Here is a 42,973-nt window from a genome sequence, read left to right as displayed (position 1 = left end):
GGTTGAAGGTGAGTTTCTAAAACTTCACATGGATTTATTTTTATACTCTCTTCATAAGTACCATTTTCCCAAAATCGCTGAATCGCTTGTGCCAGAACAGGTACAGGATTTTTCTATTTCAAAACATCCCTTCCATAAGTACCGTTGAACCGATAAATCCCACAGCCCAACAGTGACAGTGGTTGTAGCGTTTTTCTAAATGGTAAAGTACCCTTCCACTTATCGAGAATACGAACCCTTATGCATCAAGGGATGGAGGTGTGTTCATCGGAAAGTTCATGTCATTTTTGAGCGGTTTTTAAATTTTACACTCCCTTCATAAGTACCATTTTACCGAAAGTGCTACAAACCCAGTCATATCAAGGGGTTTGGCATTTTTCTAAATATACACGCTTGTTAACTTTCCTTTAGGTTTATATCTAGTAAAAGAGCCGATATAACCCCGAAACATGTACGTTTCTAACAGTTGTGTTTTTGTGAAATATTTTCAAAAGGTTTATACACAGGGAATTAAAATATTTCCTTAACTTGGACATTTTCTTCCCTTTGTAGACCATTGAGAAGTAAGAGTAAAAAACCTTTATTATATCTACATTTCTGTGGTCTGGATTCACATTAATTGCAGATATAAGATTGATTATTCAATTGAAAAAGCATTTTTAAAGCGTTACACCCATTCAGTTTAAAATGGTTATTTTATTTAAAGTACTATTACCCTCCCTAATAGGCGATTAACTAAATATCCATTCTAAAACGCTTGAAGTGTTGGTATATAAGGGTTTGTTAAAGATAATACCGATTTAATAAAATGTTCTATTTGTCCATTTTTATGACGTTTACTTTTCCATCCCTAATAGGCGATTATCTATTTAAAGCGTAAAAGTGCTATAAACGTTAATTTAACAGGGTTTGTAATGAAAACGCTGATTTTATCATATGCAACTCACACGGAATCTCCCTCCCCTTATAGACGATTATCTCTATACTCCAAAAGAGTGCTATAACCATTGATATTGTAAGGGTTTATTGTAAATACGTTAATTTAATGATATGTTCTATTACTCGAGAATCATACCTTTCCCCTAATAGGCGATTATCTCTATAAAAATTAAAAACGTTACAGACATTGATATAATAGGCTTTGTCGGCAAAAAGTTAATTCATTTAGATGTTCTAAAACGGTAGTTTGGTCGTTCTCTCCTTCCCTAATAGGCAACTAACTAAAAAATTTATAAAAACGCTGTATGCCTTGATATACAAAGGCTTATTGAAAAGATGTAAAATTAATGTGTTGTTCTATTTGTTTACATCATTCCAGTGCATCACGTATATCATCACATTATAGTCACAACTTTTATTTGCATTTTATTATAATTAAATATAGAATTAAATACTGTGATAGGTAGACAAAACCCTTTGGTACTTTTATAAGAAACCGTGTGGTATATGTCCAAACACCTTGATTTAACAACATCTGATGGGGCCGGCTGGGGTACTGGTGTCCCCCGAGGTCTTCAAAACCTTTTGAGAGGCGCGTGCCGTCTCTGGTGGGTTCGATTCCCACACGGTCCCGCCATACATATAATTAAGAAATAGCAAACCTTCTGCCGGTGTCGGCAGAAGGTTTTTTAATGTATAGGCTGTGTTAAAGCTCAATGTTGATTTTTTACACTAGTTGATTGTAGTGGAAGGTGCGAGACTCCATCGGGACTAGCGGGACAGGTGAGACCCCGCAGGAGCGGAGCGACGAGGAGGCTCACCGCCCGCCCCGCGGCAAAGAAGACACTGTGAGTGCGACCGAAGGGAAGCAGGAACAGATGTCGCACTTGTGCCCTTGCGTGAAAGCGAGTACCTGCAACGGAAATCAACACTAGCGTATAACAGAGCCAATGCATATCTAAAACCAAAAAAGGGGCAGATACCAATAGGGTTCTGCCTCACATTTTATTTATTTAATCGGTACTGCTTCCTCATTCTGTATAGCTGTATACGAATTAAAGTCACTTTTTATTTTTTCTCTGAAACGTATGTAATCATCATCTTTACATTGATCTAAAAACGTGCAAATTATATAGAGTTTCCTGTCAAACGCAATCTCCGCAGCATCCATACGGCTCAGTGATTTGTGTTCCATCATGACATTCAGTGCCATGAATTCCCTTTCCAGCTCGTCCCTCATCTGATCAGGCAGTTTCCTGTACGGCATTTTTCCACTTCCCTTCCGGAGTATTCCAGTTTAAGAAAAGCAAGACATACAAACTGACAAACGTGCGGGATCACATCGCATGGGTTTAGTTTATCAAATTTCTGGAAAAACCGACAGCCAATTTATTGGATTTTCTTTACTTTTCAGATTATTTCCCAGAACTCATGGAGCGATAATCCACAATCATACTTTTTAAAGAACAGTTATCAACACCCCTGTGCGTAACTATTTTTTGTGGCTAATTAACTTGTATATACAAATAAATTGTATATACAAGTTAAAATATATCAAAAAAATAAGGACAGCTTTTTTTATCCACAACTGTCCACAATGCTATTCTCATGCGGTTTTTAATGGGAAACAGACCTGATTTTCAAAATGTCCGGGTAGAATTTGACAAGTTCCAGGGCAGCAAGGCTGATCGCCTCCGGGGCGGATATTCCAGCTGCCGAGATCATTTCGTATTTTCCTTCCGGATGGATGACTTCTGCCAGTGCTCCATTTGGGCCCTGCTCAATACGGACAGTAAAACCCACTTCATTCAGGCGGCCGACAACATCCCGCCATACTTCATAGAGGTTTTCGGAATAATGGAAAAAGCCCATGCCATGGTGTTCTGTGAACCACTTGAGGGCCTGGTCATCATCCATCATTCGAAAGACTGAAAAATCAAGGACTTTCCTCACCACTTCCATGTCCAGCTCAAGACCTTGAGTCACCTTTCTCCTCCCCTTCCGGACTGCTCCCCCTGTTTTTATTTTAGCATGAGAACATGCGTTGAAGAATGACAGCAAAGGCCCATTCGTTACAATTTATTGAAAGTTCCGATATTTCATGCTAAAAAACAGCCTGCTCAATTGCAGGCCCATCTCTCAACTTGCATCTATTTTTGCCTTTATTTCCAGGAATTCAGGATATTCTTTCGACTTAAGTTTGGAATGGATCTGTTTGCCGTTCACAAAAATTTCGAAAGCTCCGCCGGAACCAGGAATCAGTTCTATAGTGATGTCTGAACGGTACTCTTCAAATAATTTTTCTGCGAAACTCGCAGCTTTTGGCGCATAATTTCATTGCATGCAAAATTCTATCATTACTTTCTTCTGCTCCATTTTCGGTACCCCCTCCTTTTAAAAGATAAATCGAAAAAGGATCCGGTGCTCAAAAAAAGCTTTTAAGCATACCCGCTAATTTTCCGGAAAACCTTCTGTCATTGGCCTGATCCTGTTCATATTGATCAATTTGCCAGTTAATGACCGCTTCACTGACAAGCCCACTCAAAAACCGGTAGCCTTTTTCATTAAAATGGAGCCCGTCCTCAACGAGAAACTGGCCATAATCCTCCTCTGTCATAATCATATGAAGATCCAAAAACGCCGCTCCTTTTTTACGGGCAGTATCCATTACAGCATTTCGGTATTCCAGTAATCTGGCATTTGAACGGTTGGGCTGCTTTTTTTCAACGACCGGTGCCGGACTGATAAGCAGCACTTTGCCGGACCCGATTTCTGCTGTGAAGTGCATTAGGTTTTTACGGTATTCATTAAGCGGCACCAGCCTGTGGGTGGCTGAATCATTTGCTCCGAATAAAATTGTGACAAGATCGGGGTTTTCTTTTAACACATCTTTTTCGAAGCGCCGGGATGCGTCCCTTGTCGTGTTCCCCGGCACCCCCCTATTCAAGACTTTCCATTCGGGAAACTCTTTCCGGAGCCTTGGTGTCAAGCGCAATCTACCGTCTTCTGCCTTTTCCCTGGCGGTGATGCTGTCACCGAAACAGACCATTTTCTTCATGGGTCCGCTCCTTTCTCTTTGTTTATCACACTGTCCTTTTTTAATCAATGATTTTTAAAGTTGCGGATTTGACACAGTAATAAACTTTTCCCCAAATGGACAGGCAAAAACCTGCCGCAGCATAAAAACACCCTACTTATTAGTAAGCAGTATAATGAATGAGGAGAAAAGATAAGATAACACATTTGGATACACAGCCTATACAGCACCAAAAACCCCAGAGAGGATACGGCTCTGAGGTTGACTTCCCGTTCAAGCTTATTCACTTATAGCAGCCTTGAATAAATGTTTCTGTGAAAATGGAAGCAGCCTATTCTGGAACTTGACCGTCATTCAACACGCTATTTTGTGCGAGGATGACCAGGATCGCATTCCGGCGCAGAGACATTGTCTGTTTCCGAAAGCTTGATTAAATAATAACACTCTTCCCTGAACATATGATCTGCCATAAGTGCCGAGAATGTCGATAACACTTCTTTGTTCACTTCCATTTCTTCCAGTTCTTCCAAAAAGACCTGGAAAATTTTCATCTCCAGTGTGACTTCTTCATTGAAAGCGTGCAGGGCCGGAAATTCATGAAATGATGATCTTAAGTAGCCTGCCATTTCCACAGCTTTTAAATAGAAACCTTCAAAATCCTTTTTAAAGTGTTTGCTTTTATGAATCAGCTGCTTCTCTGCAGGGTCAAGGGAACATTCAATTGCACCGGCATGCCCGCTTGCATCAAGGAGCCAGAGTAAATGATGGTGAACAGGGTGAGCATCTTCCGGCTGCTTGCCTTTCTCCAAAAATTCGAGTATCCGTAAATATTCTTCAAGTTCATTAAGCATATGGTTCACAAAGGTAGGTGAAAGGTGGAATGTAATTTCTTTTAGCAGCTGTTTTTTCAGTAGCTCTCTTTTATAACTGTAGAGTTTGCCGGCTTCCCGGACAGCAGCTTTTGTCACATCATTCACTTGCCCGATGCTTCTTGCCCGGTCGATTTTTTGATAAAGAGAGTCAAATTCCTCCATTAATGTTTGCGCCTGCTCGATTTCATCCGTTTCTGCAGGGCCCAGTGATTGGAATATAAACCGGCAATGATCGCCGAGAACCTGAAGCCAGAAACGGTGTTCAAAAACAGCCTTGCGTACAAAAGTGTCCATAAGCTTCCCCCTATTCCATAGATAAATGCCATCTTTTTCACTTTATGCGAGCAGTTATCCTTTCATAACATGAGGGGAGAACCAGATGATATTGTTTATAATAATATTATTATGTAAACTTTTTTCAACACAGACAAAAGAGAAAACGGCAGTTACGCCGTTTTCTCAGCTTATCTCACGTCTGGGTTCAGCCTCTTCAGCCATGCTTTTCAGCATCGGGAATTTAACCATGTCAGCATTTCCGCCGCTGATCATCACGCCCACCCGTTTGTTTTCAAGTCCAAGTCTCTTGCAAAGCAGTGCAGCGAGTGCAGCTGCACCGGCTCCTTCCACAAATGTTTTTTCACGTTCGAGCATCAGGACCATCGCATACGCAATTTCTGCTTCAGTTACGGTCACCATCTCGTCAACAAGCTGCTTGATCACCGGATAGGTAAGGCGTCCCGGCTGTTTGACAAGGATGCCTTCAGCAATTGATTGGGCAGATTTGTAGGAACGGTCAGGCTTTCCTTTGAAGCGGTTATAGAGTGCAGGCACGGCAGCTGTTTGCACCCCGATCACCTTTGTGGAAGGCGAAAACTGTTTGACAGCCGCTGCTGTTCCGGCAATGAGGCCGCCACCGCCGACAGGGACCAAAACGGCATCAAGCCCGCTCGTCTGCTGCATCATTTCCAGTACAGCCGTGCCCTGTCCCGCCATGACAAGCGGATCATCAAACGGATGCACGAATGTTGCCGCCTTTTCCCGCTGCTCAAGGTCGGCCGCTTCATACGCCTCCTGGAACGTTTCACCTGTCAGGATAACTTCGGCGCCGTAAGTCTTCGTTGCATTCACTTTGCTTTCCGGTGTATGGACAGGCATAAAAATTTTTGCTTTTATTCCGCGCTTGTAAGCTGCGTAAGCGACACCCTGGGCATGATTGCCCGCAGATGCGGCGATAATCCCTTTGGCAGCTTCAAGCTCCGACAAGTGAAGAACTTTATTCAGTGCGCCCCTTAACTTGAAGGAACCGGTTTTTTGCATGTTTTCCATTTTAAGAAAAACGTCAGACCCTGAAATCGAATTGATGGTCCGTGATTGTTTCAGCGGAGTCCGATGGACATAATCGATTATCGTTTCAAGACTTTCAATGACATTGATTGTTTCATAGCAATTCCCAAGGCACTTCACCCTTTCAGCAAATGTTTTCGTTCATACTCTTTGATTTGTTCTTCCATTCTAAGCGTCAAGCCGATTTCATCCCAGCCGTTCAGGAGCATGTTTTTCCAATGCTCATCTATCGTGAAAGAGGCCGAGAAGGAATCGCCGTCTGTAACATGCTGGTTTTCAAGATCCACCGTCAGTTTGTATGGCGGATTGGCTGCTTTTTCCATCAGCTGATCCATTTCTTTTTCAGCCAGCACAACCGGCAGAATGCCGTTTTTCACACAGTTGTTGTAAAAGATATCAGCAAAACTCGGCGCAATGATCACCTTGAATCCGAAATCACCGAGGGACCACGGTGCATGCTCCCTTGATGAGCCGCAGCCGAAGTTATCTCCGCCGATCAAGATCGAAGCATCGCTGTATTCCGGATCATTCAATGAGAAATCATCTCTCAAACTGCCTTCTTCATCAAAGCGCCAGTGAAAGAATAGGAACTCGCCGAATCCGGTCCGCTCGATTCTTTTCAAAAATTGTTTTGGGATGATCTGGTCTGTATCCACATTGGAACGGTCCAATGGAAAGGTGTTACCCGTATGTTCCTTGAATTTTTCCATCTTCTGCCCTCCTTCTTACGATAATGCCGCTTCATAATTCCGCACATCAGCAAAATGCCCGTATACAGCTGCGGCAGCGGCCATGGCCGGACTGACAAGATGGGTACGTGCACCGTTGCCCTGCCGCCCTTCAAAGTTGCGGTTAGAAGTTGACGCACATCGCTTTCCAGGTGGAACAACGTCATCATTCATTGCAAGGCACATGCTGCAGCCGGCTTCACGCCATTCGAAACCTGCTTTTTTGAAAATCACATCAAGGCCCGCCTTTTCCGCTTCCAGTTTCACTTTAAAAGAGCCGGGAACGATAATTGCCCTGACACCCTCGTGGACTCTCCTCCCAATTACGACTTCTGCGGCTTTTTGCAGATCGCTTAGCCTGGAATTCGTACAAGAACCGATGAATACATAGTCAACTTTTATGTCGGTGATCGGCTGTCCCGGCTTCAAATCCATATAGGCCATAGCACGCTCGGCGCTTTCCCGTTCTGCTTTCGTTTTATATGAATCAAGTTCAGGAACATTTCCGCTTACCGGAACGGTCATGCCGGGATTCGTTCCCCAGCTTACCTGAGGGTCGATTTCTTCTGCAGGAAGGACCAGTGTTTTATCATATACAGCCCCGGAATCGGTTTTCAAGGTTTTCCAGTATTCAACCGCTTTGTCAAAATCACCGTTCGCAGGAGCATATTTGCGGCCTTTCAGATATTCGAACGTTTTGTCATCCGGACTGATCAGTCCCGCTTTCGCCCCGGCTTCAATCGACATGTTGCACAGGGTCATCCGCTCTTCCATTGTCATGTTTTCAACGGCTTCACCGGTATATTCAATGATATGGCCTGTGCCGGCATGGACACCGTATTTTCCGATGAAAGCGAGAATGACATCCTTCGCTTCGACACCGGGTTTAAGGCTTCCGTCAATCCGGACTTCCATCGTCTTCGGTTTCTTTTGCCAGAGGGTTTGCGTTGCCAGGACATGCTCGACTTCCGATGTGCCGATTCCGAACGCAAGGGCGCCGAATGCCCCATGGGTCGATGTATGGCTGTCCCCGCAAACAATCGTTTTGCCAGGCTGCGTCAGCCCGAGATCAGGACCGATCACGTGGACGATCCCCTGGTCTGGGTGGCCCATACCGGCAATCGGTATTCCGAATTGCCGGCAATTTTCTGCAAGAGCGTTTATTTGCTTTTTGGCTGTTTCGTCTGTAATCTGGTCCCTGTTTGTTGTCGGCACGTTATGGTCCATTGTCGCAAACGTCAAATCAGGGCGCCTGACCTTTCTGTTTTTCAGCCGCAAACCCGCGAATGCCTGCGGGGATGTGACCTCATGCACAAGGTGCAGATCAATATATACTAAATCCGGTTTTCCTTCTTCAGAAGAAACGGTATGGTTTTCCCACACTTTTTCGATGATCGTTTTCGGCGTCATTTCAATTCCCCCTCTTTACAAACGTTCAAAACAGCCGTTATGCATAGGCTGCCAGAATGCCGGCAATTGCATCATCGTCTTCCAGCTGGTAAATGACCTGGTCAACCATCCGTTTCGTTCCGACAATGCAGCCTGATCCGGTGTTCACATCTTCAGTATGATAGCCGGATTCAAGCACTTCCTGGACAGCCCGTTCGATTGCGTCCGCTTCTTCCGTCATGCCGAAGGAAAGGCGGAGCATCATGGCTGCCGACAGGATCATAGCAAGCGGGTTCGCTTTGTTATGTCCGGCGATGTCAGGTGCGGACCCGTGTACAGGTTCATAAAGCGCCGGTCCGGCTGACGCCAGGCTTGCTGACGGCAGCATGCCGAGAGAACCTGTCAGCATGGAGGCTTCATCGCTTAAAATATCTCCGAACATGTTTTCCGTCACTAAGACATCAAAGTGTTTCGGATTGTGGATCAGTTTCATAGCCGCTGCATCGACAAGCATATGTTCGACTTCCACGTCCGGATACTGTTTGGCTTTTTCATCAACGATTTCACGCCACATCCGGCTTGATTCGAGTACGTTGGCTTTGTCAACTGATGTCAGCTTCTTTTTGCGGTCCTGTGCCAGTGAAAAACCTTTTTCAACGATGCGCTCGATTTCTTCCCGGCCGTATTGAAGCGTGTCAACGACGATCTCGGACCGGCTTCCGCGTCGTTCACTCGGCTTGCCGAAATAAAGGCCGCCAGTCAATTCCCTTACAATGATAAGATCAACGCCATCGACGATTTCACGTTTCAAAGGTGACGCCTGGACGGTGCTTGTAAACGATTGGACCGGACGGATGTTTGCAAAAAGACCAAGCGATTTTCTCAGTCCGAGCAAGCCGCGTTCCGGCCGTTCATGTGAAGGGAGACGATCCCATTTGGGGCCGCCGACAGCACCAAGGAGAATGCCGTCGCTTTGTTTGCACATATTAAGTGTTTCATCAGGAAGCGGAGTGCCGAAACGGTCGATCGCATCCCCGCCCACCGCCGCTTCCGTGAACATGAATTCATGGCCGTACCTCTCGGCAATCGCTTTGAGGACACGCACTGCTCCGGCAGCGACTTCTTTTCCGATGCCGTCTCCCGGCAGTACTGCAATCTTCTTTTTCATATTGATGCCCTCCTTATAAGTAAGCTTCCTTTTTTTCTGACTGGCTGTTTTGTGACAATACCCGGTTAACGGCATTCAGATAGGCGCGCGCCGAGGCTTCAAGGACATCCTGTGCGGTTCCTCTGCCGCTTGAAGTTTTGCCGGCATAGGTGACATTCACGTAAACCTCTGCCAGTGCGTCCCGGCCGCCGCCGACTGAATGGATTTTATAATCGTTCAGCTTCGGCTTGCCGCCGATCACCCTTTCAATTGTGTTATAAATCGCTTCAACGCTTCCAGAGCCGGTGGCTGCTTCGAATATGCTTTCCCCGTCAGGCGCTGTGACTGAAATGGTGGCAGTCGGGATATTTTCTGTACCATACTGGACCTGGATGCTTTTCAGAACATAATGGGTTTCTTCAGCGTCCTCGGTTTGTTTGTCTGTCAGAATGGCAAACAGATCATCATCTGAGATCTCCTTTTTCTTATCTGCAAGCGACTTGAAGGCACGGAATGCTTCATCAAGCGTATCAGGCAGCAGTTCAAAGCCGAGTTCCTGCGCTTTTTGTTTAAATGCGTGACGGCCGGAATGTTTTCCGAGAACAAGCCTGTTGGAGGCAAAACCGACAAGTTCAGGTGTTATGATTTCATAGGTCGTTTTCTCTTTCAGCACGCCGTCCTGGTGAATGCCGGATTCATGAGCATAGGCGTTATTGCCGACGACAGCTTTATTGGCAGGTACAATCATTCCGGTCAGCTTGCTGATCAGCTGGCTGGTCCGTTTGATTTCGGCCAGGTTCAGCCCTGTTTCAGCCTTGTAATGATCTTTTCTTATATAAAGGGCGACTGCGATTTCTTCGAGAGCGGCATTTCCGGCCCGCTCTCCGATGCCGTTCAGGGTGCCTTCAACCTGGTCTGCACCGTTTTCAATCGCAGCAAGGGAATTGGCGGTTGCCATCCCAAGATCATCATGGCAATGGGCGGAGAACTGCACCTTATCGGCCGAAAGTACATTTTCTTTCAGGAAGCTGAAGAGTTCTCCGTATTCCTCCGGGCTTCTGTAACCGACAGTGTCCGGTATGTTAATGACATCCGCCCCCGCCTGGATCACTTCCTGGACGATTTTGGCGAGGAAGGCCCGATCCGTCCGGCAGGCATCTTCAGCAGACCACTGGACAACCGGGAATTTCTTTTTTGCATATTTGACAGCTTCCACTGCAGCTTCAAGCACCTGGTCGGGTGTTTTCTTCAATTTATATGTCATATGGACAGGAGAAGTGGCGATGAAAACATGCAATCTCGGTTCCTCTGAATCTTTCAGGGCACCCCAGGCCGCATCGATATCCTGGTGATTCGTCCTTGCCAGGCCGGTTACGGATGAATCTTTTACGATTTGGGCGATTTGTTTTACCGCATCGAAGTCCCCCGGGGAGGCGGCTGGAAACCCCGCCTCGATGATGTCGACTCCGAGTCTCTCAAGCTGCCTGGCAATCTCCAGCTTTTCGAGGGTATTCAAATTGACACCCGCCGATTGCTCCCCGTCCCGCAATGTTGTATCGAAAATGTTAATTTTTCGCAACGGCCGCCACTTCCTTTTTCTCAGACCTGTTATTGACAAACGGCATCATATCACGGAGCTTTTCCCCGACAACCTCGATTTGATGCTGCTGTTCTTTCTGGTTGCGGGCATTGAATTCAGGGCGGTTGGCCTGGTTTTCAAGAATCCATCCTTTGGCGAACTTGCCTGTCTGGATATCCTCCAGCACCTCTTTCATGCGTGCCTTCGTCTCCTCATTGACGACCCTTGGGCCGGAAACGAAATCACCCCATTGGGCGGTATCTGAGATGGAATACCTCATGCCCTTGATGCCGCCTTCATACATAAGATCGACGATCAATTTCAATTCATGGAGACATTCGAAGTATGCGACCTCCGGCTGGTACCCAGCTTCTGTCAATGTTTCAAACCCCGATTTCACAAGGGATGTCAGTCCGCCGCACAGGACAGCCTGCTCACCGAACAAGTCCGTCTCTGTTTCCTCCTGGAAGGTCGTTTCGATGATGCCGGCGCGCGCCGCGCCGATTCCTTTTGAGTATGCAAGGGCGAGTTCTTTCGCCTGGCCGCTGTAATCCTGATGGACGGCGATCAATGCCGGTACGCCCGCGCCCTGTTCATATGTCCTGCGGACAAGGTGGCCCGGTCCTTTCGGAGCGACAAGGAAGACATCGACATCGGCCGGCGGCACCACTTGATTGAAATGGATGTTGAACCCGTGAGCGAACACAAGTGCATCCCCCTGGTTAAGGAATGGTTCGATTTCTTTCTTATACACTGACGGCTGATATTCATCCGGCAGCAGCACCATGATCACATCAGCTTCTTCACTTGCCTCACTTACTGTTTTGACCGTGAATCCATCCTCTTCCGCCTTGTTCCAGGAACCGCCTTTTCTCAGTCCCACCACGACATCGAACCCGCTTTCCCTGAGGTTCATAGCATGGGCATGACCCTGGGAGCCATAGCCTACAACCGCAACTTTCTTGCCCTTCAAGCTTTCTTCATTGATTTCATGTTGATAATACATTTTTGTCATTTTCCATCCCGCCTTTTTATATTTTTTATTTTGTTAACGAATACTGCTGGATATTGGTCACTTGCTTCTGGGTCCCGCGTGAGAATGCGGTGATGCCGGTACGTGCCAGCTCCTTGATTCCGTACGGCCTGAGCAGGTCGATCAATGCCTCGATTTTATCCGAGTCCCCGGTCACCTGGACGGTCATGCTGTCTCTTGAAACATCGATGACTGAAGCCCGGAACGGTTCGATGATACCCTGAAGCTCGCTCCTTACCTGCCCGTTGCTGATCACTTTGATGAGTGCCAGCTCCCTCGCCACGATGGCCTGGTCGGTTATGTCATTTACCTTTAAAACATCGATTTGTTTATTCAGCTGCTTGACGAGCTGTTCCAGCTGATTTTTATCATCAACATGGACGACGAAAGTCATTTTCGATATGCCGGCCGTCTCACTTGGCCCGACGGTTATGCTTTCAATATTGAACTGCCTTTTAGTGAACATTCCGGTGATTCTGTTCAGGACACCGCTCTGGTTGTTGACAGTCGCGATTATGATCCGTTTCATGGTTTCACCCCGATCATTTCATGAAGTCCTTTGCCCGGAGCCACCATCGGGTAGACATTTTCTTCACTGTTGACTCTGCAATCAATCAGAACCGGTTCGTTGTTATTCAGAATTTCATGGAAAACAGCCGCGGCTTCATCTTCTTGTTCAAGCTTTATTCCTGTTAATCCATAAGCCTCTGCAAGTCTAACAAAGTCCGGCTGCACCGGCATCAGCGATTCGGAATAACGCTCTTCATAAAAGGTTTGCTGCCATTGTCTCACCATCCCGAGTGACTGGTTATTGACGATGATGACTTTGACAGGCAGGTTGAGCTCTTTCAGTAAAGAAAGCTCCTGGAGTGTCATCTGGAATCCGGCATCACCGACGATCGCAACAACCGTTTTATCAGGTTCAGCCAGCTGCGCGCCGATGGCTGCCGGAAAACCGAATCCCATCGTCCCGAGCCCGCCTGACGTAACCCATCTGTTCGGACGGTCGAATCTGTAATATTGGGCCGCCCACATCTGGTGCTGGCCTACATCAGTCGTCACGATGGCCTCACCTTCTGTCGCCTTGCAAATCATTTCGACGAGTGCCTGTGGAGCGAATTTTCCGGTTTCCTTTGTATACCATAGTGGATAGTTTTTTCTCATTTCATCCAACTGGAGGAGCCACTCTTCTTTTTCCGGTCTGTTTCCTGAACCTGATGCCAATTCTTTCAATGCTTCTCTGGCGTCAGCGACAATCGGAATGGCTGTCGGTACATTTTTTCCGATTTCGGCTGGGTCGATATCGATATGGGCGACAGTCGCTTCCGGTGCGAAATGCTTTAAATTCCCGGTCAGCCTGTCATCGAACCGTGCCCCGATATTTATGAGCAAATCACATGTTGATAATGCCATGTTTGCCGTATATGTCCCGTGCATCCCGCCCATTCCGAAATGGAGCGGATGGTTGGCCGGGAAGGAACCGAGCCCGAGCAGGGTGTTCACTACCGGGACTTGCATCTTCTCGGCAAAGGCCAGTAATTCCCCGGATGCTTTCGCATGGATAACGCCTGCCCCTGCCAGGATGACTGGCCTTTTTGCGTTCTCAAGTGCGTCAAACAGCTTTTTTATCTGAAGAATGTTTGGTGCGGTTGTCGGCTGGTATCCCGGCAAGTTAACTTCTGCGTCAAAATGTGCTTCCGCTTTCCCTGCTGATATGTTTTTCGGTATATCGACCAGAACGGGGCCAGGTCTTCCTGTTGAAGCGATGTGAAAGGCCTCCTTCACGATGCGCGGCAAATCTTCGGCATTCCTGACTTGATAGTTATGTTTGGTGATCGGCATCGTTATACCCATCACGTCCGATTCCTGAAATGCATCTGTCCCGATAACATCAGCTGCCACCTGGCCGGTAAATATGACAAGTGGCAGTGAGTCCATCATGGCATCAGCAATACCGGTCACAAGGTTTGTTGCGCCTGGCCCCGAGGTCGCAATGACGACACCCGGTTTCCCGGAAACCCTCGCATAGCCTTCTGCCGCGTGAATCGCCCCCTGTTCATGCCTAGCGAGAATATGCTTGAACCCGCTGTGATAAAGAGAATCATAAATCGGCAGGACAGCACCGCCTGGATAGCCAAATATGACGTCCGTCTTTTCCTCTTCAAGTGCCCTGATGAGGACATCGGCTCCACTTACATTTTCCGTCTTCGGTTTAACTCTCGCCCGCATTCTTTTACCTCCCGTATATGATTTTTTTCATTAAAAATACCTTTCCACCCCGCGCACATGAAACAATCGGTGCACAGGGGTGAAAAGGCATTGCTTTCACGGTACCACCCTGTTTTGCAGCATTTTTACAAATGCCGCCTCTTGAACAGCAGTCACTGTCCGGTTGATAACGGGTTTTACATACCCGGCTGTTCCTACTCACTCCGTTTTCGGAACAGCACTCCGAGGTGATGTCGCCGCAGGAGGCATCGCCCGGTTCCAGCAGTGCGGGCTCTCTGGTAAATGCCTGATTCCTGAAGCTTTTTCCTCTTCAGCGTTTTACTCTATATTTTCATGACCCCGCCGGTACTGGCTGATGTGACCAGTTTCGCATAGCGGGCAAGATATCCTTTTTGAATCTTAGGTTCGGGCTTTTTCCAGTTCTTACGCCGTTCTTCAAGTTCATCATGTGTCAGCATGACTTGCAGGCTTCCATTATTCAAATCAATTAATATCTGGTCACCGCTTTGGATATATGCGATCGGCCCGCCTTCAGCCGCTTCCGGTGAAATGTGGCCGATCGAGATTCCCCTTGAAGCCCCGGAGAACCGGCCGTCTGTAATCAGTGCGACTTTTTTATCGAGGCCCCTGCCGGCAATCGCCGAAGTCGGCGCCAGCATTTCCGGCATTCCCGGTCCGCCTTTCGGCCCTTCATACCGGATGACGACGACGTGGCCTTCCTTGACTGTTCCGTTATTGATGCCTTCCTGCGCTTCATCCTGTGATTCAAACACAATAGCCTCGCCGAGGAAGGTTTCAATCGATGGATCGACAGCTCCTTTTTTGATAACCGCTCCATCCGGTGCCAGATTCCCGAAGAGGATCTGGAGGCCTCCCGTTTTGCTGTACGGGTTATCGACGGTCCTGATGACATTTGGATCTATAATCTCACAGCCGTAGGTATTCTCTTCGACTGTTTTGCCTGAAATGGTGATCCTGTCTTTATGAAGCGCCCCTTCAACTTTGCACAGTTCGTTTATAATGGCGCTGATGCCGCCTGCCCTGTGGACATCCTCCATCGAATAATCGGATGCCGGGCTGATCTTTGCCAGATACGGCACCCTTTTCGCCACTTCATTAATCCGTTTCAAATCATATTCGATTTCCGCTTCATGGGCGATTGCCAGAGTGTGAAGGACTGTATTTGTTGAGCCGCCCATTGCCATATCGAGTGCAAAGGCATCATCAATCGCATCTTTTGTGACAATATCCCTCGGCCTGATATCTTTTTCAACCAGATCCATCAGATGGGAAACGGCCGATTTGATCAAATTTCTGCGATCTTCGGATGTTGCGACGATAGTCGCATTTCCCTGCGGTGTGACACCCAGCATTTCCATAAGGGAGTTCATTGAGTTTGCGGTGAACATCCCGGAACATGATCCGCATGTCGGACAGGCACTCGTTTCCAGCTGCTGCAGTTCTTCGAGTGACATTCTTCCTGACTGATGCGCTCCGACCCCTTCAAATACGGAAACGAGGGAAAGCGATTCACCCGATTCAGAACGCCCCGCTTCCATCGGTCCTCCTGATACAAAAACGGAAGGAACATTGGTCCTTACGGATGCCATCAGCATACCCGGTGTGATTTTGTCACAGTTCGGAATATAAAACACACCGTCGAACCAGTGGGCGTTGATGACTGTTTCTGCCGAGTCGGCTATGAGTTCCCTGCTCGGAAGTGAATATCTCATTCCGATATGGCCCATTGCAATGCCGTCATCCACTCCGATTGTATTGAATTCGAACGGAATACCTCCAGCCTTCCGGATTTCTTCTTTTACAACTTCCGCAAATTTATTTAAGTGCATATGCCCCGGTATGATGTCAATATAGGAGTTGCATACGCCGATGAACGGTTTGTGCAAATCTTCCGTTTTGACTCCAGCCGCATGCAGAAGGCTGCGGTGCGGAGCTCTGTCAATTCCTTTTTTAATCATGTCGCTTCTCATCAATTATCCCGCCTATCCTGCCTGAACATCTTTTTCCTGGTGGTATACTTTCATTCCGTCCAATGTTACCTTTTTCCGAAAGCCCTGCAGAAGCTTTTTCGTGTGGGGGCCTGGTTTTCCGGTTCCGATCTCACGGCCGTCAACTTTAACAACGGCAATCACCTCTGCTGCTGTACCGGTTAAAAACACTTCGTCGGCAACATATACATCATGTCTTGTGAAAACTTCTTCTTTGACTGTATAGCCCATCTCGGCGGCAAGTTCCATAATGGCGTTCCGTGTAATCCCCTCAAGGGCGCCGATATAGCCTGGCGGTGTCTTTATCACGCTGTCTTTCATGAGGAATACGTTATCGGCCGAGCCTTCGGCTACATAACCCTGATCATTCAGCATGAGCGCTTCACTGACACCGGCAAGGTGAGCTTCAATTTTCACAAGGATATTATTCAAATAATTCAGTGATTTCACTTTAGGGCTTAGTACGTCCGCCCGGTTTCTCCGGCTGGCCACCGTAGCAATCTCAATGCCCGTTTCGTAAAGCTTTTTCGGAAACAATGCCAGCTGTTCTGCAATGACAATGACCTGCGGGTTGCGGCAAGGGAACGGATCAAGGCCGAGGTTTCCTGGCCCTCTGGAAACGACAACCCGGATATAAGCATCCCGGAAATCGTTTTTCCGCAAGGTCTCGATAATAATTGCCTGCATCTCCTCTTTTGTATGCGGAATCTTCAACATGATAGATTGGGCGGAATTATACAGCCGGTCAAGATGCTCATTAAGCCTGAAGACATTTCCGTCATACATGCGAATGCCTTCGAACACCCCGTCGCCGTATAAAAATCCGTGATCATAAACGGAAACAACTGCATGTTCTTTCGTTACGAATCGGCCGTTTAAATAGATCCATTGCTCGCTCACACAACCACTCCTTTCGTTCTTCATCAGAAAGCGCCGGGACAGTTTTCAATCCGCCTTGTGAAGAAGATAATTTGTTTGATTGAGGACAATAATACGCCGGTTTCATAAGGAGGTCAACAGCAAAATCGAAACTTTTCAGATAATTTTGATTTATCAGTTTTATTGTAATCGCTTACATTCCGGCAACTTCAGTACTTTAAAGGTTTATGGCGTTCAATTGTAAATTTTTTTGAAGCGTTTTCATTCATATCCGCTCCTGTCCGGTTGTCCGGAAAATCCATACAGGATGAAGCCTGTCAAAAAAAAAGGCCCCTTTTCAGGGAGCCGCATTATTTAACGCTGTGCAGTTTTCTCAACTGGACGATATCCATTCGCTTCTTCAATTGCGTATTGCAGGTCGGCTGTTATGTCATCAATGTGTTCTATTCCGACAGAAAGCCTGATCATATCTTCCGTAACTCCTGTCGTTTTCAAGTCTTCATCCGACAACTGCCTATGTGTGGTGGAAGCAGGATGGATGATAAGGCTTTTCGCATCCCCGACATTCGCGACATGCGACCACAATTTCACATTGTCGATGACCTTCGCCCCTGCTTCGCGTCCTCCTTTAATCCCAAACACGAGCACTGACCCGGCCCCTTTCGGCAAATATTTCTCTGCCAGCGCCCTGGAAGGATGGCTGTCAAGTTCCGGATAAAGGACCCATTCTACACCTGGATGCGATTCCAGATACTTCACCAAATCCCTCGCATTGTTCACATGTTCCTTCATCCTTACATGCAGCGTTTCAAGTCCGAGCGATAACTGGAAAGCATTAAACGGGCTCATCGCAGGCCCGAGGTCACGCATCATCTGAACCCTGGCTTTCAAAATATAAGCCTCTTCACCCAGGTCTTTTGCATATGTCAGACCGTGATAGCTTTCATCCGGACGGTTGAATTCCGGAAATTTATCGGATTGCCAGTCAAATTTCCCGCCGTCTACAATGACCCCTCCCATCGTTGTCCCATTTCCGCCAAGCCATTTGGTCGCAGAGTGGATGACGATATCTGCACCGTGTTCAATCGGCCTGCACAAATACGGAGTTGCGAATGTATTGTCGATGATGAGCGGGAGTCCCGCTTCACGGGCAATTTGTGATGTTTTTTCAATATCAAGCACGTGGAGTCCCGGATTGCCGATCGTTTCTGCATATATTGCTTTCGTGTTTGAATTAATAGCTTCTCTGAAAGCTTGCGGGTCTTCGGGGTCGACAAACCTTGTCTTAATACCGTACTTCGGCAGTGTGACAGCAAAAAGGTTATATGTGCCCCCGTACAGGGTCGATGCCGATACGATTTCATCACCTGATTCCGCTATGTTCAGGATAGAAAGCAATATTGCGGACATACCGCTCGCTGTTGCAAGTGCACCGACTCCGCCTTCAAGGTCAGCCATGCGTTGTTCGAGCGCTGAAACTGTCGGGTTGCCGATCCGCGTATAAATATAGCCTTCTTCCTGTAAATCGAACAGGTTCGCAGCATGTCCGCTGTTTTCAAACTGGAACGCGTTGGACTGGTAGATCGGCAGTGACCGGGCCCCTGTCGAAGGATCGGGCTGAAGCCCTCCGTGAATGCCAAGCGTTTCAATGCGATAATTCCTTTTTTCCATGTTCCCACACTCCTTTTTTCGGTTATCATTATTTTTTCAAAATAACTCCCGTACGCTCTCGGACAGACTTGATAAACTGTATACAAGAAAAGGGCCTCTCTTTGATAGAGAGGCCCTGATATGTCACAGTCGACTCTCTTATCTTCCAAAGCAAGCAAGCTTTGCAGGATTTGGCACCTGATCAAATGCAGCCATTTGACGGGTTGCCGGGTTTCATCGGGCCAGTCCCTCCACCTCTCTTGATAAGAACTAAATATTCAGTTAATTATTTGTTATGATACTTTAATGCCTTTTTCCTGTCAACATTTTTTACCTGCTTCCTTTGTCTCCAACATCCTATCTTTTGCTGATGATTGTCTGCTGCCTTTTTCAGTTGTATAATGAAACATGAATTGTGCTGATTAAAGGAAGTGGGTTTTTAAATGTCCGATTGGTTTATTCTTTTCATCGCTTTCTGGTCTGTTTTCCTCTTTGTCATGATGGCGATCGGCGGTTACTTCATGTTCAGGAAATTTCTGAAAAAACTTCCGAAAGAAGACGGAAAATCGATCATGGACTGGCAGGAATATTATATCGAGCAGTCGAAACACCTCTGGCCGGATGAGCAGAAACGTTTCCTCGAAGAGCTTGTTTTGCCGGTGCCCGAGTTGTTCAGGGATGTTGCCAGGCAAAAAATCGCCGGTAAGATCGGCGAACTTGCGCTGCAAGAAAACGCACGGCGCATCGAACAGGACCATGTGATCAGGGGATATATTATGGCGACCCCGAAACGTGACCATAAGTTTTTGAGAAAAACATTAACCGAAAAACATATTAGTCTTGTGCCTTATGAGCATTTATTTTAAAAACGTATAGGGTACAGTTCTGGAAGAGAAAAATGTTAATTCGTACTATCGCCAGCTGATTTGCAAGTGAATTCAGTAAGTGATCACAATGAAAATAGCACAACGTCCAGGTTTCTCACCTGGACGTTGTTATTTGTTTTGTAATTTAAAACGGGTGGATGATTTCTGCGGAGCAGCCGGCAAGAATGTATTTCCCCAGCCTTTCCAGCAAAAGAACAAGCATTTAACCTGTGTCACTTATTTGTTATGCTGAATGGAAAACTGCAGGAAAAAGAAAAGGACGAAAACATAGGCGATTTCGTCCTTAAAATAGCTTTTCTCACCGTTAACTGGACCGGTTGCTGAAAACAGGCACATTTATTTATGGATGGAGCAGGTTTCCATCCTTGATATATAACTGCTTTTTAATCTTTTTGTAAGATAGGTACATCGACAGCCTCCACGGCAGGATCATGCCGAATGCCAGAATAAAAAACAGGCCGCTCGTTTCACCGAAGGAAATGTAATGGCCGAGAAAACTTTTCATGACGAGCCGGAGAAGAAGCAGCCCAATCAGCAAAAAGACAAATGCCTTCGACCTTTGTAAATATATCTTATTCCCTGAAACAGTGAAGCGGGATGTTTTTATCAGTAATATTGAAAAAAGTGAACCGACAAGAAACGCCTCTGCTCCTTCAGCCGGCGGCACCCTGAAATAAGGTATTGCAAACATGAAAAAACCAGTGCTCATAAAAACCGGAGGAAGGATCAATTTTATGGCAGAAACCGGCCTTTCAGCCGCCTTTATCCGTACAAAAATCATGAATGACGCCATGAAGGCTGCAAAAATGGTGCTGACCCATATCAGCAACTTCCTCACCCTTTTAATTCAAATTCTGGATATTATCCATTATACCGTACTTACAGTGGTTATCACACCGGATTTACCTATTTACCTGATCATGTGGTTGATCGCATCCAATACACGGCTGTCCTCAAATGGTTTGATGATAAAGTCCTTTGCCCCCGCTTCGACTGCTTCCATCACCAGTTTTTCCTGACCCATCGCTGAACACATGATGACGAGGGCAGACGGGTCGAACACCTTAATCTCCCTGAGTGCTTCTATTCCATTCATTTCCGGCATTGTGACATCCATAATCACCAGGTCAGGCTTGCAGTCTTTGTAGATGGAAACGGCTTCTTTGCCGTTTTCCGCCTCACATTGAACTTCATGCCCGCCCTGTACGAGCATATCCTTCAACTTGGCCCTCATGAACTGGACATCATCCACAACTAATACACTTGCCAACACACGTCCCCCATTTCAGCATTCTCATCGTAATAAGAGAAGACGGCCTGCAACAGGCCGTCTCGCTTTACATCATTGGTCTTCTGCAATCGTTAAAATAATCGTCATTGTAATTCCGACTACGGTCAAATACACCCCAAGATCGAATAACATGGCTGTCGCCAGTTCGACATCGCCAAGAAGAGGCAAATGGAAATGGCCGAATGTTTGGGAAAGGAATGGGACATCAAAAAGGAAAGAACCCATACCGGTCAGACCTGCTGTCAGTAAGCCCATCGGTATGAAGCTGCGGAAATTCACTTTGATGATACGCGACATCGTCTCCATCCCGTAGCTGATATACATCAGCACAAGTGCACCTGCTGTCATGAGCCCGCCAATGAATCCGCCTCCTGGAGCGTTATGGCCAGCCAAAAAAAGATAAAATGAAAAAGCCAGGATTACAAAAGCAATCGTCGTAGTTGTCGTTTTTAAAATCACATCGTTTGATCTCATGGCTACTCTCCTTATGCTGCTGCTTATTCTGTCTTAATCAATTATAGTATAGCGGTTCGCAGATTAAAATCCTGTGAAGCCCCCGAAAACATTAATCAGGTAAGAGCTGATTTTGGTCATCCAATCGAAGAATAGGAAAATCCCCATGATGATCATCACATAACCGCCCGCATGGACAATTTTTGCATTGTGCTTTTTAATCCATTGCATGCGCCCGATGAAAAATGACATGATCAAAAACGGCACTGCAAAGCCGAGTGTATATGCAATCATATACATCATTCCCGATCCGGGATTCGTGACGCTCATCGCCAGAACAGCTGCCAGAATCGGTCCCGTGCACGGCGTCCATCCCGCGGCGAAACCGATGCCGATCAATACGGAGCCAAAATATCCCGATGGCCTATTTTTAAACGAAAGTTTATGATCCTTCATCAAAAATTCAGGTTTTAACACACCGACGATGACAAAACCGAAGAACACGATTAAAATCGCGCCGACCTGACGGATCAAGTCGCTGTATTTTACAAACAGCTGGCCAACCAGTGATGTCGACATGCCTAATACAAGGAAAATAATCGAGAAACCGACCAAAAAGAATATCGTGTGTAAAAGTGTCCGGCGCTGCAGCATAGCATTATCTTCTTTCAGTTCGTTCACGGACACCCCTGTTATATAACTTAAAAAGGCAGGATAAAGCGGTAGGCAGCACGGCGAAATAAACGAAAGAAAGCCGGCGCCAAAAGCTAAAAATATATTCACATCTGCCATTAAACATCCCCCTATACGTATATCCTCTATCTCTCCTACCTATTCTAACAAAACAAACGAAAAAAACAATGATACAATTCTGTGACAAAATCATCAATTAATCGGCAATTTCCCCGGCATATGTTTTCCTATCCAGCACTACCCCGGCCTGAAATGAAACAGCCGGCGATAGTTGCTGCAGACGGTTGAAAGCCATTTTTTCTTCTTCTTGCGACAATTTAATGATCCGGTCATCCACAATCCGGAACGGCTTGAACGCCGCATTTACTTTTTCTCCGTCCAACCGAATCGTCAACAGGCCCGTTTCCGCCGTCTTGCCACTGACGTAGTCAGGAAACAAAAAGTTGCCGAGCGAATAGGCGATTGGCTTACCTTGATAATATTCAAGTCCCTGCAGCACATGGGGATGGCTGCCGATAATGCCGTCTGCTCCTGCATCAATCAACTTCCTGGCCGCAGCCGTCTGGTATGCAGCCGGAAAATCGTTCCGTTCATAACCCCAATGCATATAAACAAACAAATAATCCGTGTTCCGGCTCTCCCTCCTGACAACCGAGAGCACCCGCTCCAAATCATAAGCACTTGCGATTCCCCGCTTTGTTTTCCCTGCAAACCAATCACCCGCCGGCAATACTCTTGAAATTCCTAGAAATTTGATATGCAGCCCTTTTATATGGACGGAATGGTCCTGATATGCCTCTTTGCTGTTGACCCCGGCGCCAATGTATGCGAGCCCGGCTGAATTGACATAAGCCATTGTATCCAGCAGCCCGTCAATTCCGTAATCCATCGTATGGTTATTCGCCAGTGTCACAAGGTCAAATCCAGCCTGCTTTACACCGTCCAGCGCCTCAGGAGTTGATTTAAAGTTATACATTTTAGGATACTTTTCATGTCTCCCGGTTACAGCTGTTTCAAGATTGGCCACTGCATAATCAGCAGCGCTGACCAGTTCCCTCACTTCCGTGAACGGATAAAGCGGACCATGTTCAGCGATTGCCTGTCTGACGGACCGATCCATCATGATGTCACCCGCAAACGTGACCGTTACCGGTTCTTGCTTCAAATCGATTTCCATGTCTTCCGCAGCCGAGTATCCCATCAATAGAGAAAGCATCAAGGATAACATAACATACATATAACCTGTCCCCCATTTCCCGTATCAGAAGCCAATATATGGTCTGAGACGGGAAAGTAGAACGGCTTACACATCAGGGGGATCCTTTCTCTTGCTTAGGGGGAACCGGCTTAAACAATACTGTTGTGTGACAGATATGGTTAAAATCAAGCAAACCTTTAATTGATTAGAGAAAAAAGAGGCTGGGACAAAAGTATTTTAGTCAAAGAAAAATCCGAACTATGTTACGAAGCTCTAAATAGAGTTTCGCGTTAGTTCGGTTTTTTACTTTTTTGGCTTTCTTAACATGATATTATTCGTCTATAGAGGTGGACAGTTTGGTTATGTCCCGGCCTCCTTTAGTAACGTCATTCCATTTCGGATAATTCATTTCCCAGAGCATATTCACTTTCGATTTCTTCAAGAGCTCCCTTTACCCTGGCAATTCCTTCATTAAGTGTTGTAAAGGCAACGGGAAAGACAGGCGTATCATAACCATCGGACGCGTGGCTATACCTCGGGTCGTAATAATACTCAAGCAGCATCGAGATGACGGACCTATAGTCCCCATGGAGCAGGTTCCGTTCCAGTTCTTCCTGTGCTTCCAGCGGCTTGAGTTTCTTTTTCAGTTTCCTTGCCGCCTCATTGAATTCATCAAGATAGCCGTCTTTTACATAAGTTTGCATGATATTGCTGATTCTTTCGGCAAATGGCATTTCCACTTTGACCCTGATGCCTTTTTCTTTCCCTTCAACGATAAAATCCGGGAGCGTGATTGGGCCGATCCGTTTGCTTTCAGCTTCAATCAAATAGTAAGGAAATCTTTTATACCGTTTCAGTTCCGCTGCCAGATTCGCTTCAAATTCCTTCTGGCTGCTTGGATTCAGGCCAATATTGCCAAAAATGGAACCACGATGCCGTGCCAATCCTTCAAGATCGATGACCGGGTACCCTTCTGATTTTAGGGCCTGCAAAACATCTGTCTTTCTGGTGCCGGTATGACCTTCAAGAACAACGAAGGGTTTCGGTTCACTTGCTGCCTCTTCCAGTTCGCTGACTGTTTTTTTACGGTATGATCTGATGCCGCCTTCTAACTGAACAACCGGCAATTCCATCATATTCATTGTAGTGACGACAGCTCCGCTGCGCATTCCGCCCCTCCAGCAATAGACGACAATCGGTGAATCAGGGTTTTCCCTGATGATGTTCTGGAAACGTTCGTAAAATATCGGCAATTTTCCAGATAACACCTCCAGGCCTCTTTCTTTTGCCGGCTCACGCCCCCGCTGTTTATATAGGGTGCCGATTTCGGCCCGTTCCCCATTATCGAATATCGGAATGTTCACTGCGCCAGGCATGTGATATTCCGCAAATTCCGCCGGCGAACGAACGTCAACAAAACATGGATTATCAATATGTTCCACATCATATATTGTCATTTTGTCAGGTTTCGAATCCATCTTCATTCCATATCCTTCTTTCTGCCGTCCATATGACTGAAACGATGTCTACCGTCTATTATTGTACACATCGCCGCAGTTGAAATCCAGCGTATAAGCCCTTATATAGGAAAAGACACTCCAATGAGTGCCTGTCCGTCAGTACATTATTTTTTTGTTGTGTTTATATTGTTCATGGCTCTCATCATCTGGTTAATCTTCTTCTGCGAAGGTTTTTGTCCCATCTGCATGAGTAACACACGAAGCATTTGTTCATTGATTGGCGGATTTTTCTTCAGATAGCTCATCATGTATTGGCGAGCGATAAAAAACCCGATAGCAAGCCCGGCCAATAATGCCAGGACGCCTACCAGAATGTAATAAAACATACACTAGCTCCTCCTTCAAACTGTCTACTGTAAAGTGTACTAAAACCGTTCCTATTATACAATAAGTCGGAGCCATTTTGTCGAATTTCATACAAATTTACGCTGTTTTATCGGGTTGAGCCATCCATAGTTTTTATTATGATAGTCAATCGCAAGAAAATAAGAGTCTATTTTACGCAACGCTTCAAAAAAGATCGTTTCCGCTTCATATGTTCCGCTTGATCGCAGCAATAAGAAGTTCTGGTGCAGTGATAAGCTCGCCCGCGTATCATTCGCGTCAATATAGAATGTATTCAACAAAATATGTCCGTCCGGGCGGCTCTTTATCCTTGACCCGATTTCATGCTTGAGCAATTGGATCGGGACCCTCCGTGTAATATATTGGACCTGCCTTTTGACAACGTTATATGCTTGCATGTCCTGTTTAAATTCATATTGATAAAACAAATTGTATAATCGGTCTTCGTTGCCGAAGAAGTGGTGGCAAAACTCTTCTTCCACAAGATAAATGACGAACCTTCTCATGCAGCCCCCTCCTGTAATCTCCTTTCTGTCAGTATAGCGGAACATTTATATAATCAATGTCTATCCGTGAAACAAATCTCTTCTATTTTTGTCGAATGGAGCCGCTTGCATATAGACTGTTAGTGTCATGGACAGAATAAATGCGCAAGGCGCCTGCTTATGACGATAGCCGCTTGCGCCTGGAGCTGGACAATTCCCTTCTGGCTATCCGCAACGCTTAAATATTATAATTTCCTTAACAACAGCGAAAACTCGCCGATTGGCGAGCTTTCAGGCAAAGACGGCGGCACATCTGCCGTTCTATATCCATAAAATTGTCTGCTCCTTTTCATTCCTTCCTTCCTGACAACTTTCACTTTCCTATACGATGAAAAAACCCCCGGCTCGGCCGGAGGTTTCGGGAATTTCATATTATTTTTTCAGAAGGGATTTAAGCTCAGAAACCACATTTCCTACATTGAAGCCATATTCTGATACGACCTTTTCTCCCGGAGCAGAAGCACCGAAACGGTCTATGCCGAGCACTTTTCCTTCATCGCCGGTATAGCGCTCCCATCCGAAAGTGGCAGCCATTTCAATAGCAAGACGCTTCTTGACGGATTTCGGGATGACTTTTTCCTTATATTCTTCTGATTGTTCTTCAAATCTGTCCCAGGAAGGCATGGACACCACTGATATATGGATGCCGTCTTTTTCAAGTTCTTTCTGCGCTTCCACAGCAAGGCTCACTTCTGAGCCAGACGCAAGAAGAAGCGCCTCAGGGTTTCCGTTTTGTGCGGACGAAATGACGTATGCACCTTTGCGGACTCCTTCTTCTGCTTTTTGTCCGGTTGCCATTGTCGGCAGTCCCTGGCGTGTAAGCACAAGCGCTGTTGGTTTATTTGTGCTTTCCATGGCCATTTTCCAGGCAGCCTTCGTTTCATTGCCGTCTGCCGGGCGGATGATGGACAAACCAGGCATCGCTCTTAATGAAGGCAGCTGTTCAATCGGTTCGTGTGTAGGGCCGTCCTCACCGACAGCAATGCTGTCATGTGTAAATACGTATGTGACAGGAAGCCCCATTAAGGCTGCCAGGCGGATAGCCGGGCGCAAGTAGTCGGAGAAGACGAAGAATGTTCCGCCATACACTTTCAGCCCGCCATGGAGTGCCATGCCGTTCAGAGCGGCACCCATCGCAAATTCACGAACACCGAACCAGATATTCCGGCCTGCATAATTGCTTGCGGAAAAATCCTCTTCATCTTTAATCAGTGTTTTATTGGAGCCGGCCAGGTCTGCAGAACCGCCGAAGAAGTTCGGGATTCCATTTGCGATTCCGTTCAGCACTTCACCGCTGGAGGCGCGGGTAGCAGCTTTGTGTTCGCCTGGAGCATACTCCGGCAGATGGCTTTCCCATCCTTCCGGAAGCTCGCCCTTGATCGCTGTTTCAAGATCCCTTGCCAGTTCAGGATGTTCATTTTTATATGAATCAAACAGCTTATTCCACTCATTTTCTTTTTGTTGGCCGTTCTCTTTCACTTTTTCGTTAAAGTGGCTGTAAACTTCATCAGGTACATGGAAATCCCGTTCAAACGTCCATTTATAAGACTCTTTCGTCATTTTCGCTTCTTCTTCGCCAAGCGGTGCACCGTGAGAGGCTGAAGAGCCGGCTTTGTTAGGGGAGCCGTATCCGATCGTTGTTTTCACTTCAATCAGTGTAGGGCGATCAAGATCCGCTCTTGCATTTTCCAGAGCTTCTTCAATTTCCTCAAGATTGTTTCCGTCCTCCACCCTGATTACCTGCCATCCATAAGCTTTAAAACGGTCTTCGACGCTTTCGGTGAACGAGCGGTCCAGCTGGCCGTCAAGGGAAATATCATTTGAGTCATATAACACAACAAGGCGGCCCAGTTTCATATGGCCGGCATAGGAGGCAGCCTCTCCGGAAATGCCTTCCATCAAGTCGCCGTCACCGCAAATACTGTATGTAAAGTGGTCCACTACATTATAGCTGCCGCGGTTATATTTTGCTGCAAGATGCCTTTCAGCCATCGCCATCCCTACAGCCATTGCAATACCCTGGCCAAGCGGTCCTGTTGTTGCTTCAACACCAGATGTATGGCCGTATTCCGGATGACCAGGCGTTCGGCTGCCCCACTGGCGGAAGTTTTTGAGATCGTCCATTGTGACATCGTAACCTGCCAGATGAAGAAGACTGTATAAAAGCATGGAGCCGTGTCCTGCAGACAGGACAAAACGGTCCCTGTTGAACCATTCCGGATTCGCCGGGTTCTGATTCATATATTTAGTCCAGAGACTGTATGCCATAGGAGCTGCTCCCATTGGCATTCCCGGATGTCCTGATTGTGCTTTTTCAATTGCATCAATTGAAAGCGTCCGGATGGTATTAATGGAAAGATCGTGGATGTTATCTGCCATAAAATTTTCATCCCTTCTATGTAATGTGTTTATCCGTTCCCAGCTACAATCATAGCTTTCTTGAATTAAATGTTCAAGCACTCAAAACAGCTGAAGAACGGTTAATCAATTCTACTATTGTATTATATCTCTTTTCCCGTGAATTACGAGCCCAAAACAAAAAAGATACAGCAATCCGGCTAGCTGTATCTCTCAGTGTTTGTGTCCTTTATTTGAATGTTTTTTCTGTTTCAGCTTTTCCGGCGTCACGTCATTTCCGTTTGGATCCACTATTTTCACATTTTGCAATGTGCGGTCAAAGTTTCCCCGGAAAGCCTGCAAATATTCTTCCCGCAATTTTTTTTGCTCTTTTACTTCTTCCGGAGTCAAGCCATCACGTTTCGACTTGCGTGCCAACTCATTGATCCGGTTTATTTTTTCAGGTGAAAGCATCAAAAAACTCCTTATACATAATAATTAGCCCATTAAGGGTTTTTATTTTATCATGTTTGGTTTTCACAGTCTACTCCCCAGCATTCCCATCATCCATCGACCCCATGTATTCCTGATAGCGCCTGTTGACCGTAGCCTTCGAGATGCCAAAACCAAGCCCCCGCAGGGTGGCAGCAATTTCAGCAAAGGTCAGGCCATTGTTCCGCAGCCTGACAATTTCTGATACCGGCACTTCCTTCCTTTCCCTTCCCGGACCGTGATTCCTGCTGGTCAAGTTTTGCTGCGGCCTGTATCCATTTGCAACCGCCCGCTTCATACCACGTTTGATTTTGAGATTATGGAGCTTACGCTGATATTCTTCTACGATGCTCACAATATCAAGAACCATAGAATCCGCTTCCGACAGTTTAAGTTCACCTTGATGGGAAATCGTATGAATTTTGATGCCGAGTTTTTGCAGCGTATGCAGAAGAGCAATGCGTGCATTCCCTCTGCCAAGCCTTGTCTCATCCTGGATGAGCAAAGCATCCGCTTGCCCTGTCTGAAACAGCTCAAGAAAGCGGAATACACCATCGCGGTCAATTTCATAACCGCTTTTTTTCTCTTCTATCATTTCGACTATGTGTATGTCCAGTTCACCGGCAAGCTTCGTTAACTCTTCATTTTGCCTGGCGATTGAAGTCTCCTGTGTATTTTTATCAGTACTGACTCTGCAGTAAAGGACTGCATTCATGTTTGATCACCTGTATGTTCTTTTATTTTATGAGGGTGTCCAAAAGCCCATCTGTCATAATTCATAAACGTTGTCCCTTCCGCATATGTGTAACTCTATTTCTTTATTGCACTCTGGATTGCCGGTGCCGCCTCAGTCTTTTTCGACCGGAATGAGAATTTTCTGTCCTGGATAAATAGCGGACCGTTCCACGTCGTTATGGTCAGTGACCCAGCCGATGAATTCCTCAGCAGTGTAAACATGATGGTCGTGGTATTCCTCAGCAAGCCCCCAGAGTGTATCTCCCTTTTCTATCGTTACTTTTATGTAATCTTCCCTGTCAAGCGGCGCTGCCATCACCACTGTAGCTGTTGTAAACAGGATCATGAAAATAAATGCAGCGACAAATGTCATATCGATTTTGCTTTGCATCTTTCTATTCCCTCCCCAAGAATATACGTTCGCTTTTGTTGAGTTCATTATAAAGGGAACAAATGTTTCCGTCAACGGTTTTTCGAACTTATGTTTGTATGCTGGACAGGGACATGGTATACTTACGGTAAGAAAAGGAAACGAACGGGGTGCACAAAATGACAAAACTCTCAAAACGCCAGGAGGAAATCCTGAATTTCATTAAAGAAGAAGTCCATCAAAAAGGCTATCCCCCTTCCGTCAGGGAGATCGGCGAAGCAGTCGGGCTTGCTTCAAGTTCTACTGTACACGGACATCTGGCACGGCTTGAAAAGAAGGGCCTGATCAGGAGGGATCCCACTAAGCCTCGGGCAATCGAAGTCCTTGGCACCCAGTCCGCCCAGGACATCCCTGTCAGCCGGACAGTCAATGTTCCTGTTATCGGTAAGGTAACTGCCGGGCAGCCAATTTCAGCAATCGAAAACGTGGAAGAATATATGCCTTTGCCTGAGCGGTTTGTCGCAGCGGCGGATGAAAATGTTTATATCCTAAATATCGTCGGAGACAGTATGATTGAAGCGGGCATTTATGACGGAGACATGGTCATCGTCCGCCAGCAAAGCACCGCGAACAACGGTGATATCGTTGTCGCCATGACGGATGAGAACGAAGCTACTGTAAAACGTTTCTTTAAAGAAAAGGACTATGTCCGCCTCCAGCCTGAAAATTCCACAATGGATCCGATCATCCTCCGGAATGTAAGCATCCTCGGAAAAGTGGTCGGCGTCTACAGGATGGTTCATTAAGCAGCGGATGCTGTTTTTGCTGTCATCCCGCAAACCGCCATCTTTACTATAGGAATATGAAACAGCCGGTCACACTGCCGGCTGTTTTTTTTTGAGGATATTTAAAAAGCCCCCCGTCTCCGGGAGGCTTTGTTTCTGTCTTAATATGTTGTAAAGTATTGTTCACGTTCCCAAGGGTGAACCTGGGTCCGGAACATATCCCACTCAATTTCTTTAGCTTCGATAAAGTGTTCCGATGCATGTTTGCCGAGTGCTGTCATCAGTACTTCATCTTTTTTCAGCAGCTCAAGTGCTTCTTTCAGTGTGGAAGGAAGATCGTTGATTCCGATGCTCATTCGTTCATCTTTGTTCATCACATAAATGTTGCGGTCGACAGGAGACGGCGCGGACATATTGTTTTTGATGCCGTCAAGTCCAGCCGCAAGCATGACCGCCATAGCCAGGTAAGGGTTCGCTGCCGGATCGACACTGCGGACTTCAATCCGGGTCGAAAGGCCGCGTGAAGCAGGTACACGGACAAGCGGGCTTCTGTTTTTTGAAGACCAGGCAACATAACAAGGCGCTTCATACCCGGGAACAAGACGCTTATAGGAATTTACCGTCGGGTTAGTGATCGCGGTAAAGGATTCAGCGTGCTTGAGGATACCGGCTACGAAATGACGGGCCGTATCGCTGAGCTGCAAGTCTCCTTCAGTATCATAGAACGCGTTTTCGCCATTCCTGAACAGGGACATGTTCGCATGCATTCCAGATCCATTGACGCCAAAGAGCGGTTTCGGCATGAAGGTTGCATGAAGGCCGTGTTTCCGTGCGATTGTTTTCACAGCCAGTTTGAATGTCTGGATGTCATCACAGGCCCGCAAAGCAGAAGCGTATTTAAAGTCGATCTCATGCTGGCCGGGTGCAACTTCATGGTGTGATGCTTCAATTTCAAAACCCATATCCTCGAGTTCAAGGACGATATCACGACGGCAGTTTTCGCCGAGGTCGGTCGGTGCAAGGTCAAAATATCCGCCTTTATCGTTCAGTTCGAGGGTCGGTTCACCGTTTTCATCATTTTTAAACAGGAAGAACTCCGGTTCAGGTCCAATGTTGAAGTCGGTGAAGCCGAGCTCTTCCATTTCTTTGAGCATGCGCTTGAGAATGCCGCGCGGGTCTCCTTCAAACGGAGTGCCGTCCGGATTGTAAATATCACAGATCAGGCGGGCCACTTTTCCTTTCTCAGATGTCCACGGGAAAATGACCCATGTATCAAGATCAGGGAAAAGGTACATATCAGATTCTTCAATACGGACAAAACCTTCAATGGAAGAACCGTCAAACATCATTTGATTGTCGAGTGCTTTAGGCAGCTGATCTACCGGGATTTCTACGTTTTTGATGATTCCAAGCAAATCTGTGAATTGGAGTCGGATAAATTTTACATTTTCCTTATCAGCTAAATTCAGGATATCTTCTTTTGAATACTTAGACATTTTGCTATTCTTCCTCCCACTTTTTTATAAAGTCATCAACGGCTATATTTGCCATTAATGGAAAAACCTTGATAACTCTCCTTGACGCAGGGACGCTTTGTTATACCTGCCGGCATGTTGAAGCTCATTTCTCAAAATGTCACGCAGCTGTTCATCGGTCATTTCCGGTTTTGCTGCTTTTTCAGCTGCGGGAGCACGAGTCTCCTCCTGTCTCAGGACAATCTCTTTGATGCCGGCCATATTGATGCCTCTTTCAATCAGCTCCTTGATTTCAAGCAGCCGGTCAACATCATTGAAAGAAAACATGCGCCTGTTCCCTTCTGTACGCGCAGGGCTTACCAGTCCGTGTTCTTCATAATAGCGAATTTGCCGGGCTGATAATTCTGTGAGTTTCATGACGATTCCCATAGGAAAGAGGGGCATGTTGCGGCGTATGGTATCACCCATTGCAACTCCTCCTTTTCAGAACATTCCTTATTCAATTACTAACAGTTTATCTTATGTAAGGTATGTTGTCAAATGGATGTTAGGTTTTCTCACATTATTTTTTTTGAGGAGACTTCCCCGGGGGAATTGCAAGCAAAATGAGAAAAAGGGCTTCAGCCCTTTTAACGTCAACGCCGGTTCATAATTTGATCAGCCCATCTTCCTCTAGCCGGTCAACTGCCTGGCATACTGCAATTTTCACATGCTCATAAGTCAGACCGCCCTGTACGTATGCGGTAAAAGGCGGCCGGATCGGCCCATCGGCTGTGAGCTCCAGGCTAGCCCCCTGAATGAAGGTTCCCGCCGCCATGATGACGTCATCTTCATAGCCCGGCATATAACTCGGATGCGGTGTCACATGGGAATTGACGGGTGAAGCGAACTGAATCGCCTGACAGAACGACACCATGCTTTCAGCATCATCAAATTCTACGGATTGAATCAAATCAGTCCTTTTACTATTCCATTTTGGAGATGTCCTTAAACCTGCTTTTTCTAAAAAGGCAGATGTGAAAATCGCCCCTTTTACCGCCTGGGCAACAATATGTGGTGCAAGAAAAAATCCTTGATACATTTCCTGGAGGCTGTATAGAGATGCACCTGCTTCGGCTCCGATTCCCGGTGATGTCAGCCTGTACCCGCATAATTCCACCAGATCGGCCCTGCCGACGATATAGCCTCCTGTTTTAGCGAGTCCCCCACCTGGATTTTTAATAAGTGAGCCGGCCATTAGATCTGCTCCTGCGTGAGCCGGTTCCATCGTTTCCACAAATTCTCCGTAACAGTTATCAACGAAAACGATGATGTCTTCTTTGAGATCCTTTACAAAATCAATCATTTCCCGGATTTCTTCAACTGTATAAGATGGACGTATGCCGTAGCCTTTGGAACGCTGAATTCCGATCATCTTCGTATTGGATCCGATCGCTTGTTTTACAGCGTTAAAATCAACCATCCCCTCTTCAGTCAGATCGATTGAACGGTATTTGATTCCGAACTCTTTGAGCGAACCTTTCCCGTTTCCGCGGATGCCGACGATTTCTTCAAGGGTGTCATAAGGGCGGCCTGTTATGTAAAGGAGCTCATCCCCCGGGCGGAGAACCCCGAATAATGCGGTTGATATGGCATGGGTGCCGGAAATGATTTGTGGCCGCACAAGTCCCGCTTCGGCGCCAAGCGCCCGTGCATATACCCTTTCCAATGTGTCCCGGCCGGCATCATCATAGCCGTAGCCGGTCGAGGGTGTGAAATGAAAATCACTTACCTGGAAATGACGGAAGCTTTCCAGGACGCGGAATTGGTTCGATTCAGCTGTTTGATCAGCTATCCGGTGAAGCGGTTCGATTTGTTTTTCGATTTCATTGGCGTATTGCTCGATTTTACTGCTGTTTGTAAAATGTTCGTACATGCTGCTATTCTCCTTTATTTTCAGCCAGTTCTTTATACAATGGCACGTGCGGGTGGATATACCCCGTACAGCGGTAACCTGTTTCAGCTTCATCGTATGTTCTTTCCTGCAGGATCGTTTCGGCAGCGAGCCGCGCAAGAAGGCGCCCGTTATTTTCATTGACAGTCACATCGTAAGCGGTCATTTCCTTAATCAGGCAAGATTGGACTTCCGCTTTCAACCGGTTGATATCCTCTTCTTCGAATGCACTGATCAGCAATTTGGAACCGGCACGCGTTCCGGGAATAAAGTCTTCAAGCATTTCATCCTTTTTGTTATAGACTGTAAGAATCGGAATGTCGTTGACCCCTAGGTCTTCGAGCAGTTCATACACTGTTTCTTCATGATTGAAATGATCCGGGTTCGATGAGTCCACGACATGAACGATTAAGTCTGCCTCCTTAACTTCTTCGAGGGTTGACCGGAAAGCTGCCACGAGGGTTGTCGGCAAATCCTGGATGAACCCGACAGTGTCGGTCAGCAAAACAGTTGCCCCAGATGGAATAATCATTTTCCTCGTTAACGGATCAAGGGTAGCAAACAGCAGATCCTCCTCAAATGATTCCGCTTCTGTCAGCTTGTTGAACAGGGTTGATTTTCCGGCATTTGTGTATCCTACAAGCGCTATCTGGGTCGCTCTGTTCCTTTTTCTCCTTTCACGATAGCGCTCCCTATGTTCGACGATGACCTGAAGCTGTTTTTTCAAGTCATCGATACGGCGCCTGATATGGCGGCGGTCCGATTCCAGTTTGGTTTCACCCGGTCCCCTCGTCCCGATGCCGGCACCAAGCCTGGACATTGCTTCACCCTGCCCGCCGAGTCTTGGCAGCAAATATTGAAGCTGGGCAAGCTCGACCTGCAGCTGGCCTTCCCTCGACTTTGCCCGACCCGCGAAAATATCTAGTATGAGCTGGGTCCGATCGATGACCCGCTGATGGAATAAGCCTGATAAGTTTCTGATTTGGGAAGGGGATAATTCATCATTAAAAATAACGAGGTCTGCATCCAACTCATCGGCTGCTGCCGCGATTTCTTGGATTTTTCCTTTTCCAATGTAAGTCGCCGGATCGATTTTCTGTCGTTTTTGTGTATATACTCCTGCGACCTCCCCACCTGCTGTACCTGTTAAAGATGCCAATTCATCAAGTGAGTACTCGATCCTTTCTTCCGTGTCCTGTTGCAGCCACGATGCGACCAGCACAGCTCTTTCTCTGTCTTTTACATGATCCATGATGCATCCCGCCTTTCAGCATCCATTTTTCTTTATCATAGCAGAGGCAATAAATAGTTGTTGCACTTTACGCTTAGAACCATTACTATTTTCAAAGGATTACTTCTTGTATATCCTGAAATGACTCGATTTAAAAGTAGGTGCTTGAATGACTTGGGAAGTTTTTAATATGATCGGCACTCTCGCGTTCGCGGCCAGCGGGGCAATTGTTGCCATGGAGGAAGACTACGACCTTCTCGGTTTTTATATACTTGGTTTTGCGGCGGCATTCGGGGGTGGGGCTGTCAGGAATTTGCTGATCGGCATACCGGTGTCAGAGCTCTGGGCCCAAAATGAACTGTTTATCGCGGCAATCGTTTTCATTACACTCATTTTTTTGTTTCCCCGTGTCATTTTACCACACTGGCGCAAATGGGAAAGTTTTTTCGATGCCATCGGGCTGTCGGCGTTTGCCATACAGGGAGCGGTTTATGCCTCAGGCATGAACCATCATATCAGTGCAGTGATTGTTGCTGCTGTCCTTACGGGAAGCGGCGGCGGAATCATCCGAGACATCTTGGCCGGCAGGAAGCCGGTTGTGCTCCGTGATGATGTGTATGCGGCCTGGGCTGTTCTCGGGGGACTCATTATCGGTATCGGACTTGCAAGCAGACCTTTTGAACTTTACTTTCTTCTTGCGGCGCTTGTTGTCCTGCGCATGCTCTCCGTTCATTACCGCTGGAAGCTGCCCTCGATGCCCACTCAGCAAAACGACCAGCATCTTCAGTAATAGTGTGACAGACCGGAACAAATGCGCAAGGCGCCCGCTTATGACGATAGCCGCTGGCGCCTGGTGCTGGATGATTCCCTCCTGGCTTTTTATCCACAACGCTTATATAATTTCCTTAACAATGAAAAAACTCCGGCGCTTCGGCCTAAGTAGTTCCGTTTGGGTGGAGAAACATACGAAATAGCAGACCAATTAGCAGACCAATTAGCAGACCAAATCACATATGATTTGGTCTATTCTTTTTTCCTTGTATATCAACGATTATTGGAGATTGACGCTCGAATTAGCATACAAAATCACACCCCAAATAATATAATGTCAATAGCTGTTGTCAATGTACTTTTTCCTATGTGAATTGGTATGTTATTTGCGATGCTTATTTTTTTAAAACCAAGAGGGTAATTGTTATTTTATGTTAAAGTAAATGTAGAGTTTGTGGAAAAATACAATTAACGGGCAGGATAGTGGAAGAAGGAAAATGACATTCCTGAAGTTTGTCCGTTCCTTTCCGTTGCAGGCATTCGCTTTCCGCGGGGCGTCCGGCAAGCCTCCTCGCTGCGCTGCGGGGTCTTTCCTGTTCGCTAGTCCCGCAGGAGTCTCATGCCTTCCACTCCAATCCACTTAGTTGCCAGGCCAAACATTCCAATCCCATTTTAATGAACGTTTTGATCAAGCATCTATCAAGCGATCATATCGTACAAGCCAAGCGATAGATGATAAAAGTGCCTCAAGTCAGAGGAGTTTAGATCATTATAATTATATCCCATCTACTCTGGTACCAACGCGAGGCAAGAAGGATCGGTATACGATATCCGCTATGAAACGGTTGCTTTTCAACCATTCGTTGCCTTTGATGGTGTAACAGGCGATTTCAGCAAAGCGAAACAAACGATATGCAGGAATGTTGATACTGCCAACCATGTCGCGTTATCTTCATTCCAGCGCTGTTTCTCTTTTTAAGTATTTCAATTTATTACGATGTGGCTTGGAAACGTTGCTCATTCACCAGTTGATTGGAGCGGAAGGGGATGAGACTCCAGCGGGAGTAGCGGGACAGCTGAGACCCCGCAGCGTAAGCGAGGAGGCTCAGCGCCCGCCCCGCGGCAAAGAAGACACTGTGAGTGCGACCGGAGGGAAGCAGGAACAGATGTCGCCCTTGTGCCCTTGGGTGAAAGCGAACCCCCTGCAGCGGAAATCAACAGGTACCATCACATTGCAAAAAAGTATGTGAAAGCATACTGAAGTTGGACCTTATTCAACAAACGGGGGCTTTAATTGAATAAAAGAATATAAAAAGGACGCTTGGAAAATAAAAATCCAAGCGTCTTTTGTTTGCTATTTGTACTGTTAATTATGGTGCTAAAAGTAGTGTGTTTTTGCATGTCATTTAACATGTTAATTTAGATTTTCTCCACAGTATCGGAACTATTTAGCTTCGGCCGGAGTTTTTAAATTACTTCACCTTATCAAGAACGTCAATAAGTGTCGCTTCAATTTCTTCAGCGATTCCTTTCAAATTGCCGTCATCCACCATGCTGATCATGGCAGTAGGCTTCGGCAAACCGATTTTTGTCGTGCCGCCTTCCTCGTAAACGACGATTTTACAAGGTAAAAAATAGCCGACCATGTGATTTTCCTGAAGGACACGATTCGCCTCAAACGGGTTGCAAACTTCAAGAACCTTGTATGGCTGCTGGAAGTCAAGGCCTTTTGCATTCAATTTTTCCTTAATGTCAAACTGCCAGAGAACACCGAATTTCACTTCCTGAAGTGCCCCTTCTAGCGATTCAATTGCCTGGTCCATGCTTTTGTCTGTTTCAACTGTGTAATGGAACATTGGCTTCCCTCCTGTTTTATATTTGTTACGTTTATTTTTACCCTCACTGGTATGATACAAAACAGACGGTATACTGTCAAAAAATTCGGTCTACAATAAATGACGGTTTCATTTTGCCGGCAGCCGCAAATCATGGCTTCTCACAGTCATCAACTCCGTCTTATCTGCCTGTTCATCCATTAATAAGCGCATCGCATGGGCGCGTATCGATTTTTCTATGATATTTCGGATATACCTGGCATTGGAGAATGCTTCACCCGCTGCTCCGACTTGAAGCTGTTTCAAATGCTCCTTTAGTTTGTGCTCCGCCTCCCCGGAAAATACATATTGCCTTTCTTCCATCATCTTTCCTGCAATCTCCAACAGCTGGCTCACTGTATAATCAGGGAAGTCAATGACGATCGGGAACCTGGAGGGCAAGCCCGGATTCAGCGACAAAAAATGTTCCATCTCATTCGAATAACCCGCAAGGATTAGTATGAACGTATCTTTATGATCTTCCATCGATTTGACGAGCGTATCTATCGCTTCTTTGCCAAAATCTTTTTCACCGCCGCGTGCAAGTGAATATGCTTCATCGATAAAAAGGATGCCGCCCTGTGCTTTTTTCACGAGATCCCTTGTCTTTTGGGCGGTGTGCCCGATGTATTCACCGACAAGATCGGCTCTTTCCGCTTCAATCAGATGCCCCTTGGACAGAACATTCAGTTCAGCAAATAATTCGGCCAGGAGCCGCGCCACCGTTGTTTTCCCTGTTCCCGGATTCCCTTTGAACAGCATATGCATCGACTGCCTGCCCGTTTTCAATCCGAGTGCTTCCCGTTTTTGACACATATTTAACCAGGCATAGATTTCTTTTACATTCGTTTTCATTTCACTTAGTCCCACGAGCCCATCCAGCTTTTCCTCTATCCGTTTCAGCGGTTCTGGGGCAGGGGCGGGTTTTCGCACGGGTACCGCCATGGCAGCCGGATGCTTTTTCGGTTTCGGTCCTGAATTGCTCCGATCAAGCACGATGTTGATTTGTCCGTTCTGCTTTAAAGTGACTGGCTGTTCCAGAACTCATCACCTCGCATTCAAAAACAGTATACGCACAAACGCCCAATGTGTGACAAAGGCCCATAACGCCAAACAAGGAAGATTTTTCCCCTGCATATACAACTGTGTCACTTCTTGCGCTTTCCCAAGCAATATCACCGCATGTAGCAGCCGGCGCCTAATTTGATATAATAGGATAAAAGCGGAGGTGGCATGATGGAAGAAACACATCCCCTGCCTGATTATGCTGCCGATTACCTTGATGGATTAGTTTTAAAAAACCGGCAGCCATCAACAATCAAGCGATACACATATGATCTTGAGGATTTTTTCCGGTGGATGAAAAAGAAATACAATGATACTTCGATCGACAAATGGCAAAATCTCACGGGAGCAGACCTGGATGATTTTTTTGCTCATCTGATCGATGAGCGGCATTATACCAGTTCGACGGTGAACAGAATTTTGACCGTCCTCAAACAGCTGTACCGTTTCCAGGCCGCAAAAGGAGCCATATATGAAAATCCGATGGAAAACATGACGATTGCACCCGGAACTCCGCGTGCTCTCATTCCATCAGATTTTATGACGGGGAAGGAAAAAGATATCCTCCTGGCTGTTGTTCCCGGCAATAAAGGTCTGACAGAAAACCAGTTGAAGGGACGGCACTTGCTTATCGACCGGAACCTGTCCATTTTTTACTTATTGATGGAGTATGGCTTGACACTGCACGAGCTTGCAAGCTTGAAAATGAAAGATATGCATTTTGAAGACAATACACTGTTTATCCCTTCCGTTTCGAGCAGGTCTCGCAGAATTCCGATTTCCACTGATGTGAAAAAGCAAATTTATAAATACATCAAACAGGTGCCGGATCCTGTCCGTCCCCGTTACAAAAGTCACGATCCCCTGTTTGCCGCCTTTGACTTCCAGAGGCTGACATACAGGTGGGTATATGAAACTGAACAGCCGAAAGGACTGACGGAAATTGCGATTCAGAAAATGATAAGGGAAGAGGTGAAACGGGCGGAGCTAAGAAAAGGTCTTTCTGCACAGCACATGAGAAACAGTGCGGTTTTAACAAAGCTGCTGCTCGGCTGGCCTGAAGAAAAAATAATGGACACATTCGGCTTTAAAACCCCCGTATCATTGCGACGCTATCAAACCTTTCTTCATCAATATGAGGATGAACTGGAATTGGCCGGCGGCGGAAAGTGATCGGGATAACGCAAAAACCCGCTGCGAATGCAGCGGGTGAATCAGCCGGAATCTATCCTTCAAGGTCGAGCTGGACATTTTTTTGCGGTGCGAATGTCGATATGGCATGTTTATAAATCAATTGCTGTTTCCCTTCGGAATCCAGTAATACAGTGAAGTTGTCGAAGCTCTTAACAACTCCTCTCAGCTGAAAACCGTTGAGCAGATATACTGTAATCAGTGTATTGTCTTTTCGCAATTGGTTTAAAAATTGGTCTTGAATGTTGATCGCTTGTTTCATTACCGGGTCCCCCTTTATTGATCTCTACTCTTGTTTTATTCGCTCAAACATTCAGCTTTCCTGCAATATATTCAAAAATTTCGTTTTTAACTTCATCAAATGGAGCGTTCCCCTCTGCCACCGGTGTCATGTCGAACCATTCCACATCCATTTTATTACGGAACCAGGTGAATTGCCGCTTTGCATAGCGGCGGGAATTCTGTTTCAAGTTTTCAATTGCCTCTTCATATCCTGCCTTCCCGTCAAAGTAGTCGAATATCTCCTTATATCCGATAGCCTGTACAGATTGTGCATCACGCAACCCGCTGTCGTATAAGCGCTTCACTTCAGCAAAAAGCCCCTGCTCAATCATGAGGTCAACACGCTCGTTGATGCGCCGGTACAGTACTCCCCTGTCCATTTCCAGGCCGATGAGCACATAATCATATGGAGATTCATTTGTTTGCTCCATGTGGTACTCGGTCATCGTTTTTCCCGTTGTCCTGTGGATTTCAAGAGCCCTTATCACCCTGCGTAAATTGTTGGGATGAATTCTGCCTGCGCTGTCAGGATCGACTGCGGCAAGTTCCTTATGGATTGACTCGGGTCCTTCCGCTTCCGCCTTCTGTTCAAGCTCCTTTCTGTAAACTTCATCCGAAACCGCATCAGCAAATTGATAACCAAAAAGAACAGCCTGGATATACAGGCCGGTACCTCCGGCAAGTACGGGGAGCCTCCCTCTGTTGTTGATGGTGGAAATGAGTCCTGTGACTTCTTCCTGAAACTCAGCTGCAGAAAAAGGTTCGGCCGGTTCTTTTATATCAATTAAATGATGGGGAACACCTTTCATTTCATCTCTTATTACCTTTGCCGTGCCAATGTCCAATCCTTTATAGACTTGCATGGAATCGCCGCTGATAACTTCACCGTTGAATGCAAGCGAAGTTTCGATGGACAGTCTCGTTTTTCCGACTGCTGTCGGCCCAATGATAGCAACCACTTTTTCTCTCATTTTCATCACTTCACAATTCTTGGCTTTTTTTCAACTTTTCATACATGCATTCGAATGAAAATCAACGTTATGACAATCAGAACCGTTACATGACCCGTTTGAACATCTTTTCCATTTCATAAGTTGAGTAATGGATGATAATCGGTCTTCCGTGCGGACATGTAAATGGATCACTGGATTTCCGCAGCGTTTCCAGAAGTGCAAAAATCTCATCATCCCGTAAATGTCTGTTTGCCTTTATCGCCCGTTTGCATGACATCATAATGGCCGCTTCTTCACGGAGCTTCTTGACATCAACTTTATTCATGTGCAAAAGCTGGCTGATCATATCTTCGATCGTTTCCTGCTCATGTCCACTCGGAAACCATGACGGATGGCTGCGGACGATATATCCCTGGGGCCCGAACGGCTCCAGGAACACCCCGACCTCTTTTAGACTGTCTGAATATTCATTGATTTTCAGCGCTTCTGCCCTTGTGAATTCAAAGGTGAGCGGCACTAACATTTCCTGCACTTCATCTGTTATCTCGCCTACCCTTTCGCGGAAAAACTCATAGTTTATCCGTTCCTGGGCCGCATGCTGGTCAATGATATACAATCCTTTTTCATTCTGAGCAAGAATGTAGGTTCCATGCATCTGGCCGATCGGATACATGACCGGCACCCGGCTTTTTTCCTGTCCTGAACGGGAAAAAGTGCTGCTTGGCTCTTTCTTTGTATCCTCGTCCATTGATGTTGCACCTGAGCCTTCATGAACTGTTTGGGTCTTTTCTGTTTCGTTTAAAGACACATGGAGCGTATCAGAAGAAAGGCGGCCGCTGTTCCCGTTGAGAATTTCGGTGGCCATTTCAAGGATATCAGGTTCGTTCCGATACGGATTTTCATCCGCTTCAGATCCGGCCGTTTCCCCTGCCTCGTTTCGGTATCTCTCTGTTTTCCCGCTTTGGTCACGATGTTCAAAAGTAAAGTGCTGCTGTTCTTCGTTTACTTTTTCCTTATACTTCCTTGAAGCCTGGACATCAGGAATCAGCTGCTGATCCTTCATGACGTCCTTGATAGCGGACTCCACAAGCTCATTCAGCTCTTTTTCTTTACTCAGCCTAACCTCCAGTTTTGCAGGATGGACATTTACATCCACCAGAAGCGGATCCATCTCTATATGCAATAAGACGATCGGATAGCGGCCGATCGGAAGGAGCGTATGATAACCGCTTTGTATCGCCTTGACAAGCGGATAATTTTTAATGAAGCGTCCATTGATCAGCGTTGAAATGTAATTTCTGGATGCCCGCGTCACTTCAGGAAGCGCGATATACCCGCTGATCCTGAAATCAAGTGAAGAAGATTCGATCTTCACCATTTTTTTTGCCACTGAAATCCCGTACACCCCTGCAACAACCTGCAAGAGGTCGCCGTTGCCGGTCGTCTGCAGCATCTTTTTACCATTATGGGTCAGCTTAAGGGCTACTTCAGGATGAGAGAACGCAATCCGGTTGACAACATCGGAAATGTTGCCAAGCTCTGTATGGATTGTTTTCATATACTTAAGCCGGGCTGGCGTGTTATAGAAAAGGTCAGTGACGGTAATATCGGTTCCTTTGCGTCCGGCTGATGACTCATGTTTGTCGACCGTTCCGCCTCTGATGACAAGATGGGTGCCGGGGCCGTCTCCTGTACACGTCTTCATATCGACA

The 42,973-nt window shown here is 46.4% G+C and carries 39 protein-coding genes, 1 tRNA gene, 2 pseudogenes and 1 riboswitch (1 of these 43 running past the window's edge); of the genes and pseudogenes, 5 read left to right on the top strand and 37 right to left on the bottom strand.

Annotated elements, in window-relative coordinates; genetic code table 11:
* Positions 1 to 1,479: 1,479 nt before the first annotated feature.
* Positions 1,480 to 1,576: transfer RNA gene (locus A4U59_RS21345), tRNA-Sec, on the top strand.
* Positions 1,577 to 1,948: 372 nt separating this feature from the next.
* Here the strand turns inward: A4U59_RS21345 and A4U59_RS09895 are convergent.
* The 16 genes and pseudogenes from A4U59_RS09895 to A4U59_RS09825 all read right to left on the bottom strand — a co-directional run bounded on the left by A4U59_RS09895 (position 1,949) and on the right by A4U59_RS09825 (position 18,856).
* Positions 1,949 to 2,206: a hypothetical protein gene (locus A4U59_RS09895; RefSeq protein ID WP_066173323.1), complete on the bottom strand. Its 258-nt coding sequence runs from the start codon at positions 2,204 to 2,206 to the stop codon at positions 1,949 to 1,951.
* A 350-nt stretch (positions 2,207 to 2,556) separates the two neighbouring features.
* Complete coding sequence (locus tag A4U59_RS09890) at positions 2,557 to 2,925, bottom strand: hypothetical protein (RefSeq protein ID WP_066173321.1); 369 nt, start codon at positions 2,923 to 2,925, stop codon at positions 2,557 to 2,559.
* Between the two features lie 153 nt (positions 2,926 to 3,078).
* A pseudogene (locus A4U59_RS22485) lies at positions 3,079 to 3,261 on the bottom strand (Rdx family protein); the annotation flags it as partial.
* A 103-nt stretch (positions 3,262 to 3,364) separates the two neighbouring features.
* Positions 3,365 to 3,997: a GDSL-type esterase/lipase family protein gene (locus A4U59_RS09885; RefSeq protein WP_066173318.1), complete on the bottom strand. Its 633-nt coding sequence runs from the start codon at positions 3,995 to 3,997 to the stop codon at positions 3,365 to 3,367.
* A gap of 341 nt (positions 3,998 to 4,338) precedes the next feature.
* Positions 4,339 to 5,142, bottom strand: a complete 804-nt coding sequence (locus A4U59_RS09880) for a DUF2935 domain-containing protein (protein WP_066173315.1) — start codon at positions 5,140 to 5,142, stop codon at positions 4,339 to 4,341.
* 165 nt (positions 5,143 to 5,307) lie between these two features.
* A complete protein-coding gene (gene ilvA / locus A4U59_RS09875) occupies positions 5,308 to 6,312 on the bottom strand; it encodes a threonine ammonia-lyase (RefSeq protein WP_066173313.1) in 1,005 nt (334 codons plus the stop codon).
* Positions 6,309 to 6,902, bottom strand: coding sequence for a 3-isopropylmalate dehydratase small subunit (leuD, locus tag A4U59_RS09870; protein ID WP_066173310.1), 594 nt, complete (start codon positions 6,900 to 6,902; stop codon positions 6,309 to 6,311). Before leuD ends, ilvA begins: the two co-directional genes overlap by 4 nt.
* Positions 6,903 to 6,917: 15 nt before the next feature.
* Positions 6,918 to 8,330 carry a 3-isopropylmalate dehydratase large subunit gene (gene leuC, locus A4U59_RS09865; RefSeq protein ID WP_066173307.1) on the bottom strand — a complete coding sequence of 471 codons (1,413 nt, stop codon included), beginning with the start codon at positions 8,328 to 8,330 and terminating at the stop codon, positions 6,918 to 6,920.
* 37 nt (positions 8,331 to 8,367) lie between these two features.
* Positions 8,368 to 9,477: a 3-isopropylmalate dehydrogenase gene (leuB, locus tag A4U59_RS09860; protein ID WP_066173304.1), complete on the bottom strand. Its 1,110-nt coding sequence runs from the start codon at positions 9,475 to 9,477 to the stop codon at positions 8,368 to 8,370.
* Between the two features lie 13 nt (positions 9,478 to 9,490).
* Positions 9,491 to 11,035: a 2-isopropylmalate synthase gene (locus A4U59_RS09855; RefSeq protein ID WP_066173301.1), complete on the bottom strand. Its 1,545-nt coding sequence runs from the start codon at positions 11,033 to 11,035 to the stop codon at positions 9,491 to 9,493.
* Positions 11,022 to 12,056, bottom strand: a pseudogene (ilvC, locus tag A4U59_RS09850) (ketol-acid reductoisomerase); the annotation flags it as partial. The gene A4U59_RS09855 and the pseudogene ilvC, both read right to left, overlap by 14 nt.
* Before the next feature lie 19 nt (positions 12,057 to 12,075).
* A complete protein-coding gene (gene ilvN, locus A4U59_RS09845; protein WP_066173295.1) occupies positions 12,076 to 12,597 on the bottom strand; it encodes an acetolactate synthase small subunit in 522 nt (173 codons plus the stop codon).
* Positions 12,594 to 14,297, bottom strand: a complete 1,704-nt coding sequence (gene ilvB, locus A4U59_RS09840) for an acetolactate synthase large subunit (protein ID WP_066173293.1) — start codon at positions 14,295 to 14,297, stop codon at positions 12,594 to 12,596. Before ilvB ends, ilvN begins: the two co-directional genes overlap by 4 nt.
* A gap of 323 nt (positions 14,298 to 14,620) precedes the next feature.
* Positions 14,621 to 16,288 (bottom strand): dihydroxy-acid dehydratase, encoded by a 1,668-nt coding sequence (gene ilvD / locus A4U59_RS09835; protein ID WP_066173290.1) that lies wholly within the window; start codon positions 16,286 to 16,288, stop codon positions 14,621 to 14,623.
* A 12-nt stretch (positions 16,289 to 16,300) separates the two neighbouring features.
* Complete coding sequence (ilvE, locus tag A4U59_RS09830) at positions 16,301 to 17,206, bottom strand: branched-chain-amino-acid transaminase (protein WP_066173289.1); 906 nt, start codon at positions 17,204 to 17,206, stop codon at positions 16,301 to 16,303.
* A 333-nt stretch (positions 17,207 to 17,539) separates the two neighbouring features.
* Positions 17,540 to 18,856, bottom strand: a complete 1,317-nt coding sequence (locus tag A4U59_RS09825; RefSeq protein WP_066173285.1) for an O-acetylhomoserine aminocarboxypropyltransferase/cysteine synthase family protein — start codon at positions 18,854 to 18,856, stop codon at positions 17,540 to 17,542.
* 135 nt (positions 18,857 to 18,991) lie between these two features.
* Positions 18,992 to 19,105: riboswitch (SAM riboswitch) on the bottom strand.
* Positions 19,106 to 19,278: 173 nt separating this feature from the next.
* Here A4U59_RS09825 and A4U59_RS09820 point away from each other — a divergent pair.
* A complete protein-coding gene (locus A4U59_RS09820; RefSeq protein WP_066173282.1) occupies positions 19,279 to 19,701 on the top strand; it encodes a DUF2621 domain-containing protein in 423 nt (140 codons plus the stop codon).
* Positions 19,702 to 20,062: 361 nt separating this feature from the next.
* On the opposite strand, the gene A4U59_RS09815 is transcribed toward A4U59_RS09820, so the two are convergent.
* The 12 genes from A4U59_RS09815 to yneA all read right to left on the bottom strand — a co-directional run bounded on the left by A4U59_RS09815 (position 20,063) and on the right by yneA (position 29,722).
* Positions 20,063 to 20,551: a CcdC family protein gene (locus A4U59_RS09815; RefSeq protein WP_083270779.1), complete on the bottom strand. Its 489-nt coding sequence runs from the start codon at positions 20,549 to 20,551 to the stop codon at positions 20,063 to 20,065.
* Positions 20,552 to 20,632: 81 nt separating this feature from the next.
* The gene (locus tag A4U59_RS09810) at positions 20,633 to 20,992 is read right to left on the bottom strand and encodes a response regulator (RefSeq protein ID WP_066173279.1); all 360 of its coding nucleotides are present in this window, start codon (positions 20,990 to 20,992) and stop codon (positions 20,633 to 20,635) included.
* 72 nt (positions 20,993 to 21,064) lie between these two features.
* Positions 21,065 to 21,487 (bottom strand): Na(+)/H(+) antiporter subunit B, encoded by a 423-nt coding sequence (locus A4U59_RS09805; protein WP_066173276.1) that lies wholly within the window; start codon positions 21,485 to 21,487, stop codon positions 21,065 to 21,067.
* Positions 21,488 to 21,550: 63 nt separating this feature from the next.
* Positions 21,551 to 22,258, bottom strand: coding sequence for a cytochrome c biogenesis CcdA family protein (locus A4U59_RS09800; protein ID WP_066173273.1), 708 nt, complete (start codon positions 22,256 to 22,258; stop codon positions 21,551 to 21,553).
* 97 nt (positions 22,259 to 22,355) lie between these two features.
* Positions 22,356 to 23,396 (bottom strand): CapA family protein, encoded by a 1,041-nt coding sequence (locus A4U59_RS09795; protein ID WP_066173270.1) that lies wholly within the window; start codon positions 23,394 to 23,396, stop codon positions 22,356 to 22,358.
* A 347-nt stretch (positions 23,397 to 23,743) separates the two neighbouring features.
* On the bottom strand, positions 23,744 to 24,841 hold the full coding sequence (gene mnmH, locus A4U59_RS09790) for a tRNA 2-selenouridine(34) synthase MnmH (RefSeq protein WP_066173267.1): 1,098 nt from the start codon (positions 24,839 to 24,841) through the stop codon (positions 23,744 to 23,746).
* A gap of 140 nt (positions 24,842 to 24,981) precedes the next feature.
* The gene (locus A4U59_RS09785; RefSeq protein ID WP_066173264.1) at positions 24,982 to 25,203 is read right to left on the bottom strand and encodes a YneF family protein; all 222 of its coding nucleotides are present in this window, start codon (positions 25,201 to 25,203) and stop codon (positions 24,982 to 24,984) included.
* Positions 25,204 to 25,290: 87 nt separating this feature from the next.
* Positions 25,291 to 25,728: a sporulation inhibitor of replication protein SirA gene (sirA, locus tag A4U59_RS09780; RefSeq protein WP_066173261.1), complete on the bottom strand. Its 438-nt coding sequence runs from the start codon at positions 25,726 to 25,728 to the stop codon at positions 25,291 to 25,293.
* Between the two features lie 411 nt (positions 25,729 to 26,139).
* A complete protein-coding gene (tkt, locus tag A4U59_RS09770) occupies positions 26,140 to 28,146 on the bottom strand; it encodes a transketolase (protein WP_066173256.1) in 2,007 nt (668 codons plus the stop codon).
* Between the two features lie 192 nt (positions 28,147 to 28,338).
* Positions 28,339 to 28,578, bottom strand: a complete 240-nt coding sequence (locus tag A4U59_RS09765) for a DUF896 domain-containing protein (RefSeq protein WP_066173254.1) — start codon at positions 28,576 to 28,578, stop codon at positions 28,339 to 28,341.
* Between the two features lie 70 nt (positions 28,579 to 28,648).
* A complete protein-coding gene (locus A4U59_RS09760) occupies positions 28,649 to 29,311 on the bottom strand; it encodes a YneB family resolvase-like protein (RefSeq protein WP_066173250.1) in 663 nt (220 codons plus the stop codon).
* Positions 29,312 to 29,443: 132 nt separating this feature from the next.
* Positions 29,444 to 29,722: a cell division suppressor protein YneA gene (gene yneA, locus A4U59_RS09755; RefSeq protein WP_157888161.1), complete on the bottom strand. Its 279-nt coding sequence runs from the start codon at positions 29,720 to 29,722 to the stop codon at positions 29,444 to 29,446.
* 158 nt (positions 29,723 to 29,880) lie between these two features.
* Between yneA and lexA the strand changes: the two genes are divergently transcribed.
* A complete protein-coding gene (gene lexA, locus A4U59_RS09750) occupies positions 29,881 to 30,507 on the top strand; it encodes a transcriptional repressor LexA (RefSeq protein ID WP_066173247.1) in 627 nt (208 codons plus the stop codon).
* Positions 30,508 to 30,647: 140 nt separating this feature from the next.
* On the opposite strand, the gene glnA is transcribed toward lexA, so the two are convergent.
* The 4 genes from glnA to hflX all read right to left on the bottom strand — a co-directional run bounded on the left by glnA (position 30,648) and on the right by hflX (position 35,146).
* Positions 30,648 to 31,982, bottom strand: coding sequence for a type I glutamate--ammonia ligase (gene glnA, locus A4U59_RS09745; protein ID WP_066173244.1), 1,335 nt, complete (start codon positions 31,980 to 31,982; stop codon positions 30,648 to 30,650).
* 54 nt (positions 31,983 to 32,036) lie between these two features.
* Complete coding sequence (locus A4U59_RS09740) at positions 32,037 to 32,429, bottom strand: MerR family transcriptional regulator (RefSeq protein WP_066173242.1); 393 nt, start codon at positions 32,427 to 32,429, stop codon at positions 32,037 to 32,039.
* 178 nt (positions 32,430 to 32,607) lie between these two features.
* The gene (locus tag A4U59_RS09735) at positions 32,608 to 33,876 is read right to left on the bottom strand and encodes a methionine gamma-lyase family protein (RefSeq protein ID WP_066173239.1); all 1,269 of its coding nucleotides are present in this window, start codon (positions 33,874 to 33,876) and stop codon (positions 32,608 to 32,610) included.
* Positions 33,877 to 33,880: 4 nt separating this feature from the next.
* Positions 33,881 to 35,146 (bottom strand): GTPase HflX, encoded by a 1,266-nt coding sequence (gene hflX / locus A4U59_RS09730; RefSeq protein WP_066173235.1) that lies wholly within the window; start codon positions 35,144 to 35,146, stop codon positions 33,881 to 33,883.
* Positions 35,147 to 35,294: 148 nt separating this feature from the next.
* Between hflX and A4U59_RS09725 the strand changes: the two genes are divergently transcribed.
* Positions 35,295 to 35,915 carry a trimeric intracellular cation channel family protein gene (locus A4U59_RS09725; RefSeq protein WP_066173230.1) on the top strand — a complete coding sequence of 207 codons (621 nt, stop codon included), beginning with the start codon at positions 35,295 to 35,297 and terminating at the stop codon, positions 35,913 to 35,915.
* Positions 35,916 to 37,368: 1,453 nt separating this feature from the next.
* Here the strand turns inward: A4U59_RS09725 and A4U59_RS09715 are convergent.
* Positions 37,369 to 37,752 (bottom strand): DUF302 domain-containing protein, encoded by a 384-nt coding sequence (locus tag A4U59_RS09715; RefSeq protein WP_066173226.1) that lies wholly within the window; start codon positions 37,750 to 37,752, stop codon positions 37,369 to 37,371.
* Positions 37,753 to 37,860: 108 nt separating this feature from the next.
* The gene (gene spoVK, locus A4U59_RS09710; protein WP_066173222.1) at positions 37,861 to 38,811 is read right to left on the bottom strand and encodes a stage V sporulation protein K; all 951 of its coding nucleotides are present in this window, start codon (positions 38,809 to 38,811) and stop codon (positions 37,861 to 37,863) included.
* 195 nt (positions 38,812 to 39,006) lie between these two features.
* Between spoVK and A4U59_RS09705 the strand changes: the two genes are divergently transcribed.
* A complete protein-coding gene (locus tag A4U59_RS09705; RefSeq protein WP_066173219.1) occupies positions 39,007 to 40,008 on the top strand; it encodes a tyrosine-type recombinase/integrase in 1,002 nt (333 codons plus the stop codon).
* 52 nt (positions 40,009 to 40,060) lie between these two features.
* Here the strand turns inward: A4U59_RS09705 and hfq are convergent, their stop codons facing one another.
* From hfq to mutL, 3 genes are all read right to left on the bottom strand, one after another.
* Positions 40,061 to 40,288, bottom strand: a complete 228-nt coding sequence (hfq, locus tag A4U59_RS09700; protein ID WP_066173217.1) for an RNA chaperone Hfq — start codon at positions 40,286 to 40,288, stop codon at positions 40,061 to 40,063.
* 43 nt (positions 40,289 to 40,331) lie between these two features.
* Positions 40,332 to 41,279, bottom strand: a complete 948-nt coding sequence (gene miaA, locus A4U59_RS09695) for a tRNA (adenosine(37)-N6)-dimethylallyltransferase MiaA (RefSeq protein WP_066173344.1) — start codon at positions 41,277 to 41,279, stop codon at positions 40,332 to 40,334.
* 85 nt (positions 41,280 to 41,364) lie between these two features.
* Positions 41,365 to 42,973 carry the 3' portion of a DNA mismatch repair endonuclease MutL gene (gene mutL / locus A4U59_RS09690; RefSeq protein ID WP_066173213.1) on the bottom strand. Its footprint extends 323 nt past the window's final position, so only the last 1,609 of its 1,932 coding nucleotides appear in the window; its start codon lies off the right edge, out of view — the gene reads right to left on this strand; its stop codon occupies positions 41,365 to 41,367.

This window comes from Bacillus marinisedimentorum, from assembly GCF_001644195.2.
Classification (GTDB): domain Bacteria; phylum Bacillota; class Bacilli; order Bacillales; family Bacillaceae_O; genus Bacillus_BL; species Bacillus_BL marinisedimentorum.
This window is presented reverse-complemented; position numbering and strand designations above follow the sequence as displayed.

Coding starts and splice junctions, on each gene's coding strand:
- A4U59_RS09725 (WP_066173230.1), top strand. CDS start 35,295: ATGACTTGGGAAGTTTTTAATATGATCGGCACTCTCGCGTTCGCGGCC.
- A4U59_RS09820 (WP_066173282.1), top strand. CDS start 19,279: ATGTCCGATTGGTTTATTCTTTTCATCGCTTTCTGGTCTGTTTTCCTC.
- ilvN (WP_066173295.1), bottom strand. CDS start 12,597: ATGAAACGGATCATAATCGCGACTGTCAACAACCAGAGCGGTGTCCTG.
- A4U59_RS09880 (WP_066173315.1), bottom strand. CDS start 5,142: ATGGACACTTTTGTACGCAAGGCTGTTTTTGAACACCGTTTCTGGCTT.
- A4U59_RS09715 (WP_066173226.1), bottom strand. CDS start 37,752: ATGTTCCATTACACAGTTGAAACAGACAAAAGCATGGACCAGGCAATT.
- miaA (WP_066173344.1), bottom strand. CDS start 41,279: ATGAGAGAAAAAGTGGTTGCTATCATTGGGCCGACAGCAGTCGGAAAA.
- A4U59_RS09800 (WP_066173273.1), bottom strand. CDS start 22,258: ATGGCAGATGTGAATATATTTTTAGCTTTTGGCGCCGGCTTTCTTTCG.
- A4U59_RS09760 (WP_066173250.1), bottom strand. CDS start 29,311: ATGAATGCAGTCCTTTACTGCAGAGTCAGTACTGATAAAAATACACAG.
- leuD (WP_066173310.1), bottom strand. CDS start 6,902: ATGGAAAAATTCAAGGAACATACGGGTAACACCTTTCCATTGGACCGT.
- A4U59_RS09705 (WP_066173219.1), top strand. CDS start 39,007: ATGGAAGAAACACATCCCCTGCCTGATTATGCTGCCGATTACCTTGAT.
- leuB (WP_066173304.1), bottom strand. CDS start 9,477: ATGAAAAAGAAGATTGCAGTACTGCCGGGAGACGGCATCGGAAAAGAA.
- hfq (WP_066173217.1), bottom strand. CDS start 40,288: ATGAAACAAGCGATCAACATTCAAGACCAATTTTTAAACCAATTGCGA.
- A4U59_RS09740 (WP_066173242.1), bottom strand. CDS start 32,429: ATGGGTGATACCATACGCCGCAACATGCCCCTCTTTCCTATGGGAATC.
- A4U59_RS09885 (WP_066173318.1), bottom strand. CDS start 3,997: ATGAAGAAAATGGTCTGTTTCGGTGACAGCATCACCGCCAGGGAAAAG.
- tkt (WP_066173256.1), bottom strand. CDS start 28,146: ATGGCAGATAACATCCACGATCTTTCCATTAATACCATCCGGACGCTT.
- A4U59_RS09895 (WP_066173323.1), bottom strand. CDS start 2,206: ATGCCGTACAGGAAACTGCCTGATCAGATGAGGGACGAGCTGGAAAGG.
- A4U59_RS09765 (WP_066173254.1), bottom strand. CDS start 28,578: ATGCTTTCACCTGAAAAAATAAACCGGATCAATGAGTTGGCACGCAAG.
- yneA (WP_157888161.1), bottom strand. CDS start 29,722: ATGCAAAGCAAAATCGATATGACATTTGTCGCTGCATTTATTTTCATG.
- glnA (WP_066173244.1), bottom strand. CDS start 31,982: ATGTCTAAGTATTCAAAAGAAGATATCCTGAATTTAGCTGATAAGGAA.
- lexA (WP_066173247.1), top strand. CDS start 29,881: ATGACAAAACTCTCAAAACGCCAGGAGGAAATCCTGAATTTCATTAAA.
- A4U59_RS09805 (WP_066173276.1), bottom strand. CDS start 21,487: ATGAGATCAAACGATGTGATTTTAAAAACGACAACTACGACGATTGCT.
- A4U59_RS09785 (WP_066173264.1), bottom strand. CDS start 25,203: ATGTTTTATTACATTCTGGTAGGCGTCCTGGCATTATTGGCCGGGCTT.
- A4U59_RS09825 (WP_066173285.1), bottom strand. CDS start 18,856: ATGGAAAAAAGGAATTATCGCATTGAAACGCTTGGCATTCACGGAGGG.
- hflX (WP_066173235.1), bottom strand. CDS start 35,146: ATGGATCATGTAAAAGACAGAGAAAGAGCTGTGCTGGTCGCATCGTGG.
- leuC (WP_066173307.1), bottom strand. CDS start 8,330: ATGACGCCGAAAACGATCATCGAAAAAGTGTGGGAAAACCATACCGTT.
- mnmH (WP_066173267.1), bottom strand. CDS start 24,841: ATGAAGATGGATTCGAAACCTGACAAAATGACAATATATGATGTGGAA.
- A4U59_RS09795 (WP_066173270.1), bottom strand. CDS start 23,396: ATGTATGTTATGTTATCCTTGATGCTTTCTCTATTGATGGGATACTCG.
- sirA (WP_066173261.1), bottom strand. CDS start 25,728: ATGAGAAGGTTCGTCATTTATCTTGTGGAAGAAGAGTTTTGCCACCAC.
- ilvD (WP_066173290.1), bottom strand. CDS start 16,288: ATGAGAAGCGACATGATTAAAAAAGGAATTGACAGAGCTCCGCACCGC.
- ilvB (WP_066173293.1), bottom strand. CDS start 14,297: ATGCGGGCGAGAGTTAAACCGAAGACGGAAAATGTAAGTGGAGCCGAT.
- A4U59_RS09735 (WP_066173239.1), bottom strand. CDS start 33,876: ATGTACGAACATTTTACAAACAGCAGTAAAATCGAGCAATACGCCAAT.